Here is a 57,165-nt window from a genome sequence, read left to right on the forward strand (position 1 = left end):
CTGTTGCTGGCGCGGTTGCCGGAGCTGGCCAGTACTGATCTGGAATCCGGGACCTGCCTGAAACTTGACAGCTTTCTTGAAGAGCTGGAGACAGATCTCAAAGCCGCAGCCCAGGCGATTGCCGATCGCTATTTCGACCACACTGCGGGGCCGCAAACCGTCGATATGGGAGGCCGTAACCTGTCATGAGATATCGCATCAGTCATACCACGGTGTACGAATACTCAGACCAGGTGAGCCAGGGCTATAGTGTTGCCTACCTGGTTCCCCGGGACACCCCGGAACAGAAAGTGCTGCGCAGCGAGTTGAAAGTGTCGCCACTTCCCGCAACCCAGCTTAAGCAGTTCGATTATTTTGGTAACACGGTATGCTCCTTCAGCGTCGAAAAGCCGCATAAAAAGCTGGAGGTTCGAGTGGACAGTGAGGTCGAGGTTGCCCCCAGTGAAAACCGCTTGCTCGGCAGCGGTATGACCTGTGCGGATGTTCGCCAGGCGATCGCCGGCTGCGCCACTGCAGCCGATATACAGGCCTCTGAGTTCTGTTTCAGCTCGCCGATGATCGGCCGCTCGAACGATCTCGCCGATTTTGCCAGCGCCCTGTTCAGTGACGAGCGGGAATTTGTCACCGCGGTTAATGAATTGAATAACCGCATTTTTGAAGAGTTCCAATACGACCCCGGCTTTACCACCGTGGCGACTCCTCTTGATGAAGTACTGCTAAACAAACGTGGCGTTTGTCAGGACTTTGCCCATTTTGCGATCGGCGTTTTGCGCAGTCTGGGCTTTGCCGCACGCTACGTCAGTGGCTATCTTGAAACACTCCCGCCGCCCGGCCAGCAAAAATTAAAGGGGGCCGATGCCTCACACGCCTGGTTTGCCGTCTATGTGCCAGGTGATGACTGGTACGATTTCGACCCGACCAATGGCGCAATGCCCTCGGGTCAGCACATCACTACCGCATGGGGAAGAGACTATTCTGATGTGACCCCGCTTAAGGGCGTGGTATTTGGCGGCGGCGCCGACCAGATCCTGTCTGTGGCAGTGGATGTAGAACGTGTGAACGAAGGAAGTGCGCAAGGCCAGATCCAGACGCAAACCCAAATTCAGAACCCCTCTCAGGGGTGAGAAGGCAGCCAACGATTGGGTTACCAGCGAGCCTGATTCCGCGGGACTCAGTATGACCGGCTTATCCTTCAGTGGAGAGACCTCCTCGTAAATCAACGCTACCCGATCTCGCGCATAGCATCGCTGCCTGAACCCCTATCCTCGACTACGCTTACTACAGCGCTGCTACCTGTTTTGGATTATGGTGACCCGCAGCGCAATGTAGCAATTTGCGCACTACAGCGGGTGGAGTATAGCGATGGGCAAAAAGCAGGAAATTGTTCTGGTAACCGGTGCCAGTCGCGGCGCAGGCAAGGGGATTGCACTGGCGCTGGCGAGGCCCGGTCGAGTGATTTACATCACTGGCAGAACCCTTGGAGAGGGGGAAGCGGAACTTCCGGGGAGTTTGATTGGCACCGCCGAGGAAATCAGCGCCCGGGGAGCCGAGGTCGAGGTGGAGATCTGCGACCACCGGGACGACGCTCAGGTTGAAGAGGTCTTTGCGGGCATTCAGCGCCGTCACCAACGCCTCGATATACTGGTTAACAATGCCTTGCAGGTGCCTCAGGGGCTGACTGCCCCGGGCCCATTCTGGAGTAAACCCCTTGCGCTGCAGGATATTCTCAATGTGGGGCTGCGCTCCAGTTATGTGTCGTCTTACTATGGGGCGCCCCTTTTGTTACAGAGCAAGCGGGGTCTGGTGGTCAATACTTCATCAGCGGGCGGGCGCTGCTATATGCATGGCCCGGCCTATGGCGCAGGCAAGGCCGGAGTAGACAAAATGGCCCATGATATGGCGGTGGATTTTCGGCCCCATCGGGTTGCTGTGGTGTCGCTGTGGATGGGCTTGCTGAAGACCGAGCGCAGTGTGAAAGTCTTTGCCGAGGCGCCGGAGTTATACGCTGAGGCTAGCGCCATCGCGGAGTCGCCGGAATTCCCCGGCAGAGTCATTGATGCCCTTTACCAGGCGTCGGGACTAATGAAACGCAGCGGCAAGATTTATTACGCCGCGGAACTGGCCGAGGAGCTGGGAATAGTCGATATTGATGGCCGTCAGCCGCCGTCGCCCAGAGCCATGCTCGGCTCGCCAACCCGCTACAACCCGGCGGAAATCAATTAGCGCCTGCTACCGGCCTGGTTGTCATCCGTTTGGGGGATTAGTTTATGGTGGGTGGGTCGTTATGATTCAGGCTCTTTAACAGAGGGGGCGTGCTGCTTTCGCCGAGGTGCTGCACAGTGCGCTTTTTCGTCCGACGAGGGAGCTGGGTGTGGTGGATTTAGTCAGTGGGTTGCCAGAGGGGCACTACGCAACACTTGGCAGCGGGCATCGCCTGCACTATCTCGACCAGGGTCAGGGGCCGGTAGTGGTATTTCTCCACGGCAGCGGCAGCGGCGCCAGCGGACACAGCAACTTCAAGTATAACTATCCGTGGCTGGCGAAGCAGGGTTATCGGGTGATTGTCCCAGACCTGATCGGCTATGGCTATTCCGACAAGCCCGATGATATCGACTACCCCCTGGATCTATTTATCGACGGCATTCATCAACTTCTGCAGCAACTTGGTGTGGCACGTTGCACCCTCATTGGCAATTCCCTTGGCGGCGCTATCGCACTTGGCTTCTGTCTGCAATATCCGGCTCAGGTGGAACGCATGGTATTAATGGCCCCGGGCGGTATCGAAAATCAGGCAGACTATTTTCATATGCCGGGTATGCAGATCATGAAGGAAGTATTCAGTGAGGGTGCGATGTCGCCGGATCGACTGGAGACCTTTATTCGTCGAGGTCTGGTCTATGACGACAGTGTGGTCGATAAGCAACTGGTAAAAGAACGCTGGGGAATCTTTCAACAGCAGAACGCTCAGGTAATTACCACAATGCGAGTGCCCAATATGAGCGATCGACTGGGGGAAATTTCTTGCCCGGTCATGGTGTTTTGGGGGCTCAACGAACAGATGATGCCGGAAACCGGCATTATGACCTTGGCGAAGGGTATTCCCGATGTTTGCCTTAGTCTGGTCTCCCGTTGCGGGCATTGGGTGATGGTGGAGCATCGCGAGCTGTTCAACAATCAGACACTGGATTTCCTGCGGAGACGTTGAGCATGGACACGGCAATTATCGAACAATTGGGTGATGAGTTATATCAGTCCCTGCGCAGTCAGCGCAGCATAACCCCGCTGACAGAGCGCTACCCGAATATCACTATCGACGATGCCTATTATATTTCTCTACGAATGCTGAACCGTCGTCTCGAAGATGGCGAACAGGTTGTCGGAAAAAAAATCGGAGTAACCAGCGCCGTGGTCCAGGAAATGCTGGGTGTTCACCAGCCGGATTTCGGCTTTTTAACCGACGCCATGACCTTCGCCAACGGTGCAGACATCAAGGTAGCGGGGCACCTTATTCAACCTCGCGCCGAAGCAGAAATCGGCTTTCGGCTGAAACAGGATTTACAGGGGCCAGGCGTGACTGAAGCGGAGGTACTGGCAGCTACCGAATGTATTATGCCGTGTTTTGAAATCGTCGATTCCCGTATAGATAATTGGCGTATCGCCATACAGGACACCGTCGCCGATAACGCTTCCTGCGGTGTCTATGTGCTGGGCAATGAGGAGGCCGATCCTCGCGAGTTTGACTTGCCGTCACTGGAGATTCGCGTATGGAAAAACGGCGAGCCGCTCAGTCAAGGACTGGGTAGCGCCGTTCAGGGCAATCCCTTGACCGCAGTCGCCTGGTTGGCGAACACCCTGGGGCGTTTCGGTATCCCCTTTAAAGCAGGTGAGGTCATTCTCTCTGGCTCACTTGTCCCCCTCGAACCGGTTCAGGCAGGCGATAGCCTGCGTATGGAACTGGGCGGTATCGGCAGTGCCGCCGTCAATTTTGTGTAAGTCGGCGACTCGCCAGTTCACTTTTTAAACCTGTTTATTATGGCTGAGGACTACCATGGCTGAAAAAATTCGCGCGGCAATTATCGGGCCGGGCAATATCGGTACGGACCTGCTGATGAAAGCGGCTCGCTCAGCGTTGATCGAACCGATTTGGATGGTCGGCGTTGATCCCGATTCCCCCGGCCTTGCCCGCGCCAGTGAAATGGGGCTGAAAGTCACTGCTGAGGGTGTAGCGGGGATGCTGCCCGAAATGCGCGCAGATGGTGTACAGATTTGCTTTGACGCCACCTCTGCCTATGTACACGCGGAAAACTCCCGCATGGTGAACGGTGAAGGGGCGTTGATGATCGACCTCACTCCGGCGGCGATAGGCCCCTATTGCGTGCCGCCGGTGAACCAAAGGCAAGTACTGTCGGCCCCGTGCCGCAACGTCAATATGGTGACCTGCGGTGGACAGGCGACGATTCCTATGGTGGCGGCGGTATCGCGGGTGCAATCTGTCAGCTACGGCGAAATCGTTGCCACGGTCAGTTCGCGCTCGGTGGGACCGGGCACACGCAAGAATATCGATGAATTTACCCGCACCACGGCGGGTGCGGTAGAAAGCATTGGCGGCGCCCGCCAGGGCAAGGCGATCATTGTTATTAACCCCGCCGAGCCGCCACTGATTATGCGCGATACCATTCACTGCCTCACTGACGAGGAGCCGGATCAACAGGCGATCCGCGAATCTGTAGAGGCAATGGTTGCTGAGGTGCAACGCTATGTGCCGGGCTATCGCTTGAAAAATGGACCGGTGTTCGATGGCAATAGAGTTTCCCTGTTTATGGAGGTCGAGGGGCTGGGGGACTTCCTGCCCAGGTATGCGGGTAACCTCGATATTATGACCGCAGCAGCACTGCGTACCGCAGAGATGTTTGCCGAAGAAATACAGGCCGGGCGTTATTCGCCGGCGGCAGATTAAGGGAGACTCGTATGAACTTAAGCGGTAAAAAAGTCGTGCTGCACGATATGTGTCTGCGCGACGGTATGCACGCCAAGCGCCATCAAATCACCCTTGAGCAGATGGTGGATATTGCCACTGGCCTCGATGAGGCGGGGATGCCACTGATCGAGGTTACCCACGGCGATGGTCTTGGGGGAAGCTCGGTAAACTACGGCTTTCCTGCCCACACCGACGAGGAATACCTCAAGGCGGTGATCGGCGCGGTGAAAAACGCGAAAATATCGGCTCTGCTGCTGCCGGGCATCGGCACTGTGGATCACCTGAAAATGGCCGCTGATTTGGGGGTGAACACCATTCGTGTCGCAACCCACTGTACTGAGGCTGATGTGTCGGAACAGCATATCGGTATGGCCAGCGAAATGGGTCTGGATACCGTGGGCTTTCTGATGATGACCCATATGATCGAGCCTGAGGAGATTGTTGTTCAGGCCAGGTTGATGGAGTCCTACGGCGCCAACTGTATTTACTGTACCGACTCCGCCGGCTACCTGTTGCCTGATCAGGTGCAATCGCGTATTGAACTGCTGCGCCGGGAGCTGAAACCGGAAACTGAAATCGGTTTTCACGCCCACCACAACCTCAGTCTTGGGGTGATGAATTCGCTGGTTGCAATTGAAGCGGGGGCAGGGCGCATCGACGGCTCGGTGGCGGGCCTGGGCGCAGGTGCGGGGAATACGCCACTGGAAGTGTTGGTGGCCGTTCTCGACCGAATGGGTGCCGACCACGGCATCGACCTGTACAGGATTATGGATGTTGCCGAAGAACGGGTGACGCCGATCATGGATAGTCCCATTCGAATCGACCGGGACTCGCTGACCCTCGGCTATGCCGGCGTCTATTCCTCCTTTTTGCTATTCGCCAAGCGCGCCCAGCAAAAATACGGCGTGTCCTCCCGGGATATACTGGTAGAGTTGGGCCGCCGGCGTACGGTAGGCGGTCAGGAGGACATGATTGAGGATCTGGCACTCGATATGGCCAGGGAGCAGGGCCTGATCTGATAGCGCGTTTGCGATTCGGCTTTTCGCAGGGTTTATCTCGGTTATACTGCCTGTAGTTAATAATAAGGCTAGTACACGTCAATGCTTATAGATGCAGAACTAGACCGGCTTATCGCCGGTATTTATCAGGGACCCATCGAAGATGAGCCCTGGCAGGGCTTTTTGTCTGATCTTTCCAAACACATGCAGGCGGTGTCCGTCACGCTGGTGCTCAATCCGCCCTCTGAACAGGGGCGCGGTGCGCTGCGAGTGGTGGGCGGCAGCACAGTAGAGGGTCTGGAGCGCTACCAGGAACGACTGTTCGCCATGGATCCTTTCTTGACCCTGAAACCCGGCGAGGTAAAAAGCCTGCTGGAGCTGGTCAATAAAGACGAGTGGATGCAAAGTGAGCTGAACACCCTGTGCATGAAACCTGCGGGACTCTACGACACCCTCGGTGTGGATATCCACGTGCCCAATGAAATGAATGCCGGTCTGAGGGTGGCGCGAAATGAGCAAGCCCCCGAATTCAATGAGCAAGACCGGGAATTGATTTACACCCTTATGCCGCACCTGGAACGGGCGTTGCGCCTGCACGTGCGTATCAACAAAATTGAGTCGGAGCGGGATATCTACGCCGGGGCGGTAGAGAGCCTGTCGCTGGCCACCATCATTCTCGACGAAAACGGACGTTTGCTCAGCTGCAATAAAATGGCCAAAAACCTGGTCATCCGCGAGCCTGAGGTCAAGCTGGAAGACGGCTACCTGATGCTGGGTGACCAGAGCACGACCAAAAAACTGCAGGGCTTGATTAACCGCGTGCTGGAGAGCAAAGCCAGCGGTGAACCGGCGGTGGTTGAGGCGATGCGGGTACATCGTGACGGTGACTTTGCCGACCTGGGTGTGATTGTTCGCCCGGTGCCATCGGCGGAGTGGTCAGAGGGACAGTCGGTGCCCACGGTGGCGATTTTTATCAGTGATCCGGAATACGGCGCTGAGGCCCCGGTCAATATTATAATCCAGTTGTTTGGCTTTACCCCGACAGAAGCGCAGCTGTCACTGCTGCTGGCCGATGGCCTGAGCCTCGACGAGGCCTCTGAGGCCCTCGGTATGAGTCGCAATACTGCCAGAACCCACCTGCGCTCAATCTTTTCCAAAACCGGGGTCAGCCGCCAGACCCTTCTGGTCCGGCTTATTCTGAAAAGTGTTGCCCAGCTAGCGGAATAGGGCGCATCAGTGAATCGTGCCTGCGCCGCCGCTGAGCTTAGCGGTGGCGCAGGGCCTCTCTCAGCAGAATCTGTTGTTTGCGCTCCTCTCCCCAGGCATAGCCTCCCATACCGCCGTTTTCGCGAATCACCCTATGGCAGGGTATCAAGATCGCTACTGGGTTGCTGCCTACTGCTCGCCCAACCGCCCGGGCAGCCTTGGGTTTGCCCAGCGCTTCGGCAACGCTTTTATAGCTGCATAAGGCCCCCTCAGGTAACTCCAGCAGGGCGCGCCATACGGCGAGCTGGAATTCACTGGCCATCAGGTGCAGAACGATAGGTTGCTGCGCTGAGGAGTTAGCGAATATTTCAACCACCTTCGGGTCGCGGCTGGGATCGTGCGCCCGAAGCTCTGCTTTGGGCCACTGCTCACGGAGTTTTTGAAGGTTGCTCGCGCTGCTGTCAAAGGAGACCCGACACACACCACGCTGGGTAAGGGCGACGAAAATCTCGCCAAAAGGCGTGTTCTGATTTAACCAGCGGATAGTTAACTGCTCGCCCCGGGAACGATATTCTCCTGGGGTCATTGCCTCAACTCTAATAAATTGGTCGTAAAGGCGCGAGCTGCTGCTCAGGCCCAGCGAGTCGCTTATCGTCAGCAAACTGCCCGGTTGCTGTAACAGGGTTTTCGCTCGCTGCACGTTTAATTGCTGTTGAAACTGCTTGGGGCTGAGGCCGACCCAGCGGGAGAACACCCGTTGAAAATGCCAGGGACTCATCGATAGATGATCGGCAATCTCCTGCAGTGTGAGATCGCCAGAGGCGTTAAGGACGTGTTGGCGAATAAAGTCGATGGCGCGCTGCATGCGCTGATAGTCAGACATCGAGACACCTGTGAGCGGAATACAGCCAACAGCTTACCCTATCCAGGTTCCGCGTCGAGCCGAAGCTTGCGCAGTTGTACTTCACTTGGTGTTAACAGGTACTAGTCGGTAAGCAGTAGCTGCTCACCCTGCCTCAGCATGTCATCAATACCGTCGCCGGGGGAGGTGCTGTAGAGGGTTTTCGACGTGAGTGTGACGTGATTGCTCGCCGGAGTGCCTTCGGTGATCGCTCGAAGTTGCTCGCGTAGCGATTGCACCACATTCGCTGCGCCGTCTTTGCCGGCGTCGCTCAGCATCAGCGCAAAACTTTGTGGAGACAAACGTCCACTTAAATCGACATTACATTGGGAGATGGCGGCCGCAAAGTGCTTGACCAGTTCGTCAGACGAGTCGTAACGCTCACCGCCTTCGTCAATTCCAGCGAGACGCAGCAATACTACTTCCGCAGTGGTGCCGGCGGCGCTGGCGCGTTTGAGAATTTTCTGTCCAATTAAGGAAAACCCCAGCCGATTACATAGCCCCGTATCGATATCGGTAGTGGCGACGAAGCTACTGGTTAATTCCCGCTCTGCGATTTTTGCCAGATCGATCAGGGTTTCCTGAAGATCCTCGCTAAGCTCACGAGGCTGTGTGTCAGCAACAAAAAACGTCCCCACGTGACCGCCACCGGGGACATGAAGTGGAAAGCCAGCGTAGAACCGAACCTGCGGGCCAAAGAGCACCATCGGGTTGTCAGCAAAGCGTTCGTCGCGGTGAGTGTCACAGATCTGAAACAGATCATCCTGGAGTATGGCGTGGCCGCAGAATGAAATATCCCTAGGGGCCTCTTTTACGCCAATGCCGTCCGCTGATTTAAACCACTGGCGATCTTCATCAACAAGGCAAACCAGGGCGACTGGTACATCCAACAGCCGCTTTGCCAGCCGAGTCAGCCGGTCAAAGCGCTCCTCGCTCGGGGTATCGAGGATGTTCAGCAGCTTCAATGCCGCAAGGCGCTGAGTTTCATTGTTGGGCTTGTCGGGTATCAGCATTGTGCTCTTTCCATCTGTGACCACTGTGGTTGAACCGTGCCAGGCTGAAACGCGCTGGCGCCCTGTTGCAGCTGCGCTTCAACGTTGGTTGTCGTACCGCTGGAAAAGGGGTGGGTGCGACTCTGTATGTTGACGTGGCAGTTAAAGCGCTTGCCTATATCCAATTGCTGGAAGTGGGCACGAAACTCCTCGTAAACCGCATGAGCCTGTAAGTCATCGGCATGGGCGAGCAAAATCACGAAATTATTATGATTAAGTCGCGCACTGATATGTGGACTGGCGTTGATCTCGTGAATAAAAGTAGAAAAGTTATCGATCACCAGATTAGCGGCGTATTCACTGATATTCTCGGCGAGCGTTTCAAGGCCGGTAATGCGTAAAAACAGTGCGGTAGCGGGTTTTCCCTCGCGGGCACAGGCGCTGATAATTTTAGGGGGCGAGTAGTTTGAAGCCCTTGCGGTTGCACAGGCCTGTATAGGGGTCTGTGGTCTCAAGAAAACTAAGGCGCAGTTCTCGTTCGGCGATGGCCGCGAGGTCTTCCAGGGTGTCCAGTGCGTCTCTGCTTAAAAAACGCGGTTGGCGGTCAATCACCGCAAATGAACCCAAAGTTCGCCCGTCGCTACCCCTCAGCGGTATTCCCGCGTAAAAGATGATTCCGCAGGGGCCAGTGACCAGTGGGTTATTGGCAAAGCGGGAATCCTGTCTGGCGTCGGTAACTATAAACGGCTTTTGATCTATCAAGGCGTGTCTGCAAAAGGACATTTCCCGGGAAATTTCACTAACCTCCAGGCCCTGGGAGGACTTGAACCACAGCCGTTCGCTGTCAACCAGACTGATCAGTGACACCGGGACTTTGAGCAGACGATGTGCCAGCCGGGTCAGACGGTCAAAGCGCTCCTCCGCCGCGGAGTCGAGGATATTCAGCGAGTGTAGTGAAGCGATACGTTCCGCCTCATTGCCAATGATGCCGGGTGCTTGCATTAAATCCTCTCTTTTATTCGGTACTCGTACAGCGTCATTCAATCTAATTCACAGTGCTGGAAATATCAGCAGGGGGTTTCCCTTACTTGAATAGCAAATTCCCACTCCGGCCAAGACGGGTATTTACTGGAAAGCCGTTTTGCAGGTCGCGGCGCGATATAAAAAATCGCTTTATAAACAAAGAGATATAGCCAAAAACTGCTAGTCTGAACGGATTATAGTTCCGCTGCTGGGCCTGTGTGAGAATTTTGTCGTCAGCATAGCTATCGATTTTTATCTCGGTCGCCATCGTATATCAGGAGAGTAGTATGACTCAGCCAGCGCCGACCACGCGTGAGCCACATCGGATTGAAGCCGCGGAACTGCCCGAGCACTATGCCCGGGGCTGGTATTGCCTGGGTCTGGCCAGTGAATACGATAACACTCCCAAGCGCCTCGATTATTTCGGCACGCGACTGGTTGCCTTTCGCGGTGAAGACGGTGTGGTTCATGTTCTGGACGGCTACTGTCCTCACATGGGGGCGGATCTTAGCGAAGGCTGTGTTGAGGGGAATTCCCTGCGTTGTCCTTTCCACGCCTGGCGCTGGGGCAGTGACGGCGTGTGTGATGATATCCCCTATGCCAAACGTATTCCGGCCAAAGCGGTGATTCGTTCCTATCCGACACTGGAAGAAAACCACCTGCTGTTTGTCTGGTACGACCCTGAAGGTTTGCCACCAATAGAAGAGCAGCGGCCGCCGCGTATCGACGACCTGTTTGATCCCGGTTGGACGATTTGGCAGATGGATCTGATGACCATCAATACCAACGCTCGGGAGCTGGTGGACAATATGGCGGATGTTGCCCATTTTGCCCCCATCCACGGCGCACCGATCAAGGAATTCAAGAATATCGTGCATCGCCACACCTACCAGCAGGTACTGGTTGGTGGCAGTGAGTTACTGGCGGAGGATGGCGAACTGACCTCCGTGGCGACCTACTACGGCCCGGCTTATATGAATACCTATATGACGGGACAGGTGGAGGGCATGACCGTGGAGTCTCGTCTTCTGGTGACCCATGTCCCCATCGACAAGAATAGCTTCGACCTGCGTTTTGGTGTGGCAGTGAAGAAAATGCCGGGCATGAGCGACGAGCAGAACGACGAAATGGCACGGCAATACACCGAGCAGAATCGCACGGCATTTTTTCAGGACGTGCATATCTGGCACACCAAAACCCGGGTCGATAACCCGGTGCTGTGCGACGGCGATGGGCCGATCAACCGTCTGCGCCAGTGGTACCAGCAGTTTTATGAGCCGCGGGACAGCATTCCCGGTACCTTCGATGAAAAGCGCGAATACATCGTCGATTACGCAATGCGAAACGGGTAAATCTTTTTTCATAGCACCAGGGAAAACGTCATGGATGTTCGCAGTTTGGGTTACGTGGTCATCGAATCCACAGAGCCGAAAAAATGGCTGGAGTATGGCCGGGATATTCTGGGGCTGATGCCCGCGACCACCATGCCAGATGATGGCAACGTCTACCTGCGTATGGACGAGCGGCCCTTCCGTTTTGCCATCGTCAAGGGGGAGCGTGATCGCTTGCGCTGCTGTGGTTGGGAGCTGCGGGACCAAGGGGATTTTGATGCCGCCCTGACGCAATTTGCCGAGGCCGGTGTTGCGGTCACTGTGGCGGATGACAGCACGGCGAAGGCGCGACGGGTAAAGGGACTGGCGTCATTGCAGGACCCTTCTGGTAACGGTATCGAAGTGTACTGGGGGGCGGAACTGGATTACGCGAGGTTTGTGTCGCCATTGGGAATCCGTGGATTTGAAACCGGCTTTAACGGCGACATGGGCTTTGGACACGCGGTACTGCCGGCCAGTCGTCTTGCAGAAACCCACACCTTTTACAAAGAATTGATGGGCTTTGGTGACAGCGACTACATGCACTTCAAGTTTTCGCCGGATCCTGACGACAAAGGTCAGGGTCTGCACTTTATGCATGTCAACAACCCTCGACATCACAGTCTGGCGTTGTACGAAGATCAAGAAAACTCATTGGGCTGCGTGCATTTGATGGTCGAGGTCCACGAGGTCGATGAGGTGGGTTATTGCCTGGACCGCGTAGAAGCAGCCGGCATTCCAGTGGTGTCTAGTCTTGGTCGTCACACAAACGATCATATGTTGTCGTTTTACATGGCGACGCCGACCGGCTTTGCGATGGAATTTGGCACCGGCGGGTTGAAAATGGAGTGGGACAACTTTACCCCGACTGTAACCAGCCTGCCCAGCCTGTGGGGACATAAATTTGCCATGCCGGAATAGGCAGGTCTTGAGCGGCGGCCGCAGGCCAGGCACCGCACTATCCAGAACGATAACAGGAGAACAGGTATGAGTGCTGCGACGGCTATTTCGGGTGACACCGCTGAGCAATACGGCGCGATGATGAGCGCAATCCGTGCGCTACAACCGCTACTGCGCGACCGGGCAGAGGAAACGCGGCAGCTGCGCAAGGTGCCGCAGGCATCCATCGACGCACTGCAGGATATGGGCTTTTTCCTTGCCTTGCAGCCGAAACGCTATGGGGGCCTGGAGATGTCGCCACAGCAGTTTTTTGCCATGCAAATCGCGCTGGCAGAGGCGTGTATGTCCACGGCCTGGGCCAGCGGAATCATCGCCGTTCATGCCCTGCAGGTTGCGATGATGGATGATCGCGCTCAGCAAGCGGTGTGGGGGGAGTCCATTCACACTCGAGTCTCATCCTCCTATGCCCCGATGGGTAAGGTCAGTGTGGTAAACGGCGGTTTCAAACTCAGCGGTCGCTGGGGGTGGTCCAGCGGTAGCGACCATTGCACCTGGGTGCTGCTTGGGGCGATTGTGCCGGGGGAGGGCTACCGTACCTTCCTGCTGCCCAAAAGCGATTACCGGATTATCGACACCTGGCAGTCGATGGGCCTTGAGGGCACCGGCAGCAACGATATTCTCGTTGAAGACGTTTTTGTGCCGGATTACATGACCCACAAACAGAGCGACGGCTTTGCCGGCACTAACCCGGGTCTGGCGGTGAACGACGCACCGCTGTATCGCTTGCCCTGGGCGCAGAGCTTTATTCGAGTGGTATCAACACCGGCAATTGGCGCCTGCAAAGCTACCGTCGAGCTGTATAAACACGCGGTACTGAACAAGGCCAGTGGCGACCCGACGAAATTGGCCGGCGATACCCAGGTGGTCGAGCGCATTGCGGCGGCAAAAAACGCCATCGACGAGATGGAAGCGGTGCTGTATCGCAACTTCGATGTAATGATGGCGGCGGTAGAGCGGGGTGAGGACATTCCGCTGGCGGATCGGGTCCACTATCGCTATCAGGCCTCGTTAGTGATTAGCAAAAGCATTGCCATAGTCGATTCCTTATACGAAGTTGCCGGCGGCCATTCGGTGTTCAGTGATAGTCCGATACAGCAGCGCTTTCGCGATATCCACACAGCGCGGGCCCACGTTGCCAACAACCCCACCAGCTTCGCGCGAAACCTTGGCGGGATCGAGCTCGGACTGGAGAATAACGACTTCTTCGTGTAAGTCCTCTCTGCGTACACATCCCTTAGCCCGCTGCCCCGCGGGCTTTTTCGTTTCCCCCTGCAAAACACAGCACGACGTCGCCCAGGCCCATAACACCTTGGGGGAAGTCCTTATGGTCGTCGTCACCGAATTTAGGCAATCTTTGCTAAAGGTTTTTGCCCTTGCTGCCGTTATAGAGACCAGGACGAGTGTTTAGTGTCTGACAGCACCGCGATGACGCTTTGGTTTTAACAACACTGCATTGGAGTTTTCGACTTGGATATTGCAACCTTACTGGGAATGGTCGGCGCGATCGGTGTCATTCTCACCGCGATATTTCTCGGCGGGAGTGCCAGCGGCTTCGTCGATGTGCCGAGTATACTGATCGTTATCGGCGGCGGAACCTTCGCCAACCTGGTCAAATTTCCCCTTGACCAGACCCTCGGCGCCTTCAAGGTGGCCTCGCGGGCGTTTATGCACAAACCTACCAGTTCACAGGCGTTGATTAATGAATGCGTGGAACTGGCCGGTGTGGCACGCAAAGAAGGCCTGCTGGGACTGGAGTCGATGGAAATCAGCAACGAATTCCTCAACAAGGGCGTGCAGATGGCAATTGACGGCCACGACCCCAGTTTCGTCAAGCGGCTGTTGAACAAGGAAATAAACCTTAATATCGAGCGCCAGGAAATGGGCGAAGCCATTTTTCGCGGCTTTGGCGATTCGGCCCCGGCCATGGGGATGATCGGCACCCTCGTAGGTCTGGTGCAAATGATGTCGAATATGTCAGACCCCAAGGCGATTGGCCCGGCGATGGCGGTGGCACTGCTTACCACGCTGTATGGCGCGATTCTGGCCAATGCTGTTGCCCTGCCTATGGCGGACAAGCTGGCGTTTCGCACCGCCGAAGAGCGGCGCAATCGCCACCTGATTCTTGAAGCGGTTGATGGTATTCAGGAAGGGCTTAATCCGCGTGTGTTGGAGTCACTGCTGGCAACCTATTTGCCTGACAACAAGCGTGACCTCGAGAAGAAAGAGGAGGCTTGATTGGAAGACGCTCCCGCCAAAAAGGTCGCGCCCGGTGCACCGGCATGGGTGTTGACCTTTGCTGATTTAATGTCGCTGTTGCTGGCATTCTTTGTACTGTTGTTCTCCTTTTCGGAAATGGACAAACAAAAGTTCAAAGAATTGTCCGGTTCAATGAAGGACGCCTTTGGTGTACAGCGTGAGGTGCCCGCCTTCAACCCCCCCATAGGCACCAGCATCATTGCCCGTGATTTCAGTCCGGGCAAACCCACCCCGACTATCGAAAATGAGGTGCGCCAGGAGGCCGCCCAGGTGATGACGGCCTACGCTGAAATGCCGTTGGATGAAGACGCCCGGCTCACCGAGGAAGAACTGGCGGCGGATGTGGAAAAGGTGAAAGAGCACCTGAATATCGAAATCAAGGAGGGATTGGTTGAGGTCGATGACGATGGCGAGCGGATAATCACCATACGGATTCGGGAAATGGGCTCGTTTCCTTCAGGTAGCGCCAGCCTTAATCACGATTTCTATCCGGTTATCGGTAAAATCGGTACGCTGATTAACGAGATCGGCGGACATGTGGTGGTGGCGGGCCACACCGACAATGTGCCGATCAATACTCGGCGTTTTCGCTCGAACTGGGATCTGTCTTCGGCGCGAGCCGCGACAGTACTGGAAAGAATCATTGAGGCCTCCAGCGTCAGCAGCGATCATTTCAGACTGGCGGGCCATGCCGACACACGGCCGGTGGATACCAACGATACGGCGTCAGGTCGCGAACGCAATCGCCGAGTGGAAGTGATTCTGTTGCGTGGTGCGATTAACGATGTGACAACAGGGCAGGTTATCGGAGGCCGGGAAGCCTCTGTATTGGACGATTAAGCAACAGCCGGGCAGGTTAATTTCGGTTTCTTCAAGTATTGCCGTCGAAGCCGGGGCGCTGGCCGTGTAACATAACTCGATATCCCCTGTTGCAAAGAGTCTACATAGAATGCGCCGCACTAAAATAGTTGCCACCGTTGGCCCCGCCTGTGAAAGTCGCGAAACCCTGACTGCAATGATTCGCGCAGGCGTGAATGTGTTCCGACTGAACTTCTCCCACGGCACCGCCGACGAGCACAAGGCGCGCTGCCAACTGATTCGCGACATAGCCACTGAGGAAAAATGCTACGTCGCCCTGTTGGGAGATTTGCAGGGGCCTAAAATTCGCTTGCGTACCCTGGCAGTGGATGCGATCGAACTCGCGGTAGGCACAGAGCTGATTCTGGATACCCGTCTCGGCGATGGCGAAGGTAATGACCGCCATATCGGCGTGGATTACGAACCACTGGCGCGTTCCGTGGCGGCGGGAGATACCCTGTTGCTGGACGATGGCCGTCTTCGCTTGACGGTGCAGAAGGTCGATGGCGAACAGGTGTTCTGTCGCTCTGCAAGCATCGGCACACTGTTGTCCCGCAAGGGCATCAACCGTCTGGGCGGCGGTTTGTCGGCGCCGGCACTCACTGAAAAAGATCTCGCCGACATCGGCCACGCCGCCGAAATGAAGCTCGACTATATTGCAGTCTCATTCCCCAGCAGTGCTGCCGATATCATCGACGCCCGCACCCGCTTGCAGGCTGCGGGGTGCCATGCCCACATTATCGGTAAAATAGAGCGCGCTGAAGCAGTGGCAGAGGAAGACCACCTTGACGAGCTGATTCGCGCCTGTGACGGCGTAATGGTCGCAAGGGGAGACCTCGGTGTCGAAATTGGCGATGCCAGCCTGATTGGTTTGCAAAAACATATTATCAAGCGTTCGCGGGTGCTGAATCGCCCGGTTATCACCGCGACGCAAATGATGGAATCGATGATTTCCAGTCCTATTCCCACCCGTGCCGAGGTATTCGATGTTGCCAATGCGGTACTCGATGGCACCGACGCCGTCATGCTGTCGGCAGAAACCGCAAGTGGTCGTTATCCGGTGGAAACCATCGAAGCTATGGCGCGAAACTGCGAAGGCGCGGAGCGCTATCCCTCGGCGCGCAAATCCAGTTATCGCCTGGAGCGTACCTTTGATTCAGTTGAAGAAACTATAGCCATGAGTGCGGTCTATGCCGCCAATCATCAGCAGGGAGTGAAGGCGATTGTGTCGATGACCGAGACCGGTCGCACGGTATTATTAATGTCGAGACTCACTTCAGGTATTCCAATATTCGCCTTTAGTCGCAATGTGGAAACCTGTAATCGGGTGAGCTTGTATCGCGGAGTATTCGCCATCTCCAGTGAAACCGCCGACCCCCATATCAGCGACTGCATTGAAGTGCTTAAGGCGCGGGGGCTGGTCGATGCCGGCGATTCGATTCTGATGACCATCGGCGATCAGATCGGCGTGGACAACCACACCAATACGCTGAAAATTATCAAGGTGCACTAAGCATCAGAGCCAACTGATACGCCATCAAGTGTCGGCGTTGGCCGCCCCCAGAAAGGCGGGTTTTTCGCCGCCACCGTGCACCGTCAGGGCGGCACCACTGATATATTCCGCCAACTCACTGGCCAAAAACAAACAGGCGTCGGCGATATTCCGGGGCTGTGCCATTCGTCCCAGCGGAATGGTGTTGGATACCGCCGCTATACCGGCGTCGTCGCCGTAGTGCTGGTGGGACTGCTCGGTCTGAATCAAGCCACCGATGATGCTGTTGCAGCGCACTTTCGGCGCCCATTCCACCGCCAGACTGGTGGTAAGATTAAGCAAACCCGCTTTGGCCGCGCCATAGGCAGCGGTGCCCGGTGACGGGCGGGTCCCGCTTACCGAAGCGATATTGACAATGCTGCCGCCGCTGTCCTGGGTCTGCATTACCGCATTGCAGGCTTGGGCAAAGTACAAAGGCGCCAGCAGATTTAAATTTACGATAGATGCAGAATAACGTGGAGATGCGGTGGCGGCGTCGGCGTACGGGGTGCCCCCGGCATTGTTAATCAGTACATCGATTCGACCAAACTCATCGGCAACCTCAGCCACAAAGGCGCTTACCGCTTCGGCATCGCGCACGTCGATATTGCGAAAAAAGGTGCGGCGTCCGGCCCGTTCCGGCAGGGATTCCGGGGTAGTGCGACCGCAGATTGCAATGTCCGCGCCAGCGTCGAGAAAGGCTTCGCTGATACCGCGGCCAACCCCTTTGGCGCCGCCGGTAATCACCACTACCTTGTTGTCGAAGTTCAGTCGATTTGTCATGGCTCGCTCTCTACACGTTATGTCGTTATTCTCTACCAGCTTTTGTGGCGTGGCTCTACTACAGATAAGGGATCGCAAATGCTGGCGGTGCGGTACACTATGAGTCAAGCGCTGAGCATAAGCGATCAGAAGCTGTGTGCCGGTCGCATTCGATAAATCGCCTGGGCAGTGCTTTGAGCACAGGCATGACGTCGGCGTAATAATAAATAAGGAGAAACATGAGCGAATCCAAACTTATCGCGATATTGGGCGGTACCGGGAATCTGGGCAGTGGACTGGCAGGACGCTGGTTACAGGCGGGGCATCGGGTCATTATCGGTTCGCGTACCCTGGATAAGGCCGAACAGGCTGCGGCAGCGTTGACCGAGGTGGTCAAGGCACGGGGAGTCAGCAGTGTCGCAGTCAGCGCGCGGGACAATCGGGCGGCGGCCGCCGAGGCTGATATCGTTGTTCTCACTGTGCCTTTTGCTCATCATGCTTCTACTCTGGAGGATGTCCGTGATGCAGTGCAGGGTAAAATCCTGATCGATGTGACCGTGCCACTGGTGCCACCCAAGGTGGCACGGGTTCAACTGCCGGAGGAAGGCTCTGCCGGACAAATCGCACAACAGCTGCTCGGCGAAAACGTACGTGTGGTGTCGGCTTTCCAGAATGTCGCCGCGGCGCATCTGCAGGACGGCAGCGAGCTGGAATGCGACGTATTGGTGTGCGGCGACAATAAAGAAGCCCGAGCCGAGGTGATAGAGCTGGTGGAAGCGGCGGGCCTGCGCGGTTTTCACGCCGGTAGCATCGCCAACGCCGCGGCGGTGGAAGCAATGACCTCGCTACTGATTTTTATCAATAAACAATACAAGTGCCACTCGGGCATTAAGATCACCGGGCTGGAGCACTGATCGGGTTATGCCGTCTCGTGCTTTGCAGCTTTTAGCCTTGGCGGATTTTCCGCTGATTGAGCCTGGTGATGATCTGGCGGCGCTTGTCGCCGACGCCTTGCGCGCCAACGCACTAACCCTGGAATCCGGCGATGTTTTGGTGTTGGCACAAAAAATTGTGTCCAAGGCAGAGGGGCGCTATGTGCGTCTGGCCGATGTCCAGCCCGGTGTTGAGGCCATCGCGCTTGCCGAGAGCTGCGACAAGGATCCCCGGCAGATGGAACTTGTACTGCGGGAATCCAAAGCGGTCGTACGCAGTCGACCCGGTGTCGTCATCGTTGAACACCGGCTTGGGGTCGTACACGCAAATGCCGGTATCGACCGTTCAAATATTCCCTGCGATGACGATGACCCCCAGGTATTGTTGTTGCCAGAGAACCCCGACCAAAGTGCAGCGAACCTGCGCGCGGCGCTTTGTGAACACACCGGTGTTGAGGTCAATATCATTATCAACGACAGCGCCGGACGGGCCTGGCGCAATGGCACGGTGGGCTTTGCCCTGGGCAGCGCAGGATTTGAAGTAGTGGAAAACCGCATTGGTGACAGGGATATGTTTGGCCGTATCCTTGAAATCACGGAAATCGCGGTGGCCGACGAGCTTGCTGCGGCGGCGTCCTATCTGATGGGGCAGGCCGACGAAGCCACCCCGATTGTTTTGGTACGCGGTGCAAATCTGCGCCCTTCATCGGCGGGCTCGCGGGCATTGCTGCGGGATCGTGCTAAGGATATGTTTCGATAATGCAAGACTCACAGACACAGGCCTTCGCAGGCAAGGTATTGGTGCTTAGTGGCGGTGTCGGGGGCGCCAAGCTGGTACACGGCCTCGCTAACACCCTTGGCGCAGACCAACTTACTGTTGTGGCGAATACCGCCGATGATTTCGATCATTGGGGGTTGCGGATTTGCCCGGATATCGATTCGATCACCTATGCGTTGGCGGGCATCAACGACGAGAAGCGGGGCTGGGGCTTGAAGGATGAAAGTTGGCGCACGATGGTGGCCATGCGCCGGCTTAGTGGCGAGGACTGGTTTCAACTTGGCGATCAGGACATCGCGACCCACCTGTATCGTTCCATGCGCCTGAGCAATGGCGACAGTTTGACGGATATCACTGCAGACATTGCCCAGCGCCTGGGGGTCACAACCCGCCTGTTGCCGATGTCTGATGATGTGGTGGCGACCCGGGTCTACTCCGACCGGGGCGAGTATGAATTCCAACACTATTTCGTGCGTGAGCGATGCGAGCCGAAGGTTGAGCGCATCGAATTTATCGGGATCGACACTGCCAGGCTCAGCCCGTTGGTCAAAGACAGCATCGCCGACCCGGAACTGAGCGCAATTATACTGTCACCGTCAAATCCCTTTCTGAGTATAGATCCTATACTGAGCCTCGAAGATTGTCGCAAGCTGTTGAAGAATCGTGGAGTTCCGATTATCGCGGTGTCGCCGATAATCTCGGGGCGGGCGGTGAAAGGCCCAGCGGCAAAATTAATGGAAGAACTGAATATGCCGACTTCCGCCCACGGCGTTGCGGAGTATTACGGCGATTTACTCGACGGTTTTGTGTTTGACGAACTCGATGCGGCGGAATTGGATGTCATACGCAACACCGGAATCGATTGCCGGTTGGAGCAAACTTTGATGACAGACATGGCCTCAAAGGAGCATTTGGCCCGGGTTGTACTGGATTTTGCACGGGACTTGAAGCGCTGATATGTGGGTATTGCTGCCATTAAAGGACTTTGTAAAGGCCAAGCAGCGCTTGTCGGGCTGCCTGAATGTTGCCGAGCGCCGTGGCCTGTTCCAGGCGATGGTTGAGGATGTACTGGATGAGCTGGTCAGCACTGATGTCATTGAGCGCATCGTGTTGCTGTCGGATGACCCCGCCGCCCATTTATTGGCAACTTGCTACGGCGTTGAATGCTGGTCTGAACGGGAATTGGGGCAGGGGTTGAACCCGGTCATAGAAGGTGCCCTGGACCGAATAGCACACACGGCGCCCACGATTTCGCAGGTGATGGTGGTGCACGGTGATTTGCCGCTCATCAATGCTGTGGAACTGGGGGCAATGATCGATGCCGGTAGTCATGATCCCGACAGCCTGATTATTGCCGCTGATCGCGGCGAGCAGGGGAGTAACGTCGTACTGATGCCAATGTTCGCCAGGGTACCGGTGCGCTATGGCCCTGACAGCCTGGCCGCCCATCAGCAGGAAGCCGCGGCACGGGGTGTGAATACGGTTGTTATGCGCACCCGCTGGTTGGCGATGGATATTGATACCCGTGACGACCTGACCAATCTGGTGATGAATTATCCCGGCGAAGGGGCGGAACGAACCATGAAGTACCTTCGTCAATACGGCCTGGTTCAGCGCCTTATGGTAATGCGGGATATTCAGGCTGATGTTGCGGCGGCGGCGCAATAATTGTCTGCCGTAGTTTAAAGAGAGACTTATTGTGGATACCGCAACAACTTCCCAGCGTGAACTGCTAGCCCGGGCGGCCCGCCATACCCTGACTGATGACGAGGTTCTGGCTCTGGCCGACTGCGAGGATACCGCCGCAATGGCGACTGTTGCCAGCGCCTTGCGCGATGAGGGCTTTGGTGCAACGGTGACCTATTCCCGTAAACTTTTTCTACCCCTCACCCAGCTGTGTCGCGATGTTTGTCATTACTGCACCTTCGCCAAAACCCCGAAAAAACTCGGCGCTGCGTACATGACTGTTGAGCAGGTGCTGGAGCAGGTGAGGGAAGGGGAACGCCTGGGTTGCAAGGAGGCATTGTTTACGCTGGGTGAACGGCCAGAGCGGCGTTATCGTGCGGCCCGTGAGGCGCTGGAGCAAATGGGTTTCACTTCGACGCTGGAATATCTTGCCCATGTCGCTGGTCGAGTGCTGGCGGAAACCAGTGTGCTGCCCCATATCAACGCGGGATGTATGACCGATGAGGAAATCGCCCTGTTGCGTCCGGTATCAGCGTCGATGGGTATCATGCTGGAAACCGCCAGCGACCGCCTTGGCGAAAAGGGCATGCCCCACTATGGCTCGCCGGATAAAGTTCCGGCGCGACGGCTGGAAACCATAGATCGGGCCGGTGCGGCGGCGGTGCCCTTTACCTCGGGTATTTTGATCGGCATTGGTGAAACCCGCCGAGAGCGGGTTGAATCGCTGCTGGCCCTGCGTCAACTGCAGCAGCGTCACGGTCATTTGCAGGAAATCATTATTCAGAACTTTCGGGCAAAGCCGGGTACTCAAATGGCCGAATCGCCCGAGCCGGATCTGCAAGAACTGGTGTGGACGATTGCCATTGCGCGGCTGATTTTCGGTGCGCGAATGAGCCTTCAGGCACCGCCGAACCTGAGCCCGGGTGTGCTGCCACAATTAATTGCCGCAGGTATTAACGATTGGGGCGGGGTATCACCGATGACCCCGGACTACGTTAATCCCGAGGCGCCGTGGCCTGAGGTGGAGCGTCTGACCCGGGAAACCGCCCAGTGCGGCAAGTTCCTGCATCAGCGCTTGACGGTTTACCCCCGCTACGTGAGAGATAGCGCCACCTGGCTTGCGCCCGAGGTGCGCTCACGGGTGCTTGCCCATTGCGACGGCGAAGGTATGCCCCGGGAAGATAGCTGGCTTACCGGCTCCGGGCGGGGCTTGCCGAACCGTGACCGGGAATGGCTTGAGCGGGCAGGGCAGCTTTCTGCCCCTTTGAATATCAGCCCAGCGATTGCCACTGTCCTCGACCGGGCCAGCTCGGTGCAGGGTGCCAATGAGCTGTCGGTGGCGGATATTGAAGTGCTGTTCAGCGCCAGGAATGATGACTTCGCTGCAGTGTGTCGTGCAGCAGACCAGCTCCGGCAACAGCGCTGTGGTGAGACAGTCAGCTACGTGGTCAACCGCAATATCAATTACACCAACGTGTGCTACTTCAAGTGCCAGTTTTGCGCCTTCTCCAAGGGTAAGCTGAGCGAGAATTTGCGCGGCCGCCCCTATGACCTCAGCGCTGAGGAAATCTCCCGCCGTGCCTGCGAAGCCTGGGAGCGGGGCGCCAGTGAATTATGTCTACAGGGCGGAATTCACCCGGAATATACCGGCCAGACCTATCTGGATATTGTACACACTCTGCGCAGGGCAACCCCGGGTGCCCATATTCACGCCTTCTCCCCGCTTGAAGTCTGGCAGGGCGCACAGACACTGGGGGTCACACTGGCGGAGTTTCTCCAGCGCCTGAAAGCCGCGGGACTGGATTCCATGCCCGGTACCGCTGCCGAGATACTGGACGACACCGTGCGCGCGGAGTTATGCCCGGACAAAATCAATACCGCCCAGTGGCTGGAGGTGATGGAGGCCAGCCACCGTGTGGGGTTGCGCACGACGGCGACAATTATGTTCGGCCACATTGACAATTATCAGAGCTGGGCGCGCCACCTGGTGTCAATCCGCGATTTACAGCGCCGTACAGGCGGTTTTACCGAATTTGTGCCGCTGCCCTTCGTTGCCAGCGAATCGCCGATTTATCTCAAGGGCAGGGCACGGCGCGGCCCGACCCTGCGCGAAGCGTTGCTGATGCACGCGGTGGCGCGGCTGGTATTTCACGGCACCATCGACAATATTCAGGCCTCCTGGGTAAAAATGGGGGTGGAAGGCGTGCAAGCTTGTCTTCATGCCGGGGCCAATGATGTCGGCGGCACGTTGATGAATGAAACCATAACCCGTGCAGCGGGTGCGCAGCACGGGCAGGAAATGAGCCCGCAGGCCTTTGAACAGTTAATTACTGCGGCTGGACGGCGGGCCCGGCCCCGCAACACCTTGTACGGCGACGCTGATCCTGCACAATTGCGCCGGGCGCGCCAGGCCCGGCCTCTGCAGCCACCAGAGAATACCCCGGCAAGCCGTTACGAACGCGAAAAGCTTGTAACTGACATCATTGCCACTGCATAGTGTCCCGGGCCGGCACCGACGCTAACGGATAAAACCTGATTCAGTCCCGGCCAACTCTTAATGTTTTTGTCTCATATCATTCGTAAGGCAATGAATATCCATGCTTTCTTATGTTTTCCCACTCTTCCCGGTCATGTTGCCAGTGCTGTTGTGTGCGATGGTTGGTGTGATCTGGGTGCGCACTGCCCAGCCCTACAACCAGGAGTTTGTGCGGCGCATGGTAATGTGGATCAGTGCTCCGGCGCTGGTGCTTTCAACCCTCGTCGAAGTCGATATCGGTATTGACCGATTACAGCAAATTGTTTTGGCAACCCTGGTGATGCTGGCATTCTCGGTGGTGATCGCCATGTTGTTCTGTCTGGTGGCAGGTTGGTCTCTGCGGGATTTTGTCGTGGCGTTGACCATTGGTAATACCGGCAATATGGGAATGCCGGTCTGCCTGTTTGCCTTCGGCCAGGAGGGGCTGGCACTGGCGGTCGGGCTGTTTTTGATCAGTATGGGTTGTCACTTTTCCATCGGCATAGCGGTGCTCAATGGCCGCGCCGCGGTGAAGGCCGTGTGCAGTTCCCCCGTGGTATACGCCGGTGTGCTGGCAGCCATAATTATTGCGTATGAGCTGAGTGTCCCCAAAACAATAACCAACACCCTGGAAATTCTCGGCGGAATGGCTATTCCGCTGATGCTGGTCACTCTTGGAGTGTCTCTGGGCGGACTGCGCGTTGCCCAAACCGGCGAGGCCGTTGTGCTGGGTGTCGCGCGGATGGTGGTAGGGATCGGCGCGGCTCTGGCTACGGTCTGGTGTCTTGAACTGGAGGGGACTATTGCGAAAGTGGTGCTTGTACAGGGGGCAATGCCGGCGGCTATATTCAATTATTTGCTGGCGGTGCAGTACCAGCGGTCGCCGCAGGCGGTAGCGGGTATGGTGGTCAGCTCCACACTGATGAGCTTTGTGACTGTTCCGGTGATGCTGCTGTTTATCGCTTGATGCTTTTGCGCCGCGGGTAATCCCGCGGCGCGACAGGGTCTAACGCACGATAATTTTCTTTTTAATGCGCGCGATTTCCGCTTCCAGCTTCTGATAAATCGCCTTCACGTCGATATCTGCCCCGACCGCCGCTCGCGCGGATATCTGGGTCACCGGGAAAATCACCTCGTCCTTGTCGGGGATTTCCAGCGCGCGGCTGCGGCCCTTGTCGTCGATGTAAACCACCCAGCGCAGGCGATGTTCGCGGCGCAGGTGTTCACCCATAATAATACCCATGGCCTGTAACTTGGTGGTCTCGTCACCGTCGAGCAGGCGGCGGTCAAGGATTTCCTGCATCACGGCAAGATCGCTGTCCCGACCCTGGCCAAAGCTTCGACCAATTTTACTGCGGGCAAAACTGTTGATCTCCTCCTTGCGCACTTCCATGTACTGCTCATCCATCGGTGAAATCGAATACACCTTCCATTGCTGGGCGTTGGCGACTAACGCCGCGGTGCACAGTACCACTAACGATAGAAATCTCATGGCTAAGCTCCCCTGAAACCTTGAACACAGGATCTATTGTACTCTTTATTCGCGGCGATGGCGGCCCGACCGGGAATGCCCGTCGCCGCGTAATTCACTATGCTTTGACGCTTTGTTTCAACGATTGTTTCTTTATTGTGGTGGTGGTGCGATTTCTCCCTTGAGCTGGACTGCGCAGGCCAGTACCATTGGCGGCTTGCACCGATTTTGGAGATTCACTGATGATTTCTGGCAGTATTGTTGCCTTAGTTACTCCCATGCACCTGGATGGCAGCGTAGACTGGCAGGCATTGTCACGGCTGATTGACTGGCATATCGAACAGGGCACAGACGGTATCGTTGCGGTGGGCACCTCAGGTGAATCCGCGACACTGGCCATGGATGAGCACAAAATGGTCATCAAGGCCTGTGTCGACCAGGTTGCCGGTCGGATCAAGGTAATTGCCGGAACTGGCGCCAACTCGACTACCGAGGCGATTGAGCTGACCGACGTCGCCCGGGACGTGGGCGCCGACGCCTGTCTGCTGGTAACGCCGTATTACAACAAGCCGACGCAAGAGGGCTTGTACCAGCACTATATGGCAATCGCGAACACCGTCGATATTCCGCAAATTCTCTACAATGTTCCCGGACGCACCGCCTGTGATATGCAGAACGCGACCGTAATCCGGCTGGCGGAACACCCCAATATTATCGCGATCAAAGACGCCACCGGCGATATCGCTCGAGGCAAGGAGCTGATCGATGCCGTCGGCGAGCGTCTGGCGGTGCTCTCCGGTGACGATGCCACGGCGATGGAATTGATGTTACAAGGCGGCAAAGGGAATATCTCTGTGACCGCAAACGTTGCACCTGCAGCGATGAAGCAACTGTGTGACGCGGCGATGGCCGGCGACCGCGACCGCGCAACGGCGGTCAATGCCAATTTGCTGGCCTTGCATGAGCGACTGTTCGTTGAGTCCAACCCCATCCCGGTAAAATGGGCAATGGCAGAAATGGGGCTCATGGAAAACGGAATTCGTTTACCCCTGACGCCGTTGAGTGAAAGTGCCCACCCACAAGTGCGGGAAGCGCTGACCCTGGCCGGCTTGCTGAAGTAAACTCAGCGAAATCTGGCCCGGCGACGAGCCTTCCAAATAATCTGTGCGTTGAGATAAGTGAAAAAACCCATGAGTTCCAGCACTGTAAAATACTCGATAGTTGTAGTCAGTTTGCTTGCGATGAGCGCCTGTGGTGCCTTCCGCGACCGGTCCCACGACTATCGCCGCGCCGAACTGAGCAAGCCCCTTGAATTACCACCGGGGGTCGAGTCCGACGCCCTCGGTGACCGCTACGTGGTGCCTGGCATAGAGTCCCATACGGTTTTGCCCGGGGAATTCTCCTTGCCGCGGCCGGAACCCCTCACTAAAAACGTGGGTACTGCCGAAGTAAAAATTCAAAAACTGGACGACCAGCGTTGGATACTCCTGGACGGTACGCCCAATCAGGTCTGGCCGCGAGTGCGTGCCTTCCTTGATCGCGCCGGGCTGAAATTGGGCGATATCGATGGCGAGCAGGGCATTATGGAAACCGAGTGGCGGGAAACCGAACCCGGTGCACCGCTGGAGCGCTTCCGCTTCGTCCTCGATCAGGGCGTTCAGGTGGGTACCAGTGAAATACACGTGTTGGTGCAAAACCGCCCCGGCGAGGATTTCCCCGAGGTGTCTACCGACCTGCAGCGTGAAGACCAGATGGTAAGAGTGCTGGCGCAATATCTGGCGGACAGCGAAGCTCAGGGTACGGTGTCGATTCTCGCCCGTCGCGGGGGCAGCGAGAGCAAGGGTAAGATCTTCCTGGAAGGCGAAGAAGGCAATCACTACCTGCGCCTGTTCCTACCCAACGAGCGGGCATGGGCGGCACTGGGACTGGCCTTGACCAAAGCGGGCTTTGAAATAGAAGACGCGTCTCCGGCGGTGAACAAGTACTGGCTCAGTTACATCGACCCCGAAGAGGAGCTTGGCTGGTTTTCCCGCATGATTGGCGCCGATCGCCGCAAGCGCAGCCGCTACGTGGTTGAAATGAAGATGCTCGGCGAATTCGAGAGCGTAATTCTGCTCAACTACCAGAAGGGCCGCCGTCTGCGCAACGATGAGCGGGAAGCTCTGTTGAAGCGGATTATGGGATTCCTGCACTGATGCGTTTTGCCTCGCTGGGTAGTGGCAGCAAAGGTAACGCCACCCTGGTCGAGACAGCGAATGCCTGCATCCTGATTGACTGTGGATTTACCATTAAAGAAACTGTGCGGCGCATGGCTCGGCTGGGCCGGGCGCCAACAGATCTCAGCGCTATTCTGGTCACCCACGAGCACAGCGACCATATTAAGGGGGTGATGCCGCTGGCCCGCCGGTACAATATCCCGGTTTACAGCAGCTTTGGCACGGCAGAACACGGCGATATGCGTAATTCGCCGCTCTGGTCATGTTTGCCACTCGGGGTGCATGTCGAAATTGCCGGTTTAGATGTATTGCCGGTAGCAGTGCCCCACGACGCCCGCGAGCCGTGTCAGTTTGTCTTTCGCACACAGAAAAAATCCTTCGGCCTGCTCACGGATTTAGGTAGTATTACGCCCTTCGTCAGGGAGCACTACAGCGAGTGCGATGCGCTGTTGCTTGAGTGCAATCACGACGTGTCGATGCTCAGGGCCGGGCCTTATCCGCCGTCTTTGAAACGGCGAGTCGGTGGCGACTGGGGGCACTTGAACAACCATCAGGCAGCGTCGCTGCTCAAAGAGGTAAACCTCGGGCGCCTGCAGCATATTGTGATGGCTCACCTGAGTGAAAAAAACAATACTCCAGTGCTTGCCAAGGCAGCAGTGGAGCCCGTTTTGGCCGACAGCGGGGCGCTGCTGTGGGCCGATCAAGAAGCCGGATTCGACTGGCTGGAAATCGCGTAGCGCGAGAGAGGACAACCATGGAAAAACGCGAAGAATTGTATTCGGGAAAGGCAAAATCGGTTTTCAAAACCGACGATCCGGATCGCTTTATTCTCACCTTCAGAAACGATACCTCGGCCTTTGACGGCGTGAAGGTGGAACAGCTTGACCGCAAAGGCATGGTCAACAACAAGTTCAACGCTTTTATCATGGAAAAGCTTCAGCAAGCCGGGGTACCCACCCATTTCGAAGGCCTGCTCAATGACAACGAGGCACTGGTCAAGCGCCTGGATATGTTCCCAATCGAATGCGTTGTGCGCAATATCGCTGCGGGCTCCATCGTTAAGCGACTCGGTGTGACCGAGGGGCAAGAGCTAACGCCGCCGACCTTTGAAACCTTTTTGAAGGACGACGCCCTGCATGACCCGATGATTAACGAGTCGCATATTCGCAGTTTTGGCTGGGCGACCGATGCCCAGATGGCCAGGATGCGTGAACTGACTTATCAGGTGAACGACATCCTCAAGGCATTGTTCCTGGACGCAGGGATGTTGTTGGTCGACTACAAGCTGGAATTCGGGGTGTTCAGCGACGGCGAAATTTATCTCGGTGACGAGTTTTCACCGGACGGTTGTCGCATCTGGGACAAGGAAACCCGTGAAAAACTCGATAAAGACCGGTTTCGCCAGGATCTCGGCAATGTGGTAGAGTCCTACGAATTGGTAGGTCGTCGATTGGGAATGAATTTCGACGACTGATAAGCTGTGCCGCAGCGCGCAAATGCCGCTGCGGGACCACTGAGAAACGCGATGAAGGTCCGTTCTACTATCAGCAGAACCTATCCCCGAGCTCTGGTGGCAGTGCTGCTCGCACTGTCCCTGCTCTGGTCGTCGCTATTGCAGGCGGAACACATCCACCTTGCGGAACACAGCTCGGTAGAAGAGTCGCTGCTGTGTCAGCACAGTGTCTCAGCGGCGGTGTCCGCGGCCACTGTCATGGCAGCAGTGGCCTTTGTCGATCTGGTTGTGGGCGCTGCCCCGGTCGCACATCAGGCAAACGCCGCCCTTGTACTCCCTCCTGTTCGCGCCCCTCCTGTTAAATCTTGAATATCCACTAATTCGATTAGCGCAGCGATTGCTGCGATGGTTTTCAATATTTACAGGATCATTCCATGAAATCTGTCTATACCCTTGTGGGCGCTATTGCTTCAGCGGCCTTGCCAGCTTATGCCCAAAATATCAGTGAAAGCGAAACAGCTCCTGCCCACAGTCAGTCACATCGGCCCGCCCTTGAGCACGTTCTGGTATCCATGCCAGCCCATAAAAAAGAGGCAAAGACCGCGCTGCCAATCTACCGCCTGGACGGTGATGAATTACAGCGGGCAGCGGCGCAAAACCTTGGTGATACCCTGGCTGGCCAGCCAGGTGTGAACAGCGCCAGTTTTGGCCCGGCGGTGGGACAGCCAGTGATCAGGGGACATATGGGGCCGCGGGTTCAGGTATTGCAAAACAGCCTGCCAACCCTCGATGTATCCAGTAACAGCGCCGATCACGCGGTGTCAGTCGAACCCTTGTTGGCCGATAGTATTGAGGTGCTGCGTGGCCCCGCGAGTCTGCTGTACGGTGGCGGCGCCATCGGCGGCGTAGTCAATATTATCGACGGTGCCATTCCCAGTCGTCATGTAGAGGGTATCGAAGGCGCGGCGGAAGTGCGCCATAGCTCGGTGAGTGATGGGCGCACGGCAGTGTCACGCCTTGACGCAGGGTCGGGCCAGTGGACCATCCACCTGGATGCCCTTTATCGCGATTGGGGCAGCCCGGACATACCGGGGCTGGCGGTCAATACGCGCACCGCCGACGCAGAGGAATTGGAAGAGAGCAGTCGCGGTGTTTTGGCAAATGTCGATGGCCGCAGCCGTCAGCATGCCCTCGGCACAGCCTACCATTTCAGTGATGGCGGCGAAGATCGAGGCTATATCGGCCTGAGTTTTCGCGAGCTGACCAGCAACTACGGCATTCCCGCCGGTGTACATGCCGAGCACGGTGAGCACGACGACGAGGAGCATGGTGAAGAGGAACATCATGACGAAGAGCACCATGAAGACGAGCACAGCGAAGAGGGTCTGAGAATCGACCTGGTTCAGCGCCGCTGGGAGGCGGCGGGAGACCTTCATTTGGACGGTTTCTGGGAATTGTTGCGCTGGCGCTGGACCCACAGTGATTACCAACACGTCGAGCTGGAGCCACACGAAGAGGGAGAAAGCACTGTAGGCACACGCTTTGAGCGCAAAGGTCAGGCGGCGCGCCTTGAACTCGCCCATGCTGAATGGGGGCCGCTACACGGGGTCGTTGGTGTGCAATGGCAGAACACGCGCTTTTCCGCCCAGGGAGACGAGGCCTTTGTACCGCCCAGCGAGCAGGAGTTGCTTGGCATTTTTGTCGCGGAAGATTTTCATTTCTACCGCTGGCAATTTGAAGTGGGGCTGCGTGCGGATCTCGACCGGCTAAGTGCAGAGGGGCGGCCACAGCAGGAGTTTTTTGGCAGCAGTGCCTCTGTAGCCGCGCTCTACGATATCACCGACAACTGGCTGGTAGCGGCCTCCTGGTCCCAATCCCGTCGGGCGGCGACTGCGGAAGAACGCTATTCCAATATTGCCGCACCAGCGGGGGAGTTGGTGGTACATGGCGCGACCGGTGTTATCGAGGTGGGCGACCAGGATCTCGGTCATGAAACCTCGGACAATTACGAGGTAAAGCTGCAGCTCAGCTATCCGCGAGTAAGCGGAGATGTAACGGCTTATTACAATGATTTTGCCAATTACATCTATCTGCAGCACACCGAAGAGGTACAGGAAGAAACATCGATCTATCGTTATCGCCAGAATGATGCCACCTTTCATGGCGTGGAATATCAATTTGACTGGCTCCTGACGGATGGTGGTGACGCCGGGCAGTTCAGCCTCGGCGTCTTTGGTGACCGCATCAACGCCAGCCTCAATGACGGTGAATGGTTGCCGCGACTCCCACCCCGTAGCGACGGCCTTCGGCTGGCATTCTCGCGCAAGCTGGCAAAGGGTTTGCTCACAGCCGACACCAGCTGGGTACGGGTGAATGCTCAGCGACGACAGCCGCTGAATGAGTCTGCGACGGCCGGTTACCACCGTCTCGATGCGAGTGTTGCTTGGTCGAGTCAATTCGGCGATACGGACTACACTCTGTTTGTGAAGGGGCGGAACCTGGGCAATGAGGAAATCCGCAACAGCACGTCATTTATCCGTGATGTGGCGCCGGAGCCAGGGCGCAATATCGAGCTGGGAATGCGGGTAAATTTTGGTTCCTGATATATCGCAGGGCGCCGGCGTCTCTCAGCGTCATCCTCGTTTGCGGCGATAGTCTGTGGGGGTCAGTGTGGTCCACTGGCGAAAACTGCGAGTAAAGGCGCTCTGTTCGGAATAGCCGAGCAGGGCCGCTATTTCGCTGAGCTGGAGTTGTGGGTCGTCAAGATAGTGTCGGGCGAGCTGTTCTCGGCTCGCCCTTAACAATTCGCGAAAACTACTACCTTCGGCGTGCAGCTTACGCTGTAGATGGCGTGGTGACAGGTGTAGTCGCGCGGCAACCGCTTCCGCGCTGCAATGGCCGGTGGGCAGCGTTTGCTGGATAAGCTGCATGACTTCGCCGAGCAAGCCAGAGGTGTTCTCGTCGGGAAGTTGTTTCAGCAGCTCCTGGGCCTGGGCTTCCAGCACCGCTGCCAGATCCGGGTTGGCCGAATCCAGAGTCTGCTCCAGCACCGCCATGGGGAACACCAGGCGAGTTGCGCTTTGGTCAAAGTTAACCTCACAGCCAAACCATTCTTCATAGGGCACAATGTCCTGTGGTCTGGGATTGATAAAGTCGACGCGCTGTGGACTAAGCCGAGGCTGATTACACATATTCCGGCAAAATTGCAGCAGCGCGACGATGGCGGTCTCGTCTACCAGGGGCCCGGGGCGCCCCATTTCGCTACCCCAGCTCAGGGTGACGTAGTCGCGATCAAACTGCCGATGCATAGGGTTCACGTCGTAAATTAACCGTTGGTAATGCTCCAGACGCTCCAGCGCCGCACCGAGATTGCCACAGGCAAGGATAACGTAGCCCATAATGCCCAGGTGTCGCGGACTGATGCTCTGTCCCAGATGCAAGCCCAGCAAGGGGTCGTCGAGCTGCCGCGCGGCGCGCTGTAACAGCTGGCTCCATTCAAACACCGGAAAGCGGCCCGGTCGGGCGGAGGTGGCCGGGCGTTTTTGACCGAGTGCCCGTTCACCATCGAGCCCACGTTCCGCCAGGTAGTCATAGAGCAGATGGACGTAGCTGGAGGGTATTGCTGAGCGTTCCAGGTAACGATTCACAGGGCTTTCCCGATAAAGTATGTCCGAAATTGTCAAATTATAGTCGGCATCTGTCAATCATCCTGTGCAGCGACCGGCGATACTGACGCTATCACAGGAGAAAAATAATGTTTAACGAGATGATAGCCACTGTCGAAGCCCTGTGGGGGCCCCATATCGACTGGAAGCAGCTGGTGCTAATGGCGGCGACACCGGTGTTTTTAATCGCATTTTTCGGGGAGTACCTGATTCGTCAACGCCGCGGAGCAGGCCACCCCATGTGGCGGCAATTTGAGTTGAGAGAAATACTGACCAATCTGGGCCTGGGCGGAAGTTACCAGTTGTTGGAGTTTGCGATTCATTTCTTCGTCACGGGCGCTATTGTGCTGTGGATATACCAGTTCCGATTATTTGATATCGAACTTACCGCCTATACCGCACTACCGCTCTTCCTGTTGATGGAGTTTTGCTACTACTGGTTCCACCGGGGCAGCCACCGCATTCGTTGGTTTTGGAGTGCCCATGTGGTGCACCATTCCAGCGAAACCATGAATATGACAACGGCGATGCGTCAAAGCCTGCTGTACTCCATTACTGGCTGGTGGCTGTTTTTTATGCCGATGGTGCTCCTTGGTGTACATCCGGCAGCGGTATTCTTCCTTTATGCGCTGAATCTCTGCTACCAGTTCTTTATCCATACCGAAGCGGTTGATCGACTGCCAAAATGGTGTGAGTGGCTGATGAATACCCCCAGCCATCATCGAGTGCACCACGGTCGCAACCCGGAGTATATCGATCGAAACTATGGTGGAGTGGTGATCATTTTCGATCGTCTGTTTGGTACTTTCGTCGCAGAAGACCGGCTGAACAATCCTGTGGACTACGGCATTGTCGATCAGATTCGCAGCCATAACATCGTCACGCTGAATACCCATGAATTTCTTGCGATGTGGCGGTCTGTCGCTGCAGCGCCGGGGTTTACCGCGGGGCTAAAGGTGTTACTGGGACCGCCAAAAAACCGTGCAGAGGCACAGGAAACCCGTCGAGGATTTACAGAAACAGCCGGCCAATAATCGCCGATACGGCGGTTTCGACTTTTAGAATTCGGGGGCCAAGGGTGAAGCTTTGCAGACCCGCTGCCTCCAGTTTTTCCAGTTCATAGGGAATAAATCCGCCTTCGGGGCCAATCGCCAGCAGACAGTTGCCGGTGATGCCGGTCGGTGCCGTGGCGGCACTGTAGGGATGTGCGAGCAGCCCGGTTTTGCCGCTTAACAGCGCCGGCAGTCGGTCTTCCACAAAGGGCTTGAACCCCCGCGCTCGTTGCAGCTCCGGCAGTATCGTATCGCCGCTTTGTTCCAGACCCTCAATCATGGCGGCGTGAAGATGGGCCTCATCAACCAGGGGGCTTTGCCAGTAGCTTTTATCTACCCGCTGGCTGTTCAACAGTATTATTCGGCTGACGCCAAGTTCCGTTGCTGCGCGCAGGGTGCGGCGGGCCATTTTGGGTCGGGGCAGGGCGAGTAGCAGGGTCAGCGGCAATTTGGCAGGGGGAGGGGTGTCGAGGGTCACCCGCAGGCTAACCGCATCAGTGCTGATATCGGTGATCTGCCCTCGGCCGGTGTCGCCACCCAACAAGCCGCAGCGCAGTGGGTCGCCCACCTTGGCGCGCAATACCTTGATGATGTGCCGGGCGCGAAACCCGGACACTCTGACGCTGTCACCGCTCAGGAAATCCTCCGGTGTCAGTAACAGCAGATTCATCAGGCGGGTTCGGCCCACAAGTCGTAGTCATCGGCACCGATAATATTGACGATCAGCGCATCGCCGGGCTGAACGTCGGTAAAGCCATCCAGATAAACTTTGCCGTCGATTTCGGGCGCATCGGCAATACTGCGGCCGATCGCACCTTCCTCGTCAACGTGGTCGATCAGTATTTCTTCCTGGCCACCGATGCGCTGCTGCAATCGCTGCGCGGAGATTTCCTGTGCCACCGCCATAAACCGCTCCCAGCGGTCCTTTTTGATGTCATCGGGAACCGGGTCGCTCAAATCGTTGGCGGTAGCGCCCTCAACCGGGGAATATTCAAAGCAGCCAACCCGATCGAGCTGGGCCTCGCGCAGCCAATCCAGCAGGATTTGAAAGTCTTCTTCTGTCTCACCGGGAAAGCCCACAATAAAGGTCGAGCGGATGATTAAATCGGGGCAGATCTCCCGCCATTTTTTAATCCGCTCCAGAGTTTTTTCCTGGTGAGCGGGGCGTTTCATCGCCTTCAGTACCTTAGGGCTGGCGTGCTGAAAGGGAATGTCGAGGTAGGGCAGAATCTTGCCCTCGGCCATCAGCGGAATCACATTATCGACATGGGGGTAGGGGTACACATAGTGCAGGCGCACCCACACACCCATTTCGCCCAGGGCTTCGCACAATTCGAGCATGCGACTTTTCACCGGGCGACCATTCCAGAATCCGGTGCGGTATTTGATGTCGACGCCATAGGCGCTGGTATCCTGCGACACTACAAGCAGTTCGCGCACGCCGGCATTCACCAGGCGCTGGGCTTCTTCGAGTACGTCACCCACCGGACGGCTGACCAGGTCGCCGCGCATTGAGGGAATAATGCAGAAGCTGCAGCGGTGATTGCAGCCTTCGGAAATTTTCAAATACGCATAGTGGCGCGGGGTCAGTTTGATGCCCTGGGGAGGCACCAGATCGATAAAGGGATTGTGCTGCTGTGGCGCCGGTGCCCACTCGTGAACGGAGTTAACGACTTCCTCGTAAGCCGCCGGGCCGCTGACCGCCAGAACGTCAGGGTGTACAGCGCGAATCTTCGCGTCGTCCCCCATACAGCCGGTTACGATAACCTTGCCGTTTTCCTTAAGAGCCTCGCCGATCGCGTCCAATGATTCCTGTTTAGCGCTGTCGATAAACCCGCAGGTGTTCACCACGACCACGTCGGCGTCGTCATAGCTGGGGACAACATCGTAGCCCTCCATGCGCAGTTGGGTCAGGATGCGCTCGGAATCTACCAGGGCTTTCGGGCAACCAAGGCTGACGAAGCCGACTTTGGGGGCGGCAGCCGGTGAGGGGGTAGTGGGGTCAGCAGGGGTCGTGGCCATGGCAATCTCGATAAGTCAGCGAACCGCGCATTCTACCTGAATCCAGACGACAGAACACGGGTTCCGGGGCAACAAGCCCGTGGCTCGGCTAAAATAATGCTATTCAGTCGCAACACTGACTTGTATGTTGTGGAGTGGGATGCACAGCACGTCGCTTGATCGGATTGAACGATTCACTGCGTAAACACCGTGCCGCTCTTATTTGGGTAAATGGCAGGGGCTTGTGGGGAAACCCTGAGTCGTTGGCTGTTGGGAGAAAATAATATGTTTAAAAAAATCGCCACCGTTGCATTGGGGGCCGGACTGATCTCGGGTCCGGCCTTGGCTGACGCAACCGGCTGTGGGGACGCCTGTGCCAATAATGGGCTTTGGGGGAGCGCCTATGTGGAACAGAATATCCGTTATCTTGACCGCTTTCCCGATCTGATGCCCGCAGGCTATAAGTTGGGCCTGGGTACGGCGACCGCCAGGGAGCGCTTTGGCAGTGACCGCCCGATTTTTGGCCTACTGCCCCCCACTGCGGTGCTACTGCGCGGTGAGCATATTAGTGCCGCAAGTTTCGGCAAGGGGATGATTGAGGCCGAGTTGGCGTATCGTCTAAAACGCCGTGTCGACCAGCCGGTGGCGAGTGTCGCCGAGCTTCGCAGCCTGGTAGACCTTGTCGCACCCTGCTTCGAGCTACCTGACCTCGCCCCGCTGGGCAGCGAGCCGGGAGTATTTGAGCTGGTGGCCGGCAGCGTTGCGGCAAGCCGGTTTTATATTGGCGCCGGTGTGCCGGTTAGTACGGTAGATCTGGATGGCATTCGTGTGCGCTTGTCCTACGACGGCGACACGTTGGCAGATGATAAAGCATCGTCGGTGATGGGCGGTCAATGGCAGGCATTACTGGCACTGATTAACAACCGCGTCGCCTCGGGCTGGTCGATTGATCCGGAGCAATGGTTATTGACCGGCGCTATCGGAGGCATGTACCCGTTGAAGGAGGGGGTGTACAAGGCGAAATTTGACGGTCTTGGCAAGCTTAAACTGGAGGTTGCTGAGTAAAGAGGTATTCAGGCAAGCAGGAGGTGGTTGTCGGCAGTATGGCGGCACACCATACCGCGATCCCGCAGGACCTTGATTAAGCTTTCGCAGTCGTCCCTGGGCAGAAAACGGCCAAGGGGTATTTCCTGCCCATGGTGATAAAGAGCCAGCGGCGGTGCATCCCAGGGGTGAGGCTGGCGCCCGATCAGAAGCCGGGTTTCCCGAAAGTTAGCGCACCACCGGGAGTGATGGTAACGGGTGTGCAGTGAGACGGCGATGTGCTCGTCCTGAATCAGTAACTCTTCGCGGGTTTGTAACGCAATGCAGACCTTGCGTAGCAACAGGTAAAGCAGCGCAAGCTCTGCCGCGAAGAGAAGCACCACGGGCCATGCCCCCAGTGTAAAAAAACGCCAGGCGGCGATGCTGTAAATCACACCGAACAGGGTAACGATCGCTTTATTCGTAGACCAGGATGAAGATTGGTTGGGCTGCAGACAGATGTGCAGTGTTGCGCCCTTTACTGTGCTGGCAATCATCACACTCCCTCCGGAAGCCGCTGACCTTGTCTTTCAGTGTAGTCAGCTTGAGGTTGCCCCGCAATCACCCGCCTAAAAGACTATACGACTTTAAATACCGGGGGAGGTGTCTGGTATACGCAGTAACGGTTTTTGCCGCCTTTTTTCGCCTTATACATCGCCTCATCGGCCTCTTTCAGAATCTGGCCGCTGACAGTCTGTAGTTCTTGCGGCGATTGCGGAGGGTAGATATTCACATATTGCCGTATACCGATACTGCAGCCGATATTCATTGTGTTGCCATTAAAGACAAAGTCCTGACGCAGGGCCTTGCAAATATTGCTGGCGATATTTTCGCTTACCGCGGTGCTGTGAATGTTTTCCAGCACTATGACGAACTCGTCGCCACCGAAACGGGCAACCATGTCATTTTCGCGTATATTCGCGCGGAAGCGACGAGCGGCCTCTTTCAGAATGTAGTCCCCGGCGTCGTGGCCTATGGTGTCGTTAATGGCCTTGAAGCCGTCCAGGTCTATGAATAACACACTCAGCTCGTCACCGCTGTCGCGGCGTAAAATGCTTTGGAAGTGCTCCATAAAATAACTGCGATTCGGCAGGGTCGTGAGTGCATCGTGCCGGGCCTTGTGGTGTATTTCAGAGTTGTCCTTTTTGTGGGCGGCGATCTCGGCGTGTAGCCCTCGAGTGCGGAAGGTCATCAGAATTACCAAAATGCTGATGACTGCGGCAATCTTGATCGACAGGTGAATAATGTTTTCGGCGTTGCCGATTTGACGGGCCAGGTCGGCGTTGCTTTCCTGGATGCGGGCTTTTTGCGCCGCGACCAGCGCTTCCAACTCTCGGGTTAATGCCTTCAACTGGGGTGAAATTTTTTCCCGCATGAGCAAACTGTCATTACGCCATTTGGGACTGCCGTGCACGCTTAACGCCGTTTCGAGCTGTTGCTGATAGACCGGCAGCAGTTCGCTAAATTCGTCCAATAAATCTTCCTGGTCAATATCGAGTGTAGCGCGCTGTTGTTCGAGCACCGCAATCGCTTGCTGTACTCCTTCCATATACAGGTCAATATCGGCGAGGGCGGCGGCGTTGCGAAACGCCAGATAGTTGCGTACCTGGCTGACAACCATGGTCCAGCTAAAGCGAAGGTTATCGATAGGATTAATTAACGAGGTTTGGCGGCTGCCCTCGGCGAAATGCAACATATCCATAAGGTGTTGGGCCATTTCTCCGCCGAGTGGCTCCAGCGAGTCGCTGGCAATACCGATAGCGGGCATATTTTTCTTTACATCGTCTGCCAGCTGAAGCATTTGTTGGTTATGTGCCTTTATGCTGTCGACATGACCGCGAATAGTCTCGAGACGCTGTGAGTCTTCGGCTTCCTCGTTTTGGCGGGTAAGCCGGATCAACTCGTCGAGGGTGTGATCAATATCCGCCACTTTTTCCTGATACAGGGCGATATTGTTGCTGTCCTGCTCCACCATGTAATTGCCGAGCACGCTTAGCCCATGATAAAAATGGGTGGTGAGCTGCATGGCATTCAGCATCTTCGGTTGATACTGCTCAGTCACTTTTTCCAGCTTTTGCTGGGTGGTGGAAAAGCTGACCAGGGAGATAAGAATCACCGACACCATTAGCGCCGACACGACGGCGAGTGCCATCCAGCGCTTGCCGGGAATAAGATGGGCATTGATTTTCATCGCACAGCTCCCTCGCTTCGCCGAATTTATTTCAAAGCGCTGAATACATGGGCGAAGACATAGTCTCGATCTGCTACGCTGCGGTGACAGGCACCACACTGCTGCTCAACGTAGGGCTTGCTTGCGGCGCCCTGAAGTAGCACGGTGCCGTCGGGGCCGAATTGCAGGTATTCCCAATCGCCGTTGGCGCTGTCATATCCCGCGGGCTTTTTTATCATTGCGGTAACACTGATCGCGGCATTCGGCTTGCCCTGTTTGCTGGCAAAATTTTCCTTGAGGATGACCGTGCCCTCGGGGTAGCTGCTGTACTCCGGGGTATTGTCGTCATCATCGGGGTCTTCGAACCAGGTGATGTATTGCAGGTAGTTTTCTTTGTAGACCTCCTGCCCGATATTGCTGTACAGAATAATAAATTGATTCCAGTGCAGCCCCGAGTATTCGAAGCCGCTGAGGCGTGCCCATGAGCTTCGGTAGTTGTCTGACAAGACGGTAGCCGAAGCGGGAATATCAAACATTTTATGGCTATAGGGCGGCAGCTCCCCCGCGTCCTCCTCAGCCTGTGCAGTACCGAACTGGACCAACAGCGACAGCGTCAAGGCAATGAATCCCGCACGACGTTTCATTTCAAGCCCTCGGTGGTAAGGGTAATTTGCCCGCGGCGCTTGCTCTTTTTGGTAATGTCGATGGGAGCAGCTATCTGGCTGTCAAGATGCAGTTCCAGGTCGTCGTAACCGGGGATCAGCACTTTGATAGCACGGGTGTTACTCGGTACGTCATTCAGGGTAAAGCGATAGGTCTGCTCGGTTTTATCCATTTCAATAACACTGAAATGCTCGCTGTTGATATTCGCGATGTAGGCACGCATTTTCGGGTGAATCTTGCAGCCGATACGTATCAACGCGTCGTCCTGCCACGAGGCTTCCACTTCGCGGGTGCCGCCGGGGGACATCAAACCAACGTCAAACCTGGCATTGTTTCGAATGTCATTGGCGTAAACGTTGTGATCCATGTTGTCGGAGTTCTTGAATACCACCGCTTTCCCTGGGGCGTTAACGGCGATTGCCGTGGTGAAGGTTTTATCGACTTGATCGATTTCTACTCGCTGACTGCCCTGGGATGACGAGGGGACAAAGACCAGCGCGCCATAGGGTGCCCGTTTATCAAAACTCAGGGTGCCGTGAATACTTGCGGCGGTAGCTTGCCATGACATTGCCAGACCGATACCGGTCGCAGTAAACATTTTTAGTAGGGTGTTGCTCATAGATATCTCTCTTTAACGCGACTATTCAGGGTTGTGCCGGTCGAGCGTGTGCCTCGAGCTGGGTCAGGCTGCCCAAAAATGCCACCAGGTCAGCGATTTCGCTATTGCTGAGTTGCAGTTTGGTCACCAGTTTGTCCTTGTGTTTGGCGGGGCCGCCGCCCTCATTGTAAAAACGGATTACCGCTTCCAGACTCTCCAGTGAGCCATCGTGCATATAGGGGGCGCTTAGGCTCACATTGCGCAGCCCAGGGGTTTTGAAAGTGTGATTAAGGCTGGCATCGCCAATCACCGCACCGCGGCCCGGATCGTCCCCGTCAATGCCCAGGCTGCGAAAACTGTCATCGGTAAAGTGGGCGCCGTCGTGGCATTTGGTGCAATTGGCCTTGCCCTTGAACAGCTCGAAACCCCGTTTGGCCTCTGCGCTGAGAGCGTGCTTGTCCCCTTTGATATAACGATCGAAGGGTGTGTCGGTAACTTGCAGGCTGCGGACATAAGCCGCCAGGGCACTGGCGACACTGTCCTTGCTGAGTACCGGATCGCCAAACACCGCGATAAATTCCCGTCGGTAAAACGGGACTTCTATCAAACGGTTGCGCATTTCCAACGCCTGCAGGTTCATTTCCTTTTTAGCAACGATCGGCATCATGACCTGTTCTTCCAGACTCATTGCGCGGCCGTCCCACATGAAGGCGCTGCCCCAGGCGAGGTTATAAAGACTTGGGGTGTGGCGATCGAGGGGCGCGCCATTAGCCCCCTCACTGAGTTTCAGGCCGTCACCAAAACCCAGGTCAGGGTTGTGACAGGAAGAGCAGGGCCGATTATTGTTCTCGGAGAGGCGAGGGTCGAAAAAGAGCGCTTTACCCAGCTCGATTTGGCGTTGGCTGGGCGCCTCGTCATCCGGATATTCAATGTCAGTGGCATCCGGCAGCGGATAGGACCCGGCATAGCTGACCATCGTGGCCAGGCATAACGCTATAGCGACGGTCGTTCCAATCAAGCGGAAAACGGCGTTCATTACAGTCCTTTAGTACGCGTAAGTGGGGGTATGCATCGCATTGCTTCACGCTGCTGCGAGCTGGTATATGCTCCTATACCGTTGAGCTCAAGAGTAAACACTGTTCATTGCGCGCTACAGTGTGGATTCCACTTATCACATATTCGCTAAAATGCGGCGTTGGCAAAGGGCGGGGGGCTGGAAATTGAAATCACCTTACCGTGAGTTGGGTGGGTGAAGGTCAGTCGACTGGCGTGGAGGCGCAGTCGCGAGGAGGCTTGTTGGGCTGGGGGATGGGCATAGAAGTCGCAGCCAAGAATGGGATGGCCGAGGGCGGCGCAGTGTACCCGCAGCTGGTGTGAGCGTCCCGTGTGTGGTGTAAGCAACAGGCGACTGTAGCTGGCCGAACGGTGAAGGGTACGAAAATGGGTTTGGGCGGGTTTGCCGTGATCAAAGCACACCTTTTGCAGGGGGCGGCGGGGCCAGTCACAAATCAGGGGTAGATCAATGCTACCGGCATCGGCGTTAACCAGACCAAAGACATCGGCGATATACTCCTTGTCCACTTCACGCCGTTCAAACTGCTGACTCAGCGCGCGGTGAGAGTCCTTGTTAAGGGCGATCAGCATCAGACCCGAGGTGGCCATATCCAGCCGATGAACAATTTTCGCTTCCGGTTGAACCTCTTGCAGGCGACTGATGGCGCTGTCCTGATTGGCGGGGTGGCGACCGGGAACTGACAACAAACCACTGGGTTTATCGATCACCAATAACTCCGAATCCTGATAGTGGATGCCGATAACACCCGTGCAGGGAGGCACAATAAAGTCGCGTGATGTCTCGTCGGGGGGCATGGCGGAGTCGGCGGCCTGATTGATCGGTCGTGGGTATGTGGGGTGGTATTGTATATTGCCCGTTATTAATAGAGGAAATATTAAAACCCTATGTTGCACAAGAAATCTCAGGTAGTCGAAGAGGGTACGGAGCAACCACTGCGCGATTTGAGTGACCGGCTTGCGCAGTATCTGCCCTATGCCGAGCTGGCCGCTACACCCTTGCCTTTGGCGCCACAAATGTCGCTGATGCTATTGGACAGCAGCTATCCCCAGCACCTTCTGAACCAGGAGCAAATCCGTGTGGTAATGGATTACCCGGCGTATTGGTGCTTTTGCTGGGCTAGCGGGCAGGTGATGGCCAAGTATATTCTGCAAAACCCCACCATGTTCGCTGGCAAGCGGGTCATTGATTTTGGCTGTGGCTCAGCAGTGGCGGGTATCGCTGCGGCGATGGCCGGGGCGGCCGAGGTGGTGGCCTGTGACCTCGACGCCGACGCATTGGCCGTGAGTCGTATTAATGCAGAACTGAACGGGGTCGAACTGGAGTATAGCGGCGATTTTTTTGCCGATGACCAGCAGTACGACATTATCCTTGTCGCCGATGTGCTCTATGACAAGGCAAACCTGCCGTTACTGGCGCTATTTTTGCAGCGTGCAAAGCAAGTGTTGGTCGCTGATTCCCGCGTGCGGGATTTTTCCGTGGATCACTACCGGCACATCGGCTTTGAACGGGCGACGACGATTCCAGACTTGGCAGAATCCGACGAATTTTCACGGGTTAACCTGTATCTCGGGGAGCGCCCCTGATTGGCGTGTGCAGGGTATCGAGAAAGGCCTTGCTGAGTGGATTCAGGTGTTTTGCCCGCGGGTAGACGCTGCACCAGGATCGACGTATTGGAAAACCGTGGACATTCAGCGTACTGAGTTGTTGCGCAAGCCCGCTGTCGCGAATGATGTCTGTGGGCAGGATTGACCAGTTTTCGCTGCCGGGCAGTGCATGACAGATCAGCCGATTGCTACCCAGTTGCTGGTAGCGGGGGATTACCACACTGTTCTGCCGGCAGTATTCATCGGTAATTTGACGGGTGCCGGAACCGGGCTCCCGCAACAACATGGGGTATGAAAGCAAATCCTGCAGGCGCAAACCGGTCTGTGTACATAGGGGATGGTTTCGGTCGATGACGACTTCGAGGGTGTGTTCGGCAAAGGGCGTGTATTGCAAACTTTGGTCACTGGGCACTTTTGTCATAACAGCGAGGTCGTCGAGATTGTCCCGCAGTCGGCTTAGCAGGTCATCGTGGTTGCCGACGTGTACCGCCATGTCGACCCCGGGGTGATGCTGGCAAAAGTGCTGGAGTTTTTGGCCCATTAAACGTTCTGCGCTGGTCTCTACGGCGATATTCAAACGGCCCTGCAGCTGCCCGTGAAGGTCAGTCAACTCAATTTCAAGATGAACGAGGCGTTGTTGTAGCTCCCTTGCGGCGCGCAGCATCAATTCTCCGGCGCTGGTTAAAAACAGCTGACGCCCGATATAGTCAAATAACGCCTGACCGACAAGTTCTTCCAGGCTGCGAATCTGGGCGCTGACCGCGGGTTGGGTAAGGGCGAGGTGCTCGGCGGCCCTGGAATAGCTGCGGTGCTGGCACACGGCGAGGAACACCGTTATTTGGCGGAGGGTCAAGCGGTTTAGAAAACTGATCTGCATGTTTGCCCTGAACTTTGCCGCGTTTCCCCGTCGATCTTTGTCAACTATAAGCTATATCTTATGTAGCCTGCGAGAAATATTAATTTTTTATACGCTAAAAAGTGGGCTATCTTTTGGCGATCGAAACAGGATTCGCTGCCAACCCTATACGGCAATCTGATAGCGGGGAAGAGTACGATGCTAAGCAAAATTCTAATCGCCAATCGCGGTGAAATCGCGGTGCGCATTGTCCGCGCCTGCGCGGAAATGGGCATTCGCTCGGCGGCGATTTATACCGAGGCAGACCGCTTTTCGCTCCATGTAAAACGGGCTGACGAGGCCTATAACGTGGGCGCCGACCCGCTGGAGGGTTATCTCAACCCCCGCAAACTCGTCGCCCTGGCGGTGGAAACCGGGTGTGACGGCCTGCACCCCGGTTACGGCTTTTTATCGGAAAATGCCGAACTGGCTGAAATCTGCGCGCAGCGGGGCGTCACCTTTATTGGTCCCAGTGCCGAGGTCATTCGTCGCATGGGCGACAAGACCGAAGCCCGTCGAGCAATGGTTGCCGCCGGAGTACCGGTCACACCGGGGACCGAGGATAATTTGTCCGGTGTGGACGAGGCGGTGGCGGTAGCCGCCGATATCGGCTATCCAATAATGCTCAAGGCGACTTCCGGGGGAGGTGGGCGCGGAATACGTCGTTGCGACAACGAAGCCGATCTGCGTCGTCAGTTCGACCGAGTCGTTTCCGAGGCAACCAAGGCCTTTGGGCGCGCTGACGTTTTCCTGGAAAAATGCATAGTCAATCCTCGACATATCGAGGCGCAGATTCTGGCGGACAGCCAGGGCAATGTCATCCACCTTTATGAACGGGATTGCTCGATTCAGCGCCGTAACCAGAAGCTTATTGAGATCGCCCCGTCGCCCCAGTTAACCCCGGAACAGCGCAATTATATCGGTGAGCTGGCAGTGCGCGCGGCGACCGCTGTAGGTTACGAAAACGCCGGCACGGTGGAGTTTTTGCTGGCGGACAATCAGATTTATTTTATGGAGATGAATACCCGCGTTCAGGTCGAGCACACGATAACCGAGCAAATCACCGGGGTAGATATTGTCCGTGAGCAGATTCGTATTGCTTCAGGCCTGCCGCTGGGCTATCGCCAGGAAGACATCAGCTTTCGTGGTTACGCCCTGCAATTCAGGGTGAATGCAGAGGATCCGAAAAACGACTTCTTGCCGAGTTTCGGCAAAATCAGCCGTTACTATGCGCCGGGTGGACCCGGGGTGAGAACCGACACTGCCATTTACACGGGCTACAACATACCCCCGTATTACGATTCAATGTGCCTGAAGCTGATTGTGTGGGGGCTGACCTGGGAGGAAACCCTTAATCGCGGTGCACGGGCGCTGAACGATATGCGCCTGCAAGGGGTTAAAACCACGGCCCCCTATTATCAGCAGATTCTCAAACACCCGGATTTTCGCGCGGCGACCTTCGACACCAGTTTCGTTGAGAGCCATCCGGAGTTAACTCATTACTCCGACAAAAACCGCCCGGAAGAAGTAGCGCTGGCGGTTGCGGTCGCGATTGCCGCCCATGCGGGACTGTAGTCTGCCAAACACAACTTATTTACTTACTCGATGCCGACGGATCAACAAGGATTTACCATGACGACGCCAACGCCTAAACCTGTACTGATCACGGATGTAACCCTGCGCGACGGACACCAGTCACTGATCGCCACACGACTGCGTACCGAAGACATGCTGCCGCTTTGTTCGGAGTTGGACGCGGTGGGGTTTTGGTCACTGGAAGTGTGGGGCGGCGCCACCTTCGATGCCTGTGTCCGTTTTCTGAAGGAAGACCCCTGGGAGCGACTCCGGCAACTCCGCGCAGCCCTGCCCAATACCCCATTGCAAATGCTGCTGCGTGGTCAGAATCTGCTCGGTTACCGGCACTACGCCGACGATGTGGTCGAGGCCTTTGTTGAGAAGTCGGCAGAATACGGCATGGATATATTCCGTGTCTTCGATGCCATGAACGATGTGCGCAATTTGCAAACGGCCATCGCGGCGGTGAAAAAAGCAGGAAAGCACGCACAGGGCACCATTTGCTACACGACCAGCCCGGTGCACAACACTGAAGTCTTCGTGCAGCAGGCACGGGATATGGTGAATATGGGTATCGACTCCATCGCCATCAAGGATATGGCCGGCTTGCTAACGCCCACGGCGACCGCAGAACTGGTGTCAGCCCTAAAGGCGGAATTCGATATTCCCCTGGCCTTGCACTCACATATGACATCGGGCCTGGCGGGTTTGTGTCAACTTAAGGCGGTGGAAGCCGGTGTGGATATTATCGATACCGCGATGTCGGCGTTTGCCAACGGCACCAGCCATCCGGCGACGGAAACCATGGTTGCAGGATTCAAGGGCACCGCCCATGACACTGGTCTGGACTTGCCCGCCTTGCAGGAGATCGCGAAAAAGCTGTGGGCCGTGCGTAAAAAATACCACCAGTTTGAAAGCGAATTCACCCGCGAAGATGTCAGCGTACAGATCAATCAAGTGCCCGGCGGGATGATGTCAAACCTCGCCAATCAGTTGAAAGAGCAGGGCGCTCTGGGGCGAATTGGCGAGGTGTTCAACGAAATACCCCGTGTACGGCAAGACCTGGGCTACCCGCCGCTGGTCACCCCGACCTCACAAATTGTCGGCACCCAGGCGGTAATGAATATTCTCGCCGACAAGCGCTATACCACCATCACCAATGAAGTGAAGCGTTATCTTCAAGGTCATTACGGGGCGGCTCTGGGCAAGGTCAATGAAGAACTGCGGGCAAAGGCCATCGGCAACGAAACCTTGATCGATGTGCGTCCCGCCGACTTGCTTCCCGCTGAAATGGGCAGGTTGCGCGCTGAAATAGGCGACCTGGCTGAGCAGGATCACGACGTCCTCACCTATGCCATGTTCCCGGATATAGGTCGCAGCTTTCTCCAGCAGCGCCGCGATGGCAGTTTGCAGCCGGAAGAACTGGAAGCCGCAGGCGCCGGCAGCCGCCCTGTAAGTGAGGGAGGGGTGCCGACTGAATTTGTTATCGATGTGCACGGCGAAAGCTATCAGGTAGCAATAACCGGTGTTGGGATTAAAGGAAAGGGTAAACGACACGTTTACATGACCCTGGATGGCATGCCCGAGGAGGTGGTATTTGAAGCCCTGAATGAATTCCAGTCCGGCGGTGGCAGTGGTCGCAAGCAGGCCAACAAGCCGGGGCATGTCACTACAAATATGCCGGGCAATATTGTCGAGGTACTTGTGGCTCAGGGCGACGCGGTGACAGCCGGGCAGCCCGTACTGGTGACCGAAGCAATGAAGATGGAAGCCGAGGTACAAGCACCTGTTTCCGGCACCGTCACCGATATCCATGTCAGCAAAGGGGACAGGGTAACCCCAGGTGAGGTACTAATTGAAATAGATGAAGTCTAGAAAAGAGCTTGCACTTGATAATGAGAATGATTACTATTTGCTTCAAGTTGCAGGGGCGGATGGCAGCCCCCTCTCTCTGACGTGTCTGCCCGCTGCAACTTATCTCTCCGTATTAGCCCCGGTGCATGATTGCGCCGGGGTTTTTTTATGGCCAGCGCAAGAGATTCCCGCGTGAAGCGGCCTCTTTTGCACGCGAGGAGTGCGGGAATAAACAGAAAGTGGTGCCCCGGACAGGATTCGAACCTGTGACCTGCCCCTTAGGAGGGGGCCGCGCTATCCAGCTGTGCCACCGGGGCATATCGAGGTGGGCGTTACAAAGCGCAAAATTCTATAGGGAATAGGGCGCTGAGGCAAAACTACTTGATCAGGGGTTCGCTGTAGCTGGGTTCAATGTCCCAAGGGAAGTGAACCCAGGTGTCCTGGGCGAATTCCCGAATAAAATGCTGGGCCAGGTGTTTGGCCTTGGGTTTGGCGTAGATGGTGACAAAGGTCGCTTTGGGCAACAGGTCCCGAGCGATTTTTGCGGTGCCGCCGGTATCGACCAGGTCATCGACAAGAAGGTAGCCATCGCCATCCCCCTCGACGGTTTTTAAAATATTTACCTCGCCTTGTTGGTCGTGGTCGTAGCTGGCGATACACAGGGTGTCTACCACTCGAAGGTTGAGTTCCCGTGCCAGAATCGCGCCGGGCACCAGCCCGCCGCGAGCAATACTGATGATGCCCTTCCAGGGGGTATCCAGCAGCTGTCGGGCGAGATTGCGTGTGTCACGATGAAGTTCATCCCAGCCAAGATAATAAACGGGCATCGATGAATCGGGCATGGGTAGGTCCTATTGAGAAGTGTCTGGGAAAATTCAGGGGGATTTTGACCGATGTCCTTGGCTGGGGCAAGGTAAAGTCCGGGTATAAGAGCACGGGGGTTGCAGGGGAGTCAGTCAAAAAAATAACGCTTCCCCTTTGGGGTTTTGTTATATTGCACCAAAGTGTCAAATATTCGACAAGGCGGCCCGTATAGTGAAGCCCGTAACAGTATTGCTCAGTGCCGCTGAGCCTCAAGCGGCATTGTTTGCTGAAATGATTGCGGCGCTGGGTTGCCGTCAGGCAGACAATGCCAGCAGCGACGCCGAGGCACTGGTATTGGCCGAGGGCGGCGATATCGCGGCGTTGTCCGCAGCCCAACGAGAACTCCCGGTAATCGCTATGCCCTCACAGCGGCGCACCGCTGAAAAAGCAGGGCTGGCCGTTTTCGCAGTATTGTCCACGCCGCTGTTTGACAGCCTGTTGCACAGCCTTCGTCGCCTGTCTGCACAGTTGCCTGGGCATTATGCGGAAAACAATCACGATATCGGCATAGTCGCTCACAGTGAGCCGATGCGGCGTTTACAACAACTTGTTCAGCAGGTGGCAGCGAAATCGGTGACGGTTATGCTGTCTGGACCATCGGGGGCAGGGAAGGAAGTTGTCGCGCGCAGCATACACCAATTATCAGCACGCTCAGCCAAGGCCTTCGTGCCGGTGAATTGCGGCGCTATTCCCCGTGAACTGCTTGAGTCTGAGCTATTTGGTCACGAAAGGGGGGCCTTTACCGGTGCGATAAGCAGCCGGGCGGGGCGCTTTGAGCTGGCCGATGGCGGCACCTTGTTTCTCGATGAAATCGGCGATATGCCACTGGATATGCAGGTGAAAATATTGCGTGCGATTCAGGAGAAGTGTTTTGAACGAGTAGGCTCCAATACCACCCGAAGTGCAGACGTGCGTATTATCGCCGCCACTCACCGTGACCTCCCGGCAATGATCGCCGCAGGTGAGTTTCGCGAAGATTTATTCTATCGCTTGAATGTCTTCCCAATTGCTGTGCCAGGGCTGGCTCAGCGCCGGGAAGATATACCGGCCCTGGTGATTGATATCAGTGAACAGCTGGCGCAGGACGGCGTCGGTGAGCTGCGATTATCTCCCGCTGCGCTGGCGTCCCTGCAGTGCCACCCGTGGTCGGGAAACGTGCGTGAGCTGGCCAATTTACTCGAGCGACTGGCAATAATGTACAACGGCGAGATGGTGGGTTTTGCCGACCTGCCCGAGGCCTATCGGTGGGAAATGGACGACTGGCAGCAGCCGGCCATCGAAGACGTAGCCCTACAGCGCTCAACACCCAGGGCGAAATTCTCAGCTGGAGGCATTGATCTTAAAGCGGAGGTCAGAGAGTTGGAAATACGGCGTATTCGGGAAAGCCTAGAATACGCCAATGGCGTGGTAAGTCAGGCCGCTAAACAGTTGGGTTTGCAGCGCACCACGCTAATCGAAAAAATGCGCAAATACGGCCTGGCCAATAAGTGTTAAATACACCGACCCTAACCCCCGGAAAGTTTAACCCTATAGCCCATATCTTCGAGTAACTTCTTCAGCGCAAGCCGCTGGTCTCCCTGAAATTCCAATACGCCGTCCTTTACCGCGCCACCAATGCTGAGTTTTTGCTTAAGTGTTTTAGCCAGGGACTTCAGCTCGGCATCGTCGAGGGGCAGGCCGCTGACCAGGCTGACACCCTTGCCCTTGCGGCCTTTGGTTTCGCGGCTGATGCGCACTATGCCGTCACCGGTTGGTCGGCTTTTGCTGCGGGCGATTTCCTTGCAGCGGCAGCGGTCTATGGCCTCGGCACAATCCGGGCAAAGTCGTCCGGTGTCGGTGGAATAGACAAGGCGTGACATGGTGATCTCCAAAACGGCGCGGTGACAATGGGAAAGGCGTATAATCGCCGCATTATCCAATAGAGAGACGATTGATGCCAATGGCGAATGTTGATGTCACAGAGCACGGCGAACTACTGATTGAGTTACAGACTCAGGTCGCGTTTCAGGAAGACCTGTTATCCGCATTGAATGATCGGGTAACCGAACAGGATCGGGAGTTGCGCACATTGCGTGAGCAGATGAAGGCTCTGGGTGCCGTTACGGCGCAGTTGCGGGTGATGCTGGAAGAGCAGGGGGCAGGTGGAGAAAGTGTGGCCAGCGCCATAGAGCGCCCGCCACACTATTAGTTTTTACGACTTGTCCAGAACAAGGACATCTTCAGCCTGGGGGCCTTTTTCGCCATCGCTGAGGACGAATTCGACTTCCTGCCCCTCAACAAGGCTGCGACGACCGCGGCCTTTGTCGCGAATCGAGCGAAAGTGTACAAAGACGTCTTCGCCGTTTTCCCGTGTAATAAATCCGTAGCCCTTGCTGACATTGAACCACTTTACCGCACCCCGTTCACGCTTGGTGCTGAGCTTGTCAACGAGATCAGGCAAGCGCGGAGAGACCAGAATGGCGGCAAGTACAGCGGCGAAGACTACCGCAGCGGGGAGCGCTTGAAAGCTGTCCAGACCAAGCTGTGAAAGAGAAAAAAGGCTAAGTGCTGCAATAGCGGCAGCGACAACAGTTCTGATTATTAATAGCATAGATAAATAGTAACCAAATAATAAAAAATCGACAAAATACGGCAAATGACGGCAATTATGCCGCCAAGTGCAGAGTATAGCATTAGCCGCCGTCTACGTCTTTCGCCAACTGCCGCAGGCCGAAGCGCCGTTCCAGAATGGCGTCTTTCAATCGTGACGGCAGTTGGCCGAGGAGGTGAAGGCTGCGGTGCCCATGAGCGACGCCAAGGTAAGGGGGACTGCGGCGCTTCTCGGCTGCGGCAATGATCTTCTCTGCGACCACCATGGCAGGAGTGGCGTCGCGCTGGGACAGCCCTGCGCGTTCAGCGATACGGGCAGCAAGGGGCTGGTAGCGCGGTGAAAGTGTACTGTTCGCCAGTTCCGCGCTCGCGCGATTGGCAAACTTCGATTGAATGGCGCCGGCGCGAACCACCATCACCTGAACACCAAAGGGGGCCAGCTCCATTCTCAGTACATCACTCAGGGTGTGCAGTGCAGACTTGCTGGCGCAATACCCGCCCGCGAAGGGAGTGCCAAGGCCGGCGGAAACACTGCCGATATTCACCACCGTGCTGCCTGCATGAAGGCTCTCGATCACCCTCTGCACAAGGTGCAGGGGGGCAACGGTATTAATGGCTAATTGTTGCTGCAGGCGATCGATTGGCAGGTCGAGGAGTGGCCCCATCGCGCCGTATCCGGCGTTGTTGATGAGCAGGTCGAGACGAGGGTTGTCCCGCTGTATTTCGTCGCATAGACGACCCACCGCTTCGGTGTCTGCAACGTCCAGCGCCCGGCGCAGTATGTTCGAATGATCTATGCGGATATCTTCAGCGCAGCGCGCTGTTGCGTAAACACGGTAACCGAGATTCAAACAGTGCGTCGCCAAAGCCTCACCAAGCCCGCTGGAACAACCGGTGATAAGGGCAACACGTGTTTTTGTAGGCATAGTTCACATTTTCCCGAGTCTAATCATGATGTTTAGTGGTAACTACGAATGGGGTTACGCCCAAATTCCGGCGATGATGGCGAAGTATTTGCGGACCGGATAATACTACCTCCGCATGTGGTTTACAGGGAGATTATTGCATGGGCCTAGTCCTGTGTTCGCTTAAAGCGGCAGCTAGCGAAGGACAAACCAGGGCTTTTGGCTTATTGGCTGGCGGCGTGGTGGTCGCCTGCATCGGACTTTTCGCCGGTCTGTTTCTCATAATTACCAACTTTCAGAGTAAAACAACAGACCATACCGAGCAGTCGCAATTTTTCAACTTTTCCAGAAACTATGTTGAGTTGAGTCAGTTATTGCAACATGGCGCGATCATCAACGATTGGGCTGCCCGGCGGGAGAGTGGCGATATTCAGGGGCTCGCGCAACTTCAAAATGATTTTCGACGGTCTGAGGTGTTGCTGCGCGCGATGCCGTATAAAGCGGATGTGGGTCCCGCCCTGGAGCGTCTTCATTCCATTTTGTCACTATACCGCGCCGACGTTGCCGGAAAATTTCCGTTAAATTTCAAGCTGGATCAAAAAGCCATTGCCGATGCGCTGGCAGAATTGGAGGCGGAGCGGGACAGCCGATTTGTCCTGTATCGCGACAGAATTTCCAATGCACGTCGCCACGCGTTGACCTTCGAAATCAGCTTTGTTCTGGGGCTGTGCTTCCTGCTGTGTGCTTGCCTCTACGGGCTGCGTGTTTTGGCAGAGCTGAGGCAGCGCAGTATTGATCTGGCATTTCAACGACAGCGCGCAGAATCATTGGTGGAGGGGTTACCCGGTGCCGTTCTGGTGTGCAAAATCAACGGCGAAATCGTCGGCCAAAGCGCTACCGTCCACCGTCTGCTGGGTTATCGTCCAGCAGACTTGGTTGGCCAATCTATAGATATGCTGTTCCCTGAACGATTCCGCGCGCAGTTTCAGGTCTTTATCCGCAATTTTTTGGCTGGGGCGGGGGGGGACGATAACAGCGGTAAAGGTAGGGAAATGGTAATGGCCAGCCACAGTGGCCGCGAGATGGCGATGGAGCTCCAGCTCGGTCGCTTCGATGACGTTGAAAAGGGCTCGATGTTTCTGCTGCAACTGCGAGATGTCAGTGACCAAAAGCTCCTGCATGAACAATATCAGTATTCCGAGCAGCGCTTCAGTCTGGCCATACGCGCGTCGGGCGTCGGCATATGGGACTGGAATCTGCGCACCCATATGGTCTATGTCAGCCAGAGCTGGCTGGCATTGGTAGGTGAAGAAAGCCGGCTGCCGAGCAAGGATTTAGAGCTGTTCAGTCGGTGTATCGCGGCTGACGACCAGGCTGAGCTTCGCAAGAAGATGTTTGACTTCCTGCGCAGTACAGAGAAAACGCTATCGTTTGAGCATCAATTAAAGCGTGCCAACGGCCGCTTGGTGGAAGTGGTTTGCCATATCGCAGCCCAGCGAGATGCGACCGGTCGGGTAACGCGGATTGTCGGTGTTCACCGGGATATCACTGAATATAAAGAGTTTACCCGTCAAAAAGACGCGGCACTGCGCCAGCTGCAGGATAAATTACGGCTTGCGACCATGCAGATCACACAGGCAGAGCAGGCCGTTGCCGAGGCGGCCAGTGGTCGGGAAACGTTCTTTAACGTGGTTGGTCATGAAATTCGCACGCCAATGAACGCCATCGTTGGTATGAGCGATCTTCTGTTTAAAACCCGCTTGGATCGCGAGCAAAAAAGCATGCTCGATACCATACGCAGGTCTTCGTCGAATTTGCTGGCCACCCTGGACGGCATCGTCGATTTCAGCGCATTGGAAAGCGGCGAGTTGCAGCTACAGCCGGAAAATGTGCAGTTGCTGGATGTCGTGGAAAACCTGGTAGAAAGTTTTGCCGGACAAGCGGAAAAACATAAGCAGCAACTACTGTTGCAGGTTGATCCTAATTTAAGTTCGAGCTTTTATACCGATCCGCGGCGGCTTCGTCAGGTAATTTCGGCACTGCTCGAGAACGCCCTGAAATTTTCCGTGTATACGGTGCCGCGGGGGATCGCTCAGTTGCGCTTGCGAGCGGCAGGAGAGACAGAGGTTTCGCGCCATAGCTGGGCCAGTTTGGTGGTCGAGGTCCGCGACAACGGGGTGGGCATTCCCGAGAACGTACGGGAGCAGATTTTTACCGCCTTTGTGCAGGTTGAAGGCAGTCGCGCTCGCCGGTTTGGTGGCCTCGGCCTGGGGCTGGCCGTTGCCAGTGGGCTGGTCAAGTTGATGGGTGGGGTGATCGAAGTGGATGAGGTCGGCGGCGAATGGACTTGCTTCCGTGTGTTGCTGCCCTCCAGAGATCCGATCATTTCCCAGCTCAGCCCGGTCAGCCGGGACGAGGCCATGGTATTGCTGTATACCGAAGATGCGCGCCTGCGAGAGAATGTGGCCATTGCCCTGCAACGATACGGATGGTGGGCCCGGCAGTTCGGCGACCGGGAGTCATTGCTCAACAAAATGCGCTCAATGAACCTCGGGCAGGATCGACAAAAGCTGATTCTGTTAACCGACAATGCCTCCCAGGTACTCTCCGAGGAGTGCGAAAAGCGAAGCATTCATCGCCTGTTGATGACGCCCCGCCCGCGGGACGCTGAGGCCAAAAGCGCTGCGGGAGTCTTTCTCGACCCGCTATTGCCCTCGCAGCTGAATCGGCAACTCAGTCGGCTATTTCCACCTTCAGTCAGCCTTGTAAAGGCACAGCGTCCGGCGGGTTAAACCTTCATAACATCTTCCGCTTGAAGTCCCTTCGGGCCCTCGATCACATTAAATTCCACGCTTTGCCCCTCGTCCAGGGTGCGGTAGCCATCGCCGCGAATGGAGCGAAAGTGAACGAATACATCGTCGCCCTCACTGCGGGTGATAAAGCCAAAACCCTTTGCGTTGTTGAACCACTTAACAGTCCCGGTTACTCGGTTGCTCATTGCATTTCCTCTATGACTTCACTGTTCAGAGTTGCTGGATTGCTTTGAATGAAGCGCGGCTGTCCCCTCGGCTTCCGTGGAGGGCACCCATGCGCTCGGTATAAAAAAGCCCCGTAAGCCAGCACGCGAAGCGGTGCTGCCGGGCGGTGTTGTCGGCTTTAGCGACAGTGTGGTGGGAAAAACTAACATCGGCTTTTGGCGGGTATATCTGCCTTGACGGTTCTACTATAACGATTGAAAAGGATTTGTCTACGGTTAGAGCGAGGGGAGTGCGACAAAATGTCCGCGACCCCGGGCGGGTGCGGACAGAATGAGGAAGGGGAGCAGGCTGTCGTAATCAGAGGGTTTTGAAGGACTCGATCTGCTCGACAAGACGCTGACGGGCGCTTTCCTGGCCACTGAGCTTTTCGCGCTCTTTCTCGACAACCGCGGCCGGTGCCTTATCGACAAAACCTGCGCTGGATAATTTCCCGGCAATTCTGGCGATATCCTTATCCAGCTTGGCTATTTCCTTTTCCAGTCGGGCAATCTCGGCGGCGGTGTCGATCAGGCCCGCCATAGGCACCAGCACTTCCATTTCGCCGACGAGCTGTGTCGCCGACATAGGAGCGGGCTTGTCACCCAGGGCGTCAATGGTGTCGAGCTTGGCCAGCTTGATCAGGAATTGACGGTTTTCCTCCAGGCGACGCAGATCTTCCGCCCCGGCATTGCGCAGCAATACCGGGATACTCTTCGACGGTGGCACATTCATCTCGCCGCGAATATTTCGCACCGCGGTAATCAACGCTTTCAGCCACTCAGCATCCTCCAGAGCAACGGTGTCTTCGTCGCAGCCCTCGTTGACCGGGTAGCTCTGAAGCATAATGCTGCTGCCGGGGGCAAAGCGATCACCGAGAGCGATCGGTGCGACCCGCTGCCAGATTTCCTCAGTAATAAAGGGCATAAAGGGGTGGGCGAGACGTAGCGTCGCCTCCAACACGGTGATCAGCGTGCGTCGAGTGCCACGTTTAGCCGCCTCGCTGGCGTTGTCGTCCCACAATACGGGCTTGGACAGCTCCAGATACCAGTCACAGTATTCGTTCCAGATGAATTCATAGATTTCCTGGGAGGCATGATCCAGGCGGTAGTTGTCCATCGCGGCGCCAACGCGCTGCTGTGCTTGACCAAGTCTCGCAAGTATCCAGCGGTCGGCGAGGCTAAGAACCACCTCTTCACCGTTGCTGCCACAATCCTGCCCCTCGGTGTTCATCAGCACGTAGCGGGCCGCATTCCAGATTTTATTGCAGAAATTCCGGTAGCCTTCGAGTCGCTTCATATCCCAGTTGATATCGCGACCGGTTGAGGCCAGTGAATAAAGGGCGAAACGCAGGGCGTCGGTGCCGTGGGCGCCAATACCGTCAGGGAAGGCCTTGCGAGTATTCCTGGCGATTTTTTCTGCCAATTGCGGCTGCATCATATTGCCGGTGCGTTTTTGTACCAGCTCTTCAAGACCTATGCCGTCAATCATGTCGAGGGGGTCGAGTACATTGCCCTTGGACTTGGACATTTTCTGACCCTGCTCGTCGCGAATCAGCCCGGTAACGTAGACCTTCTTAAAGGGCACCTGGGCCGTGCCGTCTTCATTTTTCATGAAGTGCATGGTCATCATAATCATGCGGGCTACCCAGAAGAAAATGATGTCGAAGCCGGTGACCAACACCTCAGTAGGGTGAAAGGTTTTCAAACGCTCGGTATTCTCCGGCCAACCCAAGGTGCCGAAGGTCCACAGTGCCGAGCTGAACCAGGTGTCGAGTACATCGTCGTCCTGGCGCAGCACCACAGACTCAGCCAATCCATATTTGCTGCGGGCCTCCGCTTCGTTGCGGGCGACGTAGATATTGCCGTCGGCGTCATACCAGGCTGGTACTCGGTGGCCCCACCACAGCTGTCGGGAGATGCACCAGTCCTGAATGTCACGCATCCAGCTGAAATACATATTCTCGTATTGTCTGGGCACGAACTCGATACGGCCGTCCTCAACCGCGGCGATGGCGGGCTCGGCAAGTTTTTGTGTGGCGACAAACCATTGGTCGGTCAGCATGGGCTCAATAACCAGTCCTGAGCGATCTCCCCGGGGCACCTTTAACGCGTGGTCGTCTACCTTATCAAGCAGCCCCGCCGCCTCCATGTCGGCAACGATTGCCTTGCGCGCGGCATAGCGATCAAGCCCTGCGTAAGCACTGGGTAAACTTGCATCCAGGTCGGTGTTGGCGCTGCTGTCGCTGTTGAATACCTCGGCGACCTCGCGAATGGCCGCGTCTTTGTCGAGGACATTAATCATTGGCAGCTGGTGGCGCTGACCCACGGCGTAGTCGTTAAAGTCGTGGGCAGGGGTGATTTTTACACAGCCGGTACCAAATTCCCGGTCTACATAGTCGTCGGCGACAATGGGAATGCGGCGGCCAACGAGGGGCAGGTCAATAAACTTGCCGATCAGTGACTGATATCGCTCGTCGGCGGGGTTGACCGCAACCGCGGTGTCGCCCAGTACGGTTTCCGGACGGGTGGTGGCGACGACCAGGTAGGTCTGCCCATCGGCCGTGGTGGCGCCGTCCGCCAATGGATAGCGGAAGTGCCACATGAAGCCCTTTTCGTCCTTGTTTTCAACTTCAAGGTCGGAAATGGCAGTGTGCAGTTTTGGGTCCCAGT

General features: G+C 56.2%; 56 protein-coding genes and 1 tRNA gene (2 of these 57 cut by a window edge). 34 read left to right on the forward strand and 23 right to left on the reverse strand.

The genetic code is table 11. The features are described from left to right. The 8 genes from HCU74_RS10045 to HCU74_RS10080 form a co-directional block, all read left to right on the forward strand. Positions 1–189: the final stretch of a circularly permuted type 2 ATP-grasp protein gene (locus HCU74_RS10045; protein WP_168450304.1), read on the forward strand. The gene continues 2,331 nt to the left of window position 1, outside the view; only the last 189 of its 2,520 coding nucleotides appear in the window; its start codon lies off the left edge, out of view; the stop codon is at positions 187–189. Then, positions 186–1,124, forward strand: a complete 939-nt coding sequence (locus HCU74_RS10050) for a transglutaminase family protein (RefSeq protein ID WP_168450305.1) — start codon at positions 186–188, stop codon at positions 1,122–1,124. The genes HCU74_RS10045 and HCU74_RS10050 overlap by 4 nt, the downstream gene beginning before the upstream one ends. 238 nt (positions 1,125–1,362) lie before the next feature. Further along, positions 1,363–2,223 carry an SDR family NAD(P)-dependent oxidoreductase gene (locus HCU74_RS10055; protein WP_168450306.1) on the forward strand — a complete coding sequence of 287 codons (861 nt, stop codon included), beginning with the start codon at positions 1,363–1,365 and terminating at the stop codon, positions 2,221–2,223. Between the two features lie 151 nt (positions 2,224–2,374). Continuing rightward, positions 2,375–3,205 (forward strand): alpha/beta fold hydrolase, encoded by an 831-nt coding sequence (locus HCU74_RS10060; RefSeq protein WP_345889677.1) that lies wholly within the window; start codon positions 2,375–2,377, stop codon positions 3,203–3,205. 2 nt (positions 3,206–3,207) lie between these two features. Continuing rightward, positions 3,208–3,993, forward strand: coding sequence for a fumarylacetoacetate hydrolase family protein (locus tag HCU74_RS10065; RefSeq protein ID WP_168450308.1), 786 nt, complete (start codon positions 3,208–3,210; stop codon positions 3,991–3,993). A 55-nt stretch (positions 3,994–4,048) separates the two neighbouring features. Then, complete coding sequence (locus HCU74_RS10070; protein ID WP_168450309.1) at positions 4,049–4,957, forward strand: acetaldehyde dehydrogenase (acetylating); 909 nt, start codon at positions 4,049–4,051, stop codon at positions 4,955–4,957. Between the two features lie 11 nt (positions 4,958–4,968). Further along, a complete protein-coding gene (gene dmpG / locus HCU74_RS10075; protein ID WP_168450310.1) occupies positions 4,969–5,997 on the forward strand; it encodes a 4-hydroxy-2-oxovalerate aldolase in 1,029 nt (342 codons plus the stop codon). An 81-nt stretch (positions 5,998–6,078) separates the two neighbouring features. Beyond that, positions 6,079–7,203, forward strand: coding sequence for a helix-turn-helix transcriptional regulator (locus tag HCU74_RS10080; RefSeq protein WP_168450311.1), 1,125 nt, complete (start codon positions 6,079–6,081; stop codon positions 7,201–7,203). Between the two features lie 37 nt (positions 7,204–7,240). On the opposite strand, the gene HCU74_RS10085 is transcribed toward HCU74_RS10080, so the two are convergent. The 4 genes from HCU74_RS10085 to HCU74_RS10100 form a co-directional block, all read right to left on the reverse strand. Continuing rightward, positions 7,241–8,065, reverse strand: a complete 825-nt coding sequence (locus HCU74_RS10085; protein WP_168450312.1) for a methylated-DNA--[protein]-cysteine S-methyltransferase — start codon at positions 8,063–8,065, stop codon at positions 7,241–7,243. A 101-nt stretch (positions 8,066–8,166) separates the two neighbouring features. Continuing rightward, a complete protein-coding gene (locus HCU74_RS10090) occupies positions 8,167–9,096 on the reverse strand; it encodes a sensor domain-containing diguanylate cyclase (protein ID WP_168450313.1) in 930 nt (309 codons plus the stop codon). After that, the gene (locus HCU74_RS10095; protein WP_168450081.1) at positions 9,090–9,590 is read right to left on the reverse strand and encodes a hypothetical protein; all 501 of its coding nucleotides are present in this window, start codon (positions 9,588–9,590) and stop codon (positions 9,090–9,092) included. Before HCU74_RS10095 ends, HCU74_RS10090 begins: the two co-directional genes overlap by 7 nt. Beyond that, complete coding sequence (locus HCU74_RS10100; protein WP_168450314.1) at positions 9,526–10,077, reverse strand: GAF domain-containing protein; 552 nt, start codon at positions 10,075–10,077, stop codon at positions 9,526–9,528. Before HCU74_RS10100 ends, HCU74_RS10095 begins: the two co-directional genes overlap by 65 nt. 308 nt (positions 10,078–10,385) lie before the next feature. On the opposite strand from HCU74_RS10100, the gene HCU74_RS10105 reads away from it, so the two are divergent. From HCU74_RS10105 to pyk, 6 genes are all read left to right on the forward strand, one after another. Continuing rightward, a complete protein-coding gene (locus HCU74_RS10105) occupies positions 10,386–11,450 on the forward strand; it encodes a 3-ketosteroid-9-alpha-monooxygenase, oxygenase component (RefSeq protein WP_168450315.1) in 1,065 nt (354 codons plus the stop codon). Between the two features lie 30 nt (positions 11,451–11,480). Continuing rightward, positions 11,481–12,389, forward strand: coding sequence for a VOC family protein (locus HCU74_RS10110; protein WP_168450316.1), 909 nt, complete (start codon positions 11,481–11,483; stop codon positions 12,387–12,389). Positions 12,390–12,455: 66 nt separating this feature from the next. Continuing rightward, positions 12,456–13,640, forward strand: coding sequence for an acyl-CoA dehydrogenase family protein (locus HCU74_RS10115; protein ID WP_168450317.1), 1,185 nt, complete (start codon positions 12,456–12,458; stop codon positions 13,638–13,640). Between the two features lie 255 nt (positions 13,641–13,895). Continuing rightward, positions 13,896–14,663 (forward strand): flagellar motor protein PomA, encoded by a 768-nt coding sequence (pomA, locus tag HCU74_RS10120; protein WP_168450318.1) that lies wholly within the window; start codon positions 13,896–13,898, stop codon positions 14,661–14,663. Then, positions 14,664–15,524, forward strand: a complete 861-nt coding sequence (locus HCU74_RS10125; RefSeq protein WP_246864567.1) for a flagellar motor protein MotB — start codon at positions 14,664–14,666, stop codon at positions 15,522–15,524. A gap of 109 nt (positions 15,525–15,633) precedes the next feature. Then, a complete protein-coding gene (gene pyk, locus HCU74_RS10130; RefSeq protein WP_168450319.1) occupies positions 15,634–17,055 on the forward strand; it encodes a pyruvate kinase in 1,422 nt (473 codons plus the stop codon). A gap of 24 nt (positions 17,056–17,079) precedes the next feature. Here the strand turns inward: pyk and HCU74_RS10135 are convergent, their stop codons facing one another. Further along, a complete protein-coding gene (locus HCU74_RS10135; RefSeq protein ID WP_168450320.1) occupies positions 17,080–17,856 on the reverse strand; it encodes an SDR family oxidoreductase in 777 nt (258 codons plus the stop codon). Positions 17,857–18,074: 218 nt separating this feature from the next. Here HCU74_RS10135 and npdG point away from each other — a divergent pair, with 218 nt between their 5' ends. The 6 genes from npdG to HCU74_RS10165 all read left to right on the forward strand — a co-directional run bounded on the left by npdG (position 18,075) and on the right by HCU74_RS10165 (position 24,713). Then, on the forward strand, positions 18,075–18,749 hold the full coding sequence (gene npdG, locus HCU74_RS10140) for an NADPH-dependent F420 reductase (RefSeq protein WP_168450321.1): 675 nt from the start codon (positions 18,075–18,077) through the stop codon (positions 18,747–18,749). 7 nt (positions 18,750–18,756) lie between these two features. Continuing rightward, a complete protein-coding gene (gene cofE, locus HCU74_RS10145; RefSeq protein WP_168450322.1) occupies positions 18,757–19,527 on the forward strand; it encodes a coenzyme F420-0:L-glutamate ligase in 771 nt (256 codons plus the stop codon). Next, entirely contained in the window at positions 19,527–20,501 is a 975-nt protein-coding gene (cofD, locus tag HCU74_RS10150) for a 2-phospho-L-lactate transferase (protein WP_168450323.1), read from the forward strand. The genes cofE and cofD overlap by 1 nt, the downstream gene beginning before the upstream one ends. Position 20,502: 1 nt before the next feature. Continuing rightward, on the forward strand, positions 20,503–21,213 hold the full coding sequence (gene cofC / locus HCU74_RS10155) for a 2-phospho-L-lactate guanylyltransferase (protein WP_168450324.1): 711 nt from the start codon (positions 20,503–20,505) through the stop codon (positions 21,211–21,213). Between the two features lie 31 nt (positions 21,214–21,244). Next, the gene (gene cofH / locus HCU74_RS10160) at positions 21,245–23,728 is read left to right on the forward strand and encodes a 5-amino-6-(D-ribitylamino)uracil--L-tyrosine 4-hydroxyphenyl transferase CofH (RefSeq protein WP_345889678.1); all 2,484 of its coding nucleotides are present in this window, start codon (positions 21,245–21,247) and stop codon (positions 23,726–23,728) included. A 100-nt stretch (positions 23,729–23,828) separates the two neighbouring features. Continuing rightward, a complete protein-coding gene (locus tag HCU74_RS10165) occupies positions 23,829–24,713 on the forward strand; it encodes an AEC family transporter (RefSeq protein WP_168450325.1) in 885 nt (294 codons plus the stop codon). A 39-nt stretch (positions 24,714–24,752) separates the two neighbouring features. On the opposite strand, the gene HCU74_RS10170 is transcribed toward HCU74_RS10165, so the two are convergent. After that, on the reverse strand, positions 24,753–25,238 hold the full coding sequence (locus HCU74_RS10170) for a DUF3806 domain-containing protein (RefSeq protein ID WP_168450326.1): 486 nt from the start codon (positions 25,236–25,238) through the stop codon (positions 24,753–24,755). 221 nt (positions 25,239–25,459) lie between these two features. Here HCU74_RS10170 and dapA point away from each other — a divergent pair, with 221 nt between their 5' ends. The 6 genes from dapA (at position 25,460) to HCU74_RS10200 (ending at position 31,489) form a co-directional block, all read left to right on the forward strand. Continuing rightward, positions 25,460–26,338: a 4-hydroxy-tetrahydrodipicolinate synthase gene (gene dapA / locus HCU74_RS10175; protein WP_168450327.1), complete on the forward strand. Its 879-nt coding sequence runs from the start codon at positions 25,460–25,462 to the stop codon at positions 26,336–26,338. Positions 26,339–26,407: 69 nt separating this feature from the next. Continuing rightward, a complete protein-coding gene (gene bamC / locus HCU74_RS10180) occupies positions 26,408–27,412 on the forward strand; it encodes an NlpB/DapX family lipoprotein (RefSeq protein WP_168450328.1) in 1,005 nt (334 codons plus the stop codon). Continuing rightward, on the forward strand, positions 27,412–28,170 hold the full coding sequence (locus tag HCU74_RS10185; RefSeq protein ID WP_168450329.1) for an MBL fold metallo-hydrolase: 759 nt from the start codon (positions 27,412–27,414) through the stop codon (positions 28,168–28,170). Before bamC ends, HCU74_RS10185 begins: the two co-directional genes overlap by 1 nt. A 17-nt stretch (positions 28,171–28,187) precedes the next feature. Next, positions 28,188–28,907: a phosphoribosylaminoimidazolesuccinocarboxamide synthase gene (gene purC / locus HCU74_RS10190; RefSeq protein WP_168450330.1), complete on the forward strand. Its 720-nt coding sequence runs from the start codon at positions 28,188–28,190 to the stop codon at positions 28,905–28,907. A 51-nt stretch (positions 28,908–28,958) separates the two neighbouring features. Then, entirely contained in the window at positions 28,959–29,255 is a 297-nt protein-coding gene (locus tag HCU74_RS10195) for a hypothetical protein (protein WP_168450331.1), read from the forward strand. Positions 29,256–29,320: 65 nt separating this feature from the next. Continuing rightward, the gene (locus HCU74_RS10200; protein ID WP_168450332.1) at positions 29,321–31,489 is read left to right on the forward strand and encodes a TonB-dependent receptor; all 2,169 of its coding nucleotides are present in this window, start codon (positions 29,321–29,323) and stop codon (positions 31,487–31,489) included. Positions 31,490–31,519: 30 nt separating this feature from the next. On the opposite strand, the gene HCU74_RS10205 is transcribed toward HCU74_RS10200, so the two are convergent. Next, entirely contained in the window at positions 31,520–32,533 is a 1,014-nt protein-coding gene (locus HCU74_RS10205; RefSeq protein ID WP_168450333.1) for an AraC family transcriptional regulator ligand-binding domain-containing protein, read from the reverse strand. 107 nt (positions 32,534–32,640) lie between these two features. Here HCU74_RS10205 and HCU74_RS10210 point away from each other — a divergent pair, with 107 nt between their 5' ends. After that, on the forward strand, positions 32,641–33,585 hold the full coding sequence (locus tag HCU74_RS10210) for a sterol desaturase family protein (RefSeq protein ID WP_168450334.1): 945 nt from the start codon (positions 32,641–32,643) through the stop codon (positions 33,583–33,585). Here HCU74_RS10210 and HCU74_RS10215 read toward each other — a convergent pair. Both HCU74_RS10215 and rimO read right to left on the reverse strand, forming a co-directional pair. Next, entirely contained in the window at positions 33,563–34,273 is a 711-nt protein-coding gene (locus HCU74_RS10215) for a 16S rRNA (uracil(1498)-N(3))-methyltransferase (RefSeq protein WP_168450335.1), read from the reverse strand. The genes HCU74_RS10210 and HCU74_RS10215 overlap by 23 nt on opposite strands. Beyond that, positions 34,273–35,625 carry a 30S ribosomal protein S12 methylthiotransferase RimO gene (gene rimO / locus HCU74_RS10220; protein ID WP_168450336.1) on the reverse strand — a complete coding sequence of 451 codons (1,353 nt, stop codon included), beginning with the start codon at positions 35,623–35,625 and terminating at the stop codon, positions 34,273–34,275. Before rimO ends, HCU74_RS10215 begins: the two co-directional genes overlap by 1 nt. Positions 35,626–35,889: 264 nt before the next feature. Between rimO and HCU74_RS10225 the strand changes: the two genes are divergently transcribed. Continuing rightward, positions 35,890–36,669: a 2-keto-4-pentenoate hydratase gene (locus HCU74_RS10225; protein ID WP_168450337.1), complete on the forward strand. Its 780-nt coding sequence runs from the start codon at positions 35,890–35,892 to the stop codon at positions 36,667–36,669. 8 nt (positions 36,670–36,677) lie between these two features. Here the strand turns inward: HCU74_RS10225 and HCU74_RS10230 are convergent, their stop codons facing one another. The 6 genes from HCU74_RS10230 to HCU74_RS10255 form a co-directional block, all read right to left on the reverse strand. Further along, positions 36,678–37,184, reverse strand: coding sequence for a DUF2244 domain-containing protein (locus HCU74_RS10230; RefSeq protein ID WP_168450338.1), 507 nt, complete (start codon positions 37,182–37,184; stop codon positions 36,678–36,680). A gap of 80 nt (positions 37,185–37,264) precedes the next feature. Next, positions 37,265–38,878, reverse strand: coding sequence for a diguanylate cyclase (locus HCU74_RS10235; protein ID WP_168450339.1), 1,614 nt, complete (start codon positions 38,876–38,878; stop codon positions 37,265–37,267). A 26-nt stretch (positions 38,879–38,904) separates the two neighbouring features. Next, positions 38,905–39,501, reverse strand: coding sequence for a cytochrome P460 family protein (locus HCU74_RS10240; RefSeq protein ID WP_168450340.1), 597 nt, complete (start codon positions 39,499–39,501; stop codon positions 38,905–38,907). Beyond that, the gene (locus HCU74_RS10245) at positions 39,498–40,139 is read right to left on the reverse strand and encodes a cupredoxin domain-containing protein (protein ID WP_168450341.1); all 642 of its coding nucleotides are present in this window, start codon (positions 40,137–40,139) and stop codon (positions 39,498–39,500) included. The genes HCU74_RS10240 and HCU74_RS10245 overlap by 4 nt, the downstream gene beginning before the upstream one ends. 25 nt (positions 40,140–40,164) lie before the next feature. Beyond that, positions 40,165–41,154: a cytochrome-c peroxidase gene (locus HCU74_RS10250; protein ID WP_168450342.1), complete on the reverse strand. Its 990-nt coding sequence runs from the start codon at positions 41,152–41,154 to the stop codon at positions 40,165–40,167. A gap of 146 nt (positions 41,155–41,300) precedes the next feature. Next, positions 41,301–41,987: a pseudouridine synthase gene (locus HCU74_RS10255; RefSeq protein ID WP_168450343.1), complete on the reverse strand. Its 687-nt coding sequence runs from the start codon at positions 41,985–41,987 to the stop codon at positions 41,301–41,303. Between the two features lie 90 nt (positions 41,988–42,077). Between HCU74_RS10255 and HCU74_RS10260 the strand changes: the two genes are divergently transcribed. Further along, entirely contained in the window at positions 42,078–42,776 is a 699-nt protein-coding gene (locus tag HCU74_RS10260) for a class I SAM-dependent methyltransferase (RefSeq protein WP_168450344.1), read from the forward strand. Here HCU74_RS10260 and HCU74_RS10265 read toward each other — a convergent pair. Further along, positions 42,748–43,674: a LysR family transcriptional regulator gene (locus HCU74_RS10265; protein WP_168450345.1), complete on the reverse strand. Its 927-nt coding sequence runs from the start codon at positions 43,672–43,674 to the stop codon at positions 42,748–42,750. The genes HCU74_RS10260 and HCU74_RS10265 overlap by 29 nt on opposite strands. A gap of 177 nt (positions 43,675–43,851) precedes the next feature. Here HCU74_RS10265 and HCU74_RS10270 point away from each other — a divergent pair, with 177 nt between their 5' ends. Together HCU74_RS10270 and oadA are read left to right on the forward strand one after the other, a co-directional pair. Continuing rightward, complete coding sequence (locus HCU74_RS10270) at positions 43,852–45,267, forward strand: acetyl-CoA carboxylase biotin carboxylase subunit (protein ID WP_168450346.1); 1,416 nt, start codon at positions 43,852–43,854, stop codon at positions 45,265–45,267. A gap of 57 nt (positions 45,268–45,324) precedes the next feature. Further along, positions 45,325–47,142 (forward strand): sodium-extruding oxaloacetate decarboxylase subunit alpha, encoded by a 1,818-nt coding sequence (gene oadA / locus HCU74_RS10275; RefSeq protein WP_168450347.1) that lies wholly within the window; start codon positions 45,325–45,327, stop codon positions 47,140–47,142. A gap of 219 nt (positions 47,143–47,361) precedes the next feature. On the opposite strand, the gene HCU74_RS10280 is transcribed toward oadA, so the two are convergent. Both HCU74_RS10280 and gpt read right to left on the reverse strand, forming a co-directional pair. After that, a tRNA-Arg gene (locus HCU74_RS10280) sits at positions 47,362–47,438 on the reverse strand. 60 nt (positions 47,439–47,498) lie between these two features. After that, positions 47,499–47,963, reverse strand: coding sequence for a xanthine phosphoribosyltransferase (gene gpt, locus HCU74_RS10285; RefSeq protein ID WP_168450348.1), 465 nt, complete (start codon positions 47,961–47,963; stop codon positions 47,499–47,501). 193 nt (positions 47,964–48,156) lie between these two features. Here gpt and HCU74_RS10290 point away from each other — a divergent pair, with 193 nt between their 5' ends. Then, positions 48,157–49,479, forward strand: coding sequence for a sigma 54-interacting transcriptional regulator (locus tag HCU74_RS10290; protein ID WP_168450349.1), 1,323 nt, complete (start codon positions 48,157–48,159; stop codon positions 49,477–49,479). A gap of 11 nt (positions 49,480–49,490) precedes the next feature. On the opposite strand, the gene yciH is transcribed toward HCU74_RS10290, so the two are convergent. After that, positions 49,491–49,844 (reverse strand): stress response translation initiation inhibitor YciH, encoded by a 354-nt coding sequence (gene yciH, locus HCU74_RS10295; protein ID WP_168450350.1) that lies wholly within the window; start codon positions 49,842–49,844, stop codon positions 49,491–49,493. A gap of 74 nt (positions 49,845–49,918) precedes the next feature. On the opposite strand from yciH, the gene HCU74_RS10300 reads away from it, so the two are divergent. Then, complete coding sequence (locus HCU74_RS10300; protein WP_168450351.1) at positions 49,919–50,173, forward strand: SlyX family protein; 255 nt, start codon at positions 49,919–49,921, stop codon at positions 50,171–50,173. 3 nt (positions 50,174–50,176) lie between these two features. On the opposite strand, the gene HCU74_RS20005 is transcribed toward HCU74_RS10300, so the two are convergent. Together HCU74_RS20005 and HCU74_RS10310 are read right to left on the reverse strand one after the other, a co-directional pair. Beyond that, positions 50,177–50,425, reverse strand: a complete 249-nt coding sequence (locus tag HCU74_RS20005; protein ID WP_246864598.1) for a cold-shock protein — start codon at positions 50,423–50,425, stop codon at positions 50,177–50,179. 232 nt (positions 50,426–50,657) lie between these two features. Next, a complete protein-coding gene (locus tag HCU74_RS10310; RefSeq protein WP_168450353.1) occupies positions 50,658–51,500 on the reverse strand; it encodes an SDR family NAD(P)-dependent oxidoreductase in 843 nt (280 codons plus the stop codon). Between the two features lie 140 nt (positions 51,501–51,640). On the opposite strand from HCU74_RS10310, the gene HCU74_RS10315 reads away from it, so the two are divergent. Next, positions 51,641–54,271 (forward strand): PAS domain-containing sensor histidine kinase, encoded by a 2,631-nt coding sequence (locus HCU74_RS10315; protein ID WP_168450354.1) that lies wholly within the window; start codon positions 51,641–51,643, stop codon positions 54,269–54,271. On the opposite strand, the gene HCU74_RS10320 is transcribed toward HCU74_RS10315, so the two are convergent. Next, positions 54,268–54,477 carry a cold shock domain-containing protein gene (locus HCU74_RS10320; protein ID WP_168450355.1) on the reverse strand — a complete coding sequence of 70 codons (210 nt, stop codon included), beginning with the start codon at positions 54,475–54,477 and terminating at the stop codon, positions 54,268–54,270. The two genes, HCU74_RS10315 and HCU74_RS10320, sit on opposite strands and share 4 nt — an antisense overlap. Before the next feature lie 337 nt (positions 54,478–54,814). Then, a protein-coding gene (locus HCU74_RS10325; protein ID WP_168450356.1) for a valine--tRNA ligase crosses the window boundary here: on the reverse strand, positions 54,815–57,165 show its 3' portion. 514 nt of this gene lie beyond the right edge of the window; 2,351 of the gene's 2,865 nt are visible here — the last part of the coding sequence; the start codon falls outside the window, past its right edge; it ends in the stop codon at positions 54,815–54,817.

The organism is Spongiibacter thalassae (assembly GCF_012272835.1).
In the GTDB taxonomy this organism is placed as follows: domain Bacteria; phylum Pseudomonadota; class Gammaproteobacteria; order Pseudomonadales; family Spongiibacteraceae; genus Spongiibacter; species Spongiibacter thalassae.

Coding starts and splice junctions, on each gene's coding strand:
- purC (WP_168450330.1), top strand. CDS start 28,188: ATGGAAAAACGCGAAGAATTGTATTCGGGAAAGGCAAAATCGGTTTTC.
- rimO (WP_168450336.1), bottom strand. CDS start 35,625: ATGGCCACGACCCCTGCTGACCCCACTACCCCCTCACCGGCTGCCGCC.
- cofC (WP_168450324.1), top strand. CDS start 20,503: ATGTGGGTATTGCTGCCATTAAAGGACTTTGTAAAGGCCAAGCAGCGC.
- HCU74_RS10230 (WP_168450338.1), bottom strand. CDS start 37,184: ATGATTGCCAGCACAGTAAAGGGCGCAACACTGCACATCTGTCTGCAG.
- HCU74_RS10085 (WP_168450312.1), bottom strand. CDS start 8,065: ATGTCTGACTATCAGCGCATGCAGCGCGCCATCGACTTTATTCGCCAA.
- yciH (WP_168450350.1), bottom strand. CDS start 49,844: ATGTCACGCCTTGTCTATTCCACCGACACCGGACGACTTTGCCCGGAT.
- HCU74_RS10055 (WP_168450306.1), top strand. CDS start 1,363: ATGGGCAAAAAGCAGGAAATTGTTCTGGTAACCGGTGCCAGTCGCGGC.
- HCU74_RS10135 (WP_168450320.1), bottom strand. CDS start 17,856: ATGACAAATCGACTGAACTTCGACAACAAGGTAGTGGTGATTACCGGC.
- HCU74_RS10170 (WP_168450326.1), bottom strand. CDS start 25,238: ATGAGATTTCTATCGTTAGTGGTACTGTGCACCGCGGCGTTAGTCGCC.
- HCU74_RS10065 (WP_168450308.1), top strand. CDS start 3,208: ATGGACACGGCAATTATCGAACAATTGGGTGATGAGTTATATCAGTCC.
- HCU74_RS10185 (WP_168450329.1), top strand. CDS start 27,412: ATGCGTTTTGCCTCGCTGGGTAGTGGCAGCAAAGGTAACGCCACCCTG.
- HCU74_RS10200 (WP_168450332.1), top strand. CDS start 29,321: ATGAAATCTGTCTATACCCTTGTGGGCGCTATTGCTTCAGCGGCCTTG.
- gpt (WP_168450348.1), bottom strand. CDS start 47,963: ATGCCCGATTCATCGATGCCCGTTTATTATCTTGGCTGGGATGAACTT.
- HCU74_RS10250 (WP_168450342.1), bottom strand. CDS start 41,154: ATGAACGCCGTTTTCCGCTTGATTGGAACGACCGTCGCTATAGCGTTA.
- oadA (WP_168450347.1), top strand. CDS start 45,325: ATGACGACGCCAACGCCTAAACCTGTACTGATCACGGATGTAACCCTG.
- bamC (WP_168450328.1), top strand. CDS start 26,408: ATGAGTTCCAGCACTGTAAAATACTCGATAGTTGTAGTCAGTTTGCTT.
- HCU74_RS10320 (WP_168450355.1), bottom strand. CDS start 54,477: ATGAGCAACCGAGTAACCGGGACTGTTAAGTGGTTCAACAACGCAAAG.
- HCU74_RS10100 (WP_168450314.1), bottom strand. CDS start 10,077: ATGCAAGCACCCGGCATCATTGGCAATGAGGCGGAACGTATCGCTTCA.
- HCU74_RS10225 (WP_168450337.1), top strand. CDS start 35,890: ATGTTTAAAAAAATCGCCACCGTTGCATTGGGGGCCGGACTGATCTCG.
- HCU74_RS10310 (WP_168450353.1), bottom strand. CDS start 51,500: ATGCCTACAAAAACACGTGTTGCCCTTATCACCGGTTGTTCCAGCGGG.
- HCU74_RS10110 (WP_168450316.1), top strand. CDS start 11,481: ATGGATGTTCGCAGTTTGGGTTACGTGGTCATCGAATCCACAGAGCCG.
- HCU74_RS10240 (WP_168450340.1), bottom strand. CDS start 39,501: ATGAAACGTCGTGCGGGATTCATTGCCTTGACGCTGTCGCTGTTGGTC.
- HCU74_RS10235 (WP_168450339.1), bottom strand. CDS start 38,878: ATGAAAATCAATGCCCATCTTATTCCCGGCAAGCGCTGGATGGCACTC.
- HCU74_RS10195 (WP_168450331.1), top strand. CDS start 28,959: ATGAAGGTCCGTTCTACTATCAGCAGAACCTATCCCCGAGCTCTGGTG.
- HCU74_RS10300 (WP_168450351.1), top strand. CDS start 49,919: ATGCCAATGGCGAATGTTGATGTCACAGAGCACGGCGAACTACTGATT.
- HCU74_RS10270 (WP_168450346.1), top strand. CDS start 43,852: ATGCTAAGCAAAATTCTAATCGCCAATCGCGGTGAAATCGCGGTGCGC.
- dapA (WP_168450327.1), top strand. CDS start 25,460: ATGATTTCTGGCAGTATTGTTGCCTTAGTTACTCCCATGCACCTGGAT.
- HCU74_RS10260 (WP_168450344.1), top strand. CDS start 42,078: ATGTTGCACAAGAAATCTCAGGTAGTCGAAGAGGGTACGGAGCAACCA.
- pyk (WP_168450319.1), top strand. CDS start 15,634: ATGCGCCGCACTAAAATAGTTGCCACCGTTGGCCCCGCCTGTGAAAGT.
- HCU74_RS10315 (WP_168450354.1), top strand. CDS start 51,641: ATGGGCCTAGTCCTGTGTTCGCTTAAAGCGGCAGCTAGCGAAGGACAA.
- dmpG (WP_168450310.1), top strand. CDS start 4,969: ATGAACTTAAGCGGTAAAAAAGTCGTGCTGCACGATATGTGTCTGCGC.
- HCU74_RS10105 (WP_168450315.1), top strand. CDS start 10,386: ATGACTCAGCCAGCGCCGACCACGCGTGAGCCACATCGGATTGAAGCC.
- cofD (WP_168450323.1), top strand. CDS start 19,527: ATGCAAGACTCACAGACACAGGCCTTCGCAGGCAAGGTATTGGTGCTT.
- HCU74_RS10070 (WP_168450309.1), top strand. CDS start 4,049: ATGGCTGAAAAAATTCGCGCGGCAATTATCGGGCCGGGCAATATCGGT.
- HCU74_RS10115 (WP_168450317.1), top strand. CDS start 12,456: ATGAGTGCTGCGACGGCTATTTCGGGTGACACCGCTGAGCAATACGGC.
- HCU74_RS10090 (WP_168450313.1), bottom strand. CDS start 9,096: ATGCTGATACCCGACAAGCCCAACAATGAAACTCAGCGCCTTGCGGCA.
- HCU74_RS10080 (WP_168450311.1), top strand. CDS start 6,079: ATGCTTATAGATGCAGAACTAGACCGGCTTATCGCCGGTATTTATCAG.
- HCU74_RS10265 (WP_168450345.1), bottom strand. CDS start 43,674: ATGCAGATCAGTTTTCTAAACCGCTTGACCCTCCGCCAAATAACGGTG.
- HCU74_RS10245 (WP_168450341.1), bottom strand. CDS start 40,139: ATGAGCAACACCCTACTAAAAATGTTTACTGCGACCGGTATCGGTCTG.
- HCU74_RS10210 (WP_168450334.1), top strand. CDS start 32,641: ATGTTTAACGAGATGATAGCCACTGTCGAAGCCCTGTGGGGGCCCCAT.
- HCU74_RS10165 (WP_168450325.1), top strand. CDS start 23,829: ATGCTTTCTTATGTTTTCCCACTCTTCCCGGTCATGTTGCCAGTGCTG.
- HCU74_RS10050 (WP_168450305.1), top strand. CDS start 186: ATGAGATATCGCATCAGTCATACCACGGTGTACGAATACTCAGACCAG.
- cofE (WP_168450322.1), top strand. CDS start 18,757: ATGCCGTCTCGTGCTTTGCAGCTTTTAGCCTTGGCGGATTTTCCGCTG.
- HCU74_RS10255 (WP_168450343.1), bottom strand. CDS start 41,987: ATGCCCCCCGACGAGACATCACGCGACTTTATTGTGCCTCCCTGCACG.
- HCU74_RS10215 (WP_168450335.1), bottom strand. CDS start 34,273: ATGAATCTGCTGTTACTGACACCGGAGGATTTCCTGAGCGGTGACAGC.
- npdG (WP_168450321.1), top strand. CDS start 18,075: ATGAGCGAATCCAAACTTATCGCGATATTGGGCGGTACCGGGAATCTG.